The 55,564-nt window shown below is 54.4% G+C and carries 64 protein-coding genes and 2 tRNA genes (1 of these 66 cut by a window edge); 4 read left to right on the forward strand and 62 right to left on the reverse strand.

Going from position 1 to position 55,564, the window contains the following annotated elements:
• Positions 1–268 precede the first annotated feature (268 nt).
• The 15 genes from lysS to NWF31_RS11475 all read right to left on the reverse strand — a co-directional run bounded on the left by lysS (position 269) and on the right by NWF31_RS11475 (position 13,000).
• Entirely contained in the window at positions 269–1,711 is a 1,443-nt protein-coding gene (gene lysS, locus NWF31_RS11405; RefSeq protein ID WP_258360709.1) for a lysine--tRNA ligase, read from the reverse strand.
• 34 nt (positions 1,712–1,745) lie between these two features.
• Positions 1,746–2,228 carry a transcription elongation factor GreA gene (gene greA, locus NWF31_RS11410; protein WP_258360628.1) on the reverse strand — a complete coding sequence of 161 codons (483 nt, stop codon included), beginning with the start codon at positions 2,226–2,228 and terminating at the stop codon, positions 1,746–1,748.
• A 210-nt stretch (positions 2,229–2,438) separates the two neighbouring features.
• Entirely contained in the window at positions 2,439–3,521 is a 1,083-nt protein-coding gene (locus NWF31_RS11415; protein WP_258360629.1) for a shikimate dehydrogenase, read from the reverse strand.
• 75 nt (positions 3,522–3,596) lie between these two features.
• Positions 3,597–4,499: a DUF8754 domain-containing protein gene (locus tag NWF31_RS11420; RefSeq protein WP_258360630.1), complete on the reverse strand. Its 903-nt coding sequence runs from the start codon at positions 4,497–4,499 to the stop codon at positions 3,597–3,599.
• A gap of 15 nt (positions 4,500–4,514) precedes the next feature.
• Complete coding sequence (locus NWF31_RS11425; RefSeq protein WP_258360631.1) at positions 4,515–5,048, reverse strand: helix-turn-helix domain-containing protein; 534 nt, start codon at positions 5,046–5,048, stop codon at positions 4,515–4,517.
• 138 nt (positions 5,049–5,186) lie between these two features.
• On the reverse strand, positions 5,187–6,185 hold the full coding sequence (dusB, locus tag NWF31_RS11430) for a tRNA dihydrouridine synthase DusB (protein ID WP_258360632.1): 999 nt from the start codon (positions 6,183–6,185) through the stop codon (positions 5,187–5,189).
• Positions 6,169–6,933 carry a type III pantothenate kinase gene (locus tag NWF31_RS11435; RefSeq protein ID WP_258360633.1) on the reverse strand — a complete coding sequence of 255 codons (765 nt, stop codon included), beginning with the start codon at positions 6,931–6,933 and terminating at the stop codon, positions 6,169–6,171. Before NWF31_RS11435 ends, dusB begins: the two co-directional genes overlap by 17 nt.
• A 181-nt stretch (positions 6,934–7,114) precedes the next feature.
• A complete protein-coding gene (locus NWF31_RS11440; protein WP_258360634.1) occupies positions 7,115–7,726 on the reverse strand; it encodes a biotin transporter BioY in 612 nt (203 codons plus the stop codon).
• A gap of 91 nt (positions 7,727–7,817) precedes the next feature.
• A complete protein-coding gene (locus NWF31_RS11445) occupies positions 7,818–8,810 on the reverse strand; it encodes a biotin--[acetyl-CoA-carboxylase] ligase (RefSeq protein ID WP_258360635.1) in 993 nt (330 codons plus the stop codon).
• Between the two features lie 75 nt (positions 8,811–8,885).
• Positions 8,886–9,272: an aspartate 1-decarboxylase gene (gene panD / locus NWF31_RS11450; RefSeq protein ID WP_258360636.1), complete on the reverse strand. Its 387-nt coding sequence runs from the start codon at positions 9,270–9,272 to the stop codon at positions 8,886–8,888.
• Positions 9,272–10,123 (reverse strand): pantoate--beta-alanine ligase, encoded by an 852-nt coding sequence (panC, locus tag NWF31_RS11455; protein WP_258360637.1) that lies wholly within the window; start codon positions 10,121–10,123, stop codon positions 9,272–9,274. The genes panD and panC overlap by 1 nt, the downstream gene beginning before the upstream one ends.
• Before the next feature lie 40 nt (positions 10,124–10,163).
• On the reverse strand, positions 10,164–10,298 hold the full coding sequence (locus NWF31_RS11460) for a hypothetical protein (protein WP_258360638.1): 135 nt from the start codon (positions 10,296–10,298) through the stop codon (positions 10,164–10,166).
• A gap of 3 nt (positions 10,299–10,301) precedes the next feature.
• A complete protein-coding gene (locus NWF31_RS11465) occupies positions 10,302–11,219 on the reverse strand; it encodes a Rossmann-like and DUF2520 domain-containing protein (RefSeq protein ID WP_258360639.1) in 918 nt (305 codons plus the stop codon).
• A gap of 170 nt (positions 11,220–11,389) precedes the next feature.
• Positions 11,390–11,944 carry a 2-amino-4-hydroxy-6-hydroxymethyldihydropteridine diphosphokinase gene (gene folK / locus NWF31_RS11470; RefSeq protein ID WP_258360640.1) on the reverse strand — a complete coding sequence of 185 codons (555 nt, stop codon included), beginning with the start codon at positions 11,942–11,944 and terminating at the stop codon, positions 11,390–11,392.
• A 39-nt stretch (positions 11,945–11,983) separates the two neighbouring features.
• Positions 11,984–13,000 (reverse strand): HD-GYP domain-containing protein, encoded by a 1,017-nt coding sequence (locus NWF31_RS11475; RefSeq protein WP_258360641.1) that lies wholly within the window; start codon positions 12,998–13,000, stop codon positions 11,984–11,986.
• Positions 13,001–13,217: 217 nt separating this feature from the next.
• Between NWF31_RS11475 and hcp the strand changes: the two genes are divergently transcribed.
• Positions 13,218–14,501 (forward strand): hydroxylamine reductase, encoded by a 1,284-nt coding sequence (gene hcp / locus NWF31_RS11480; RefSeq protein ID WP_258360642.1) that lies wholly within the window; start codon positions 13,218–13,220, stop codon positions 14,499–14,501.
• Positions 14,502–14,558: 57 nt separating this feature from the next.
• Here hcp and NWF31_RS11485 read toward each other — a convergent pair whose 3' ends face one another.
• From NWF31_RS11485 to NWF31_RS11540, 12 genes are all read right to left on the reverse strand, one after another.
• Positions 14,559–15,641 (reverse strand): DUF763 domain-containing protein, encoded by a 1,083-nt coding sequence (locus NWF31_RS11485; RefSeq protein WP_258360643.1) that lies wholly within the window; start codon positions 15,639–15,641, stop codon positions 14,559–14,561.
• Between the two features lie 56 nt (positions 15,642–15,697).
• Complete coding sequence (locus NWF31_RS11490) at positions 15,698–16,261, reverse strand: O-acetyl-ADP-ribose deacetylase (RefSeq protein WP_258360644.1); 564 nt, start codon at positions 16,259–16,261, stop codon at positions 15,698–15,700.
• A 117-nt stretch (positions 16,262–16,378) separates the two neighbouring features.
• A complete protein-coding gene (locus NWF31_RS11495; protein ID WP_258360645.1) occupies positions 16,379–16,705 on the reverse strand; it encodes a hypothetical protein in 327 nt (108 codons plus the stop codon).
• Between the two features lie 167 nt (positions 16,706–16,872).
• Positions 16,873–18,207 carry a replicative DNA helicase gene (gene dnaB / locus NWF31_RS11500; RefSeq protein ID WP_258360646.1) on the reverse strand — a complete coding sequence of 445 codons (1,335 nt, stop codon included), beginning with the start codon at positions 18,205–18,207 and terminating at the stop codon, positions 16,873–16,875.
• Between the two features lie 5 nt (positions 18,208–18,212).
• Positions 18,213–20,144, reverse strand: coding sequence for a Lon family ATP-dependent protease (lonC, locus tag NWF31_RS11505; protein WP_258360647.1), 1,932 nt, complete (start codon positions 20,142–20,144; stop codon positions 18,213–18,215).
• 3 nt (positions 20,145–20,147) lie between these two features.
• The gene (rplI, locus tag NWF31_RS11510; RefSeq protein WP_258360648.1) at positions 20,148–20,600 is read right to left on the reverse strand and encodes a 50S ribosomal protein L9; all 453 of its coding nucleotides are present in this window, start codon (positions 20,598–20,600) and stop codon (positions 20,148–20,150) included.
• 6 nt (positions 20,601–20,606) lie between these two features.
• The gene (locus NWF31_RS11515) at positions 20,607–21,590 is read right to left on the reverse strand and encodes a YybS family protein (protein ID WP_258360649.1); all 984 of its coding nucleotides are present in this window, start codon (positions 21,588–21,590) and stop codon (positions 20,607–20,609) included.
• An 82-nt stretch (positions 21,591–21,672) separates the two neighbouring features.
• Complete coding sequence (gene rpsR / locus NWF31_RS11520) at positions 21,673–21,900, reverse strand: 30S ribosomal protein S18 (protein WP_258360650.1); 228 nt, start codon at positions 21,898–21,900, stop codon at positions 21,673–21,675.
• An 88-nt stretch (positions 21,901–21,988) separates the two neighbouring features.
• Entirely contained in the window at positions 21,989–22,423 is a 435-nt protein-coding gene (locus tag NWF31_RS11525; RefSeq protein ID WP_258360651.1) for a single-stranded DNA-binding protein, read from the reverse strand.
• A gap of 22 nt (positions 22,424–22,445) precedes the next feature.
• Positions 22,446–22,739 carry a 30S ribosomal protein S6 gene (rpsF, locus tag NWF31_RS11530; RefSeq protein WP_258360652.1) on the reverse strand — a complete coding sequence of 98 codons (294 nt, stop codon included), beginning with the start codon at positions 22,737–22,739 and terminating at the stop codon, positions 22,446–22,448.
• Positions 22,740–22,861: 122 nt separating this feature from the next.
• Positions 22,862–23,047 (reverse strand): DUF5395 domain-containing protein, encoded by a 186-nt coding sequence (locus NWF31_RS11535; RefSeq protein ID WP_258360653.1) that lies wholly within the window; start codon positions 23,045–23,047, stop codon positions 22,862–22,864.
• Between the two features lie 32 nt (positions 23,048–23,079).
• Positions 23,080–23,835 (reverse strand): acyl-[acyl-carrier-protein] thioesterase, encoded by a 756-nt coding sequence (locus tag NWF31_RS11540; protein WP_258360654.1) that lies wholly within the window; start codon positions 23,833–23,835, stop codon positions 23,080–23,082.
• Between the two features lie 287 nt (positions 23,836–24,122).
• Here NWF31_RS11540 and NWF31_RS11545 point away from each other — a divergent pair, with 287 nt between their 5' ends.
• Positions 24,123–24,632 (forward strand): CGGC domain-containing protein, encoded by a 510-nt coding sequence (locus NWF31_RS11545; protein ID WP_258360655.1) that lies wholly within the window; start codon positions 24,123–24,125, stop codon positions 24,630–24,632.
• Here the strand turns inward: NWF31_RS11545 and NWF31_RS11550 are convergent.
• The 15 genes from NWF31_RS11550 to NWF31_RS11620 all read right to left on the reverse strand — a co-directional run bounded on the left by NWF31_RS11550 (position 24,619) and on the right by NWF31_RS11620 (position 37,370).
• Positions 24,619–24,804 carry a DUF951 domain-containing protein gene (locus NWF31_RS11550; RefSeq protein WP_277998998.1) on the reverse strand — a complete coding sequence of 62 codons (186 nt, stop codon included), beginning with the start codon at positions 24,802–24,804 and terminating at the stop codon, positions 24,619–24,621. The two genes, NWF31_RS11545 and NWF31_RS11550, sit on opposite strands and share 14 nt — an antisense overlap.
• Positions 24,749–25,687, reverse strand: a complete 939-nt coding sequence (locus NWF31_RS11555) for a HEAT repeat domain-containing protein (RefSeq protein ID WP_258360656.1) — start codon at positions 25,685–25,687, stop codon at positions 24,749–24,751. Before NWF31_RS11555 ends, NWF31_RS11550 begins: the two co-directional genes overlap by 56 nt.
• 14 nt (positions 25,688–25,701) lie before the next feature.
• A complete protein-coding gene (yedF, locus tag NWF31_RS11560; protein WP_258360657.1) occupies positions 25,702–26,283 on the reverse strand; it encodes a sulfurtransferase-like selenium metabolism protein YedF in 582 nt (193 codons plus the stop codon).
• A gap of 111 nt (positions 26,284–26,394) precedes the next feature.
• Entirely contained in the window at positions 26,395–27,825 is a 1,431-nt protein-coding gene (locus NWF31_RS11565) for an aminopeptidase (protein ID WP_258360658.1), read from the reverse strand.
• A 71-nt stretch (positions 27,826–27,896) separates the two neighbouring features.
• A complete protein-coding gene (locus NWF31_RS11570; protein WP_258360659.1) occupies positions 27,897–28,610 on the reverse strand; it encodes a CvpA family protein in 714 nt (237 codons plus the stop codon).
• Positions 28,611–28,636: 26 nt separating this feature from the next.
• Positions 28,637–29,446, reverse strand: coding sequence for a 3-methyl-2-oxobutanoate hydroxymethyltransferase (panB, locus tag NWF31_RS11575; protein WP_258360660.1), 810 nt, complete (start codon positions 29,444–29,446; stop codon positions 28,637–28,639).
• A gap of 375 nt (positions 29,447–29,821) precedes the next feature.
• The gene (locus tag NWF31_RS11580) at positions 29,822–31,048 is read right to left on the reverse strand and encodes an NAD(P)-dependent malic enzyme (RefSeq protein ID WP_258360661.1); all 1,227 of its coding nucleotides are present in this window, start codon (positions 31,046–31,048) and stop codon (positions 29,822–29,824) included.
• A gap of 127 nt (positions 31,049–31,175) precedes the next feature.
• On the reverse strand, positions 31,176–32,075 hold the full coding sequence (locus NWF31_RS11585) for an HpcH/HpaI aldolase/citrate lyase family protein (protein ID WP_258360662.1): 900 nt from the start codon (positions 32,073–32,075) through the stop codon (positions 31,176–31,178).
• 14 nt (positions 32,076–32,089) lie between these two features.
• Positions 32,090–32,986, reverse strand: coding sequence for a succinate--CoA ligase subunit alpha (locus tag NWF31_RS11590; protein WP_258360663.1), 897 nt, complete (start codon positions 32,984–32,986; stop codon positions 32,090–32,092).
• Positions 32,987–33,006: 20 nt separating this feature from the next.
• Positions 33,007–33,315 carry a hypothetical protein gene (locus NWF31_RS11595; protein ID WP_258360664.1) on the reverse strand — a complete coding sequence of 103 codons (309 nt, stop codon included), beginning with the start codon at positions 33,313–33,315 and terminating at the stop codon, positions 33,007–33,009.
• A complete protein-coding gene (locus NWF31_RS11600) occupies positions 33,312–34,580 on the reverse strand; it encodes an ATP-grasp domain-containing protein (protein WP_258360665.1) in 1,269 nt (422 codons plus the stop codon). Before NWF31_RS11600 ends, NWF31_RS11595 begins: the two co-directional genes overlap by 4 nt.
• Positions 34,581–34,771: 191 nt before the next feature.
• Entirely contained in the window at positions 34,772–35,227 is a 456-nt protein-coding gene (locus tag NWF31_RS11605; RefSeq protein WP_258360666.1) for a DUF441 domain-containing protein, read from the reverse strand.
• 72 nt (positions 35,228–35,299) lie between these two features.
• Positions 35,300–36,019 (reverse strand): 2-phosphosulfolactate phosphatase, encoded by a 720-nt coding sequence (locus NWF31_RS11610; RefSeq protein ID WP_258360667.1) that lies wholly within the window; start codon positions 36,017–36,019, stop codon positions 35,300–35,302.
• 136 nt (positions 36,020–36,155) lie between these two features.
• Complete coding sequence (gene comA / locus NWF31_RS11615; protein ID WP_258360668.1) at positions 36,156–36,971, reverse strand: phosphosulfolactate synthase; 816 nt, start codon at positions 36,969–36,971, stop codon at positions 36,156–36,158.
• Positions 36,972–37,094: 123 nt separating this feature from the next.
• Entirely contained in the window at positions 37,095–37,370 is a 276-nt protein-coding gene (locus tag NWF31_RS11620; RefSeq protein ID WP_258360669.1) for a YqhV family protein, read from the reverse strand.
• A 76-nt stretch (positions 37,371–37,446) separates the two neighbouring features.
• On the opposite strand from NWF31_RS11620, the gene NWF31_RS11625 reads away from it, so the two are divergent.
• The gene (locus tag NWF31_RS11625) at positions 37,447–38,667 is read left to right on the forward strand and encodes an MFS transporter (protein ID WP_258360670.1); all 1,221 of its coding nucleotides are present in this window, start codon (positions 37,447–37,449) and stop codon (positions 38,665–38,667) included.
• Positions 38,668–38,694: 27 nt separating this feature from the next.
• Here the strand turns inward: NWF31_RS11625 and phoU are convergent, their stop codons facing one another.
• From phoU to NWF31_RS11695, 14 genes are all read right to left on the reverse strand, one after another.
• On the reverse strand, positions 38,695–39,366 hold the full coding sequence (phoU, locus tag NWF31_RS11630) for a phosphate signaling complex protein PhoU (protein ID WP_258360671.1): 672 nt from the start codon (positions 39,364–39,366) through the stop codon (positions 38,695–38,697).
• Between the two features lie 105 nt (positions 39,367–39,471).
• Entirely contained in the window at positions 39,472–40,230 is a 759-nt protein-coding gene (pstB, locus tag NWF31_RS11635; RefSeq protein ID WP_258360672.1) for a phosphate ABC transporter ATP-binding protein PstB, read from the reverse strand.
• 39 nt (positions 40,231–40,269) lie between these two features.
• A complete protein-coding gene (locus NWF31_RS11640) occupies positions 40,270–40,794 on the reverse strand; it encodes a phosphatase PAP2 family protein (RefSeq protein WP_258360673.1) in 525 nt (174 codons plus the stop codon).
• Positions 40,795–40,875: 81 nt separating this feature from the next.
• On the reverse strand, positions 40,876–42,072 hold the full coding sequence (folP, locus tag NWF31_RS11645) for a dihydropteroate synthase (RefSeq protein WP_340674379.1): 1,197 nt from the start codon (positions 42,070–42,072) through the stop codon (positions 40,876–40,878).
• Between the two features lie 105 nt (positions 42,073–42,177).
• Positions 42,178–43,848: a formate--tetrahydrofolate ligase gene (locus tag NWF31_RS11650; protein ID WP_258360711.1), complete on the reverse strand. Its 1,671-nt coding sequence runs from the start codon at positions 43,846–43,848 to the stop codon at positions 42,178–42,180.
• Positions 43,849–44,076: 228 nt separating this feature from the next.
• Entirely contained in the window at positions 44,077–44,424 is a 348-nt protein-coding gene (locus NWF31_RS11655; RefSeq protein WP_258360675.1) for a hypothetical protein, read from the reverse strand.
• A gap of 36 nt (positions 44,425–44,460) precedes the next feature.
• Entirely contained in the window at positions 44,461–44,970 is a 510-nt protein-coding gene (locus tag NWF31_RS11660; protein WP_258360676.1) for a transcription repressor NadR, read from the reverse strand.
• Between the two features lie 34 nt (positions 44,971–45,004).
• Entirely contained in the window at positions 45,005–45,433 is a 429-nt protein-coding gene (ndk, locus tag NWF31_RS11665; protein ID WP_258360677.1) for a nucleoside-diphosphate kinase, read from the reverse strand.
• A complete protein-coding gene (ftsH, locus tag NWF31_RS11670) occupies positions 45,433–47,397 on the reverse strand; it encodes an ATP-dependent zinc metalloprotease FtsH (RefSeq protein WP_258360678.1) in 1,965 nt (654 codons plus the stop codon). Before ftsH ends, ndk begins: the two co-directional genes overlap by 1 nt.
• A 95-nt stretch (positions 47,398–47,492) precedes the next feature.
• Positions 47,493–48,857, reverse strand: a complete 1,365-nt coding sequence (gene tilS / locus NWF31_RS11675) for a tRNA lysidine(34) synthetase TilS (protein ID WP_258360679.1) — start codon at positions 48,855–48,857, stop codon at positions 47,493–47,495.
• A gap of 96 nt (positions 48,858–48,953) precedes the next feature.
• On the reverse strand, positions 48,954–50,996 hold the full coding sequence (locus NWF31_RS11680; RefSeq protein WP_258360680.1) for a SpoIIE family protein phosphatase: 2,043 nt from the start codon (positions 50,994–50,996) through the stop codon (positions 48,954–48,956).
• Positions 50,997–51,136: 140 nt separating this feature from the next.
• Positions 51,137–51,211, reverse strand: a tRNA-Glu gene (locus NWF31_RS11685).
• 11 nt (positions 51,212–51,222) lie between these two features.
• A tRNA-Met gene (locus tag NWF31_RS11690) sits at positions 51,223–51,299 on the reverse strand.
• Positions 51,300–51,351: 52 nt separating this feature from the next.
• Positions 51,352–51,783: a DMT family transporter gene (locus NWF31_RS11695; RefSeq protein WP_258360681.1), complete on the reverse strand. Its 432-nt coding sequence runs from the start codon at positions 51,781–51,783 to the stop codon at positions 51,352–51,354.
• Positions 51,784–52,006: 223 nt separating this feature from the next.
• Between NWF31_RS11695 and NWF31_RS11700 the strand changes: the two genes are divergently transcribed.
• Positions 52,007–52,960 (forward strand): L,D-transpeptidase family protein, encoded by a 954-nt coding sequence (locus tag NWF31_RS11700; RefSeq protein ID WP_258360682.1) that lies wholly within the window; start codon positions 52,007–52,009, stop codon positions 52,958–52,960.
• Here NWF31_RS11700 and lpdD read toward each other — a convergent pair.
• The 6 genes from lpdD to yabQ all read right to left on the reverse strand — a co-directional run.
• Positions 52,914–53,315, reverse strand: coding sequence for a prenylated flavin chaperone LpdD (lpdD, locus tag NWF31_RS11705; RefSeq protein WP_258360683.1), 402 nt, complete (start codon positions 53,313–53,315; stop codon positions 52,914–52,916). The two genes, NWF31_RS11700 and lpdD, sit on opposite strands and share 47 nt — an antisense overlap.
• 29 nt (positions 53,316–53,344) lie before the next feature.
• Positions 53,345–54,235, reverse strand: coding sequence for a Ppx/GppA phosphatase family protein (locus NWF31_RS11710; protein WP_258360684.1), 891 nt, complete (start codon positions 54,233–54,235; stop codon positions 53,345–53,347).
• Between the two features lie 90 nt (positions 54,236–54,325).
• Entirely contained in the window at positions 54,326–54,724 is a 399-nt protein-coding gene (locus NWF31_RS11715; RefSeq protein WP_258360685.1) for a S1 RNA-binding domain-containing protein, read from the reverse strand.
• An 84-nt stretch (positions 54,725–54,808) separates the two neighbouring features.
• Positions 54,809–55,153, reverse strand: coding sequence for an FtsB family cell division protein (locus tag NWF31_RS11720; protein ID WP_258360686.1), 345 nt, complete (start codon positions 55,151–55,153; stop codon positions 54,809–54,811).
• Positions 55,146–55,373: a sigma factor-like helix-turn-helix DNA-binding protein gene (locus NWF31_RS11725; RefSeq protein WP_258360687.1), complete on the reverse strand. Its 228-nt coding sequence runs from the start codon at positions 55,371–55,373 to the stop codon at positions 55,146–55,148. The genes NWF31_RS11720 and NWF31_RS11725 overlap by 8 nt, the downstream gene beginning before the upstream one ends.
• A 108-nt stretch (positions 55,374–55,481) precedes the next feature.
• A protein-coding gene (gene yabQ / locus NWF31_RS11730; protein WP_258360688.1) for a spore cortex biosynthesis protein YabQ crosses the window boundary here: on the reverse strand, positions 55,482–55,564 show its 3' portion. It continues 379 nt past the right edge of the window; only the last 83 of its 462 coding nucleotides appear in the window; the start codon falls outside the window, past its right edge — the gene reads right to left on this strand; it ends in the stop codon at positions 55,482–55,484.

The raw sequence follows: 55,564 nt of genomic DNA on the forward strand, positions 1-55,564 counted from the left end.
ATCGCCCTCGCTGTCAAGGGCTTTTTGCTACTCTCACCGGCATTTCCTGCCGGCAAGTCTGTATTTTACTACGGCCCCCGATACTTTGTCAAGGGGCCTTTTCTCCTTTTCTTTCTTGTCGTTGCGCCCCTGCCGGGACGCAGGAGATAATATAACACTGAAAACGGGCAGCGCGCAATGCCCAATAGGGCCTGCTAACGGTTGCCCGTTGCTATTATACCGGATAAGCTCCAGGTTTTATTTGTTTTTAAGTCGATACTCCATTTTGCTATTCTTCTCTTGGACGCATGGTGGGAAACAGGATAACATCCCTGATAGATGTCGCATCCGTCAGGATCATTACCAGGCGATCGATACCTATACCCATACCGCCGGCCGGGGGCATACCGTATTCCAGGGCGCGTAAGAAATCTTCATCGAGCATGTGGGCTTCTTCATCGCCGGCGGCCCGCGCAGCCATCTGGAGTTCAAAACGCCGTCGCTGGTCGAGGGGATCGTTCAATTCGGAAAAGGCATTGGCAAGTTCCCTCCCGGCAATAAAGGCTTCAAAGCGGTAAGTAAGTTCCGGGTTTTCTTTTTTTCTTTTGGCCAGGGGTGATATGGCCACCGGGTAATCGAGGATAAAAGTGGGTTGCTTTAAATGGGGTTCAACCTTCGTCTCAAAAACTTCGTTTACAATTTTACCCCAATCCATGCCGGGTTCGATTTCCACGCCCAGCTCTGCCGCAGCCCGCCCTGCCTCTTCCCTTGTTGTTATGAGGGAAAAATCTATGCCGGTGTATTTTTCAATGGCTGCAAACATGGTTAAACGCGGCCAGGGCGGGGTCAAATCCAATTCCTCGCCCTGGTACGTAACGGTAGTAGACCCTACCGCCTCCCTGGCGACGTAGGCTACCATCTCCTCCAGGAGGTTCATCATGTCTTCATAGTCGGCATAAGCCTGGTACAATTCAATCATGGTGAATTCCGGGTTGTGTTTGGTCGATATGCCTTCGTTGCGGAAAATGCGGCCCATTTCGTAAACCTTTTCCAGGCCGCCCACCAGTAGCCGCTTTAAATGCAACTCTAAAGCAATACGTAAATAGAGATCGATATCGAGGGCATTATGGTGGGTAATGAAAGGCCGGGCAGCCGCGCCGCCGGGGATGGTATGCATGCTCGGGGTTTCCACTTCTAAAAACCCGCGGCCGTCCAGAAAGGAACGTACGGCCCGTAACACTTTAGCCCTGATGATAAACACTTGCTTTACTTCCGGGTTAACAATGAGATCGAGATAACGCTGCCGGTAGCGTAAGTCTACGTCCTTTAACCCGTGCCATTTCTCCGGTAAAGGGCGTAAACTTTTACACAGGAGAGTTAGTTGATAGACTTCCAGGGAAATTTCCCCGCGGTGGGTGCGAAAGACCCTACCCTTAACGCCAATAATATCGCCGATGTCCAACCTGCGGAATAACCCGTAGGTTTCCGCTCCTACGTTGTCAATACGGACATAAAGCTGGAGGCGCCCGTCCCGGTCCTGTAAATCAGCAAAGGAGGCTTTGCCGTGGCCCCTGATGGCCATAATACGGCCTGCCAGGGCTATCTCCTGTCCCTCTAGTTCTTCAAAATGCCGGTGGACGGCCGTCGTGGTGTGGGTGCGTTCAAAGCGTCCCCCGTACGGGTCGACGCCCTCTCCCTGGAGCTCCTTTAACTTTTCCAGGCGCACCGCCATTAAATCATTCTCTACTTCCAAAACGTCGTTCCTCCTATAGACCTCTGGTTATATTTACTATCTGGTAATGCAAGGTACCAGCCGGCACCTGAATATTTATTATTTCTCCAATACGGTGGCCCAGGATGGCCTTGCCTACCGGCGACTCGTTAGAAATCTTGTTTTCCGCCGGATCGGCCTCCATAGAGCCGACGATTTCGTATTCTAGTTCCTCCCCCCCATCCAGGTCCTTCAAGGTGACCCGGGAGCCAAGGGAGACAATGTCTTCAGGCACCTCGCTGGCATCGATAATCCTGGCATTGCGCAGCTTTTTTTCCAGGGTAAGAATACGGCCTTCAATAAAGGCTTGCTCGTTTTTAGCGTCCTCGTATTCGGAGTTCTCACTGATGTCGCCGAACTCAATGGCCTGTTTCAAACGCTCGGCGACTTCACGCCTCCTTACAGACTTGAGGTACTCCAGCTCTTCCTCGAGTTTCTTTAACCCGCTCAGGGTTAATAAGGTTTCTTTTTCTGCCATCCTCTGCTCGCTCCCCTTCAGTTACCGCATAAATTATGAACATCAGTGCTATCTCAATATATGTCCTTTTTCCTTCCTTTATGCGACCGCCCCACAGGCCCAAGTACTATAACAAGCACCGGAAGTTTCCCAGTGCTTGTTGTAATATAGTCCGTTTATTTACTGGTATTATAGGTCTGACTGGTTACCATGTCAATACCCTTCCAAAAGTTAACGGGCCAGGGCCAGTTTACGCCTGGCCTGCTCGCGGATGGCCGCCACCCTAGCTTCGGAAACCGGCAACTCGAAACTGCGGAAACCGGCCACCCGGAAGCCGTGTTTGGCTGCCAGGCGGTTAATGGTATCAATCTGTTCTACCGTTAACTCCCGGCCCATAGTAAAGTTTTCCATGCGCCCCTCCAGGGCCAGGATCATGGTTTCGGCCATACAGGCATAGGCCAGTCCCGGAGGGTAACCGAAATTAAAGTTAAAGTTGACATTGCCCGGAACTTCTACTACCCCGCCGTCGATCACCAGCACGTCATCGCGTATCTCGGCCACCCTCCGGGAAACATCCCGCGGCCGGGCTACGTCGCAGACCACCGCCCCCGGTTTCAGGTCCTCCGCCTCGATAACCGTATCTACCGCTGAGGTAACGGTAATAATAACATCGGCGCGACGGAGGGCTTCCCGGGAATAAGCTGTTGTCCTGGCCTTTACACCGGTCATATCTTTTATTTCACCGGCCAGATGGGACAACCTGGCTTCATTGCGGGCAACCAGGGTTAGATTCCGGCAGCGGCGGGCCAGGATTTTAGCGCATACGGCGCCAATTGAGCCTGTGGCCCCAACAATGGCCACCTCGGCTCCGGGCAGTTCGATACCCATCATGGCCGCCGCCTTTTCCGTTGCTTCGAGGGCTGTAGCAACGGTATAACTGTTACCGGTAGTCACTGCTATATCTAAATTCCGGGCCACGGTAACCCCGGCATCGCCGACTACAGAAGTCATTGCTCCCAGTCCCAGGATCTCTGCTCCCAGTTTTTCTGCCAGGCGACCGGTGCTAATAATCTTTTGGATTACAAATTCTTCCGGCAGGGTCACCATCTGGCGTGAGGTGAGGGGGCAGGCAACGAACCATCCTTCGGTTTCAGCATATGGGGAACGAACACCGGTAATGTGAGAAGTTTTCAGAGGAGGGATATGAAGTGCCAATTTTTCCAGGAACTTTGCGGGCAAGTAACGTGTGAAGGGAAACTTCCTGGCAAAATAGCTGATATCCAGCGGATGGATCATAAAGGCGAACCGATGCAAGGAATAGCCCTCCTTTAATATAGATATGGGAAGTGTGAGGTAGGAAGTGGGGTTACCCTGTAAGCAAACATTATGTTAAGTCAGGTTGACTATCCGGGGTTTAAAGTCGAGCCGGTCTAACAACCGGTTATAATCTTCCGGCGTGACGGTATCCGCCTTTTTGCCGCTGAGTGTCAGCAGGACACCTTCCATGACATTGGTACCAAAGGAGCGACCGTTAAATTCCGGGGTAGTGGTAATAAGGGTTTTAATCCCCCGGCGACGCAGTTCTTCGATGTCGGTGCTGGTAACGGTATTGGTGATTATCACCCGCCCCGGCAATTCCGGGGGTAGGTAACGGCGGATAAAGAGAAAATCCCCGGCAATAATCTCCGCAGCTTCGTAATAACGCTGGTAGCGGTTATCAATTTTCTCCTGTTCTTTGCCTGTGGGGTAGAGGAGTTTAAAAGGCAACAGGCGAACGAAGGGTGCCGCAACATAAGCAACCCGCTGGAACCTGGACAGGGACCGAATGGGCACAGGTATACCCAGGCCAAAAATTAAATCGCCACAAATAAGCTCGGCCCCGGCGGCATCCAGGGCTTCAGCCATACCAAAGCGGTCGACGGCGCTGACCATGAGTACCTTCTTGCCCCGGAAATCCAGGACACCTTCACGGGCCAGGTAGGTTATCACCCGGCGCTCCAGGGTATCCTTCAGGCCGCCGCCGTCCACCATGGGCGTCAGCCGGGCCGCCCGGACTATTTTAGCTGCATCCCGCAGGAGGTAACGCCTGGTTCCTACCCGGATGTACAGGTCCATCCCCCCCAGGCCGAAGGCGTCTACCTGCCCGTCCAGTTCCCGGATAAGATTGACCATCCGCTCCATATCGCCGTCGGTACCGATGCGTTCAATGCGAAACCTTTCTCCCAGGAATTCCGCTTCTACCTGGTGATCCCGTTTTGATGAACCCAGGCTGATGCTTACTACTCGTTTCATTTATCGTTCAGCCCCTTATTTTTCAGCTTCAACCAAATCCCGGACCAGTGACCGGAGTTCTTCGGCGTTGACTTCCCTGTCACCCCTAATAGGGGAAGGACCCATCTCTACGCCCACCACTTCCCGTCCCAGCAAGGCCTCACCGACCTTAATGCGGTAGTCGGAGCCAATAATAATGACTACATCATAATTCCGCAACTGAGCCACAATCTCCATTATCTGGTTCAGTAATTCCAGGCCATTCTTCTGGCGAACAAAATCCCATCGTTCGCTATCGGTTAAGAGCAGTATGTATTCAACGCCCTCCTGTCGCAGCATATTTTCCAGTTCGGCCTTATTGGCGACGGGAAAGCCCACCACAGCCACACGCCGGCCGCGCCGTATCTCGCCCAGGGTTTCTAAACGGGAGACAAAGGAGCGGTCCACGCCTACCTGCCGGGCCACCTCCTGCTGGGAAAATCCCTGGCAGCGCAACGTAAAAATGCGCTCCAGGATGGAATTAATCTTGCGCCGGCTGATAAGCTTGTCGCCAATCCGTATCAGTTCCACCAGTCAACTGCCCCTTTGTGCACAAAAATGTGCAAGGTAGATTATAACAAAAAAATATGGTCCTGGCAAGGTAATTCATCCGGCCTTTAAATAAAACCGGCCTGCCAGGACCATGAAAATTATACCCGTTATGGAGATTTATTTTACGTCAATCCGGTCGGGAACGACACTGCTGTAGGCGACCAGGGCAGCCATGACTGCCGCCGCGGTGTCGAGGGTATAAAGGTGTTGCCGCAGGCGGGCTGCACCGGGCAAGCCCCTGAGGTAACAAGCAAGCACTTTCCGCATTTCTTTCACCGCCACCTTTTCCCCTTTTAAATCTACCATCATTTTAAAATGACGCATGGCTATAGCCATCCTGGTGGCTACATCCGGAGGGGGAGGTTCCGGGCGGCCTTCCAGGCGAGCGCGGATGGCCATTAAAAGCCAGGGATTGCCTACGGCGGCCCGGCCTACCATAACGGCGTCACAGCCCGTCTGTTCCAGCATGGCTATGGCGTCCGCCGGTGTCCTGATATCGCCGTTGCCAATGACCGGTACCGGTACGGCTTCCTTAACCCTCCGGATGCAGGTCCAGTCGGCCTGCCCGCTGTAAAACTGGCTGCGGGTACGGCCGTGAACGGCCACCGCCTTGGCACCGGCCGCCACCACCGCCAGGGCTGCCTCGAGAACGTTTACGCTATCTTCATCCCATCCTTTACGCATCTTGACCGTAACCGGTATCGGACCGGCCGCCTCTACCATGGCGGCAACAATTTCCGCAGCCAGGGAAAGATCGCGCATCAGGGCCGCCCCTTCCCCGTTTTTGACTATCTTGGGTGTCGGGCAGCCCATATTTAAATCGACAATGGCCGCTCCGGCGGTCACGGCCAGCCTGGTAGCCGCGGCCATAATTCCCGGTTCACGGCCGAATAGCTGGACGGCCACCGGCCCGGACTCACCTTTTAAATCAAGGAGCGCCCAGGTAGCCTTACTGCGGTAAATAAGACCCTGGGCGCTGATCATTTCGGTATAGGTCAAGGCAGCTCCCGCTTCCCTGGCAAGCAGGCGAAAAATGGGGTCGGTAAAGCCCGCCATGGGCGCCGTTACCAGCGGCGCTTCCAGGGTTACCGGGCCAATCTTAACTGTTGCGCTCATAGACGATCCGCAAACCCTCCAGGGTTAACAGGGGGTCAACTTTATCGACACAACCTACTTCAGGCGCTATCAAGCCGGCAAGGCCGCCGGTAGCCACCACCAAGGCCTGCCCACCCATCTCTTCCTTCATGCGGGTGACGATCCCCTCTACCTGGCCGATAAAGCCATACATTATTCCCGCCTGCATGCCGGCCACGGTGTTTTTACCGATTACCCGGGGCGGTTTGATAAGTTCAACCCGGGGTAGTTTGGCTGCCCGGGCAAACAGCGCTTCGGTGGCGATGCCAATCCCGGGTGCGATGGCTCCCCCCAGATATTCACCGTTTCCAGAAATGGCGTCAAAGGTTGTGGCGGTCCCAAAGTCCACGACAATGGCCGGGCCGCCGTAAAGTTCATAGACGGCTACACCGTTAACAATGCGGTCGGCGCCCACCTCCCTGGGATTGTCAAAACGAATAGGCATGCCCGTTTTTACCCCGGGGCCGATTACCAGCAACCTGCATTCTAACTGTTCTTTTATCATCATGGTGAAAGTCTGGGTTAAAGTCGGCACCACGGAAGCCATGACTACGGCTTGAACGGCATCTATCTCCATTCCCTGGTAACCGGCCAGCTGGCGTAAGACCAGGCCGTATTCGTCGGCCGTCTTCTGCCGGTCGCTGGCCAGGCGCCAGCAGCATTGTAACTCCTTCCCTTTATAAAGGCCAATGGCAATATTAGTATTGCCGACATCTATGGCCATTAACATGCCGCCGTTCCCTCCATCTTCTTCGACTTATAAAATTATTCCACAGCCCCGGGCTTTATCCTTTTTCTTACTAAAAAAATACCCCACATAAAAGGTTAGTAACCGCCTGTAAAAGAAGCAACGAGAGCTGCCGGTACAAGCTAACCGGACGGCTAGAGCTATAACCTGAAGGGGCAGCCGCCTAACAATCAGAAGTACTCCCGGGGGCCAGGTACCCCGCCTGCTGCAGGGCCCTCCGGACCTTCAGGCCAACGGCCGCCGCCAGGAATATCTTGGCCATATCCAGGGGAATGTAAGGCAGGACCCCCAGGAGCAACCCTTTAACCAGGTTAAGATGCAGGATGTAAGCCAGCTGGAAAGTACCCAGGCAATAGACTACCCCCAGACAGGCAAGCATGCCGGCAACCAGGCGGCCGTAACCCGGTTCCCCTTGGCCCCTTTCCAGGATCAGGCCCATGAAGTAGACGCCCAAGATAAACCCCCAGAGATATCCCCCTGACGGCCCGGCCAGGACCGCCGGGCCCGACCCACCACGGGCAAAAACGGGCAGGCCAATCACCCCAAGGAGTAAGTACACGATTATAGCCAGGGTGCCTTTCTTTTTGCCGAGTACGGCCCCGGCCAGGAAAACTCCCAGGACCTGGCCGGTAATGGGTACCGGTGAAAAGGGCAGGGGAATAGCCACCTGGGCCAGGATGGCTACCTGGGCGGCAAAAAGGGCTATCAGGGCTATGTCTTTAGTACGCAAGAAAAAAACCTCCTCGAAGGCCGGCCGGTTGCCGGCTTTTTTCAAGCTACTGCCTCCATGGCTCGCTAATATAAATGGCACATGGTTTATTGTTAACTTTTTGTTTTATATATGGTTAACATATATGAGAAAAATTTTAGCCTGCCGCTCGCAGGCTCACTTCCCCGGAATTATACCGGCGAACCTCACCTCCCGCCCCCCGCACCAGCAGCGCGCCCTCGGCGTCAATATCAACGGCCACGCCCCGGAAGACATCCCGCCAGGTGTTTACTTCCACCTCCCGGCCCAGGGTCACGCTCGCCTCTTTCCAGGCCCGCCGGATGGGCTCAAAACCCTTTTCCTGCCAGCGCTCATACCATTTTTCCAGCTGGTAGAGCATCTCCTGGAATAGGGGCAATCGCTCCACCGGACGCCCCAACTCTAAATATAAAGAGGTAGCGTGCGGTCTTACTTCAGGGCTAAAATCCCCTACCTCAAGATTGGCATTTAAGCCTATGCCCAGAACGACATACTCCAGGACATCAATCTCGGCTTTAATTTCTGCCAGGATACCGCACATTTTCCTCCCCCCGGCCAGGAGATCATTGGGCCACTTGATACCAGGGGGGAGGCCGGTCTGGCGGCGTACTGCTGCCGCAACGGCTACCGCCGCCAGCAGGGTAAGCTGGGAGGCCATGGCCGTTGCCACCCGCGGGCGCAGGATGACAGAAAACCAGATGCCTTTTCGCGGCGGCGAAACCCAGGAACGCCCGCGCCGGCCGCGGCCTCCGGTCTGGCCTTCGGCGATGACCACCGTCCCTTCCGGTGCCCCGCCGTCGGCAAGTTCTTTGGCCACCTGGTTGGTAGAGCCCACTTCATCATAATAGTAAAGGTTCCGGCCCAGCCAGGTGGCCTTCAGGCCTGCGGTCACTTCCTCGGGGTAAAAGCAGTCCGGCGCAGACAGCAGGCAGTAGCCGCGACGTGTCTGGGCATCAATTTGATAACCTTCCCGGCGCAGGGCCTGGACATGCTTCCACACCGCCGTCCTGGTGATGGCAAGTCTTTTACTAAGCTCTTCCCCGGAAATATACTCACCCGGGCGGCGGCGCAGGTACTCTAATACTTGCTGCTTGCTGCCTTCTTTAGCCATAGTTTTATTTTAAACTTCCTTTTTATGGTTGTCAACTCCCTGCGGCAATTATGGTTAACATTTTTTCGCCGGGCTTCATACCCAGGTCTCTCCCGGCCGTTCCCTACCCCGGATCTCACTTATTTTATTCTGCCCGTCCAGGAAAATGACGCGCGGTTTATAGGACGTGGCCTCGGCGTCGGTAAAAATGCCGTAGGAGATAATGATGACCACATCACCGGGCTGGACCAACCGGGCCGCGGCGCCGTTGGCACAGATGATACCGCTGCCGGGGGGCCCGGGGATGGCATAGGTCTCCAGGCGGGCGCCGTTATTATTATTGACTACCTGGACTCTTTCGTTGGGTAAAATATCGGCTGCGGCCATCAAATCGCTGTCGATGGTAATACTACCTATATAATTGAGGTCAGCGCCGGTAACGGTCGCCCGGTGCAGTTTGCTTTTCATCATGGTGCGCCACATCAGTCTTTCACCTCCACGATCATGTTATCTATTAAACGGGTCTCCCCCACCCAGGCGGCCAGGGCCAGCAGCACCCGGCCCCTGATTTCGTCTAAAGGTTCGAGGGTTTCGGCGTCGTTGACCGCCACATAATCGATGCGCGTACGGGGCCGGGATAAAATTTCCTGCGCCATGGCGTCCCGGACCACGGCGGCGCGCCGTTCACCGGAACGGATAAGGGCAGCCCCTGTATTCAAGGCCCGGTAGAGGGCCAGGGCCCACCGGCGCTCGTCCGGGCTTAAATACTTGTTCCGTGAACTTAAAGCCAAGCCGTCCGCCTCCCGCACGGTAGGGATGGTGATTATGTCAACCGGAAAATTTAAATCCCTGGCCAGGCGTTTAATCACTACCGCCTGCTGGTAATCCTTGAGGCCGAAATAGGCCCGGTCGGGCTGGACAATATTAAAAAGCTTGCTCACTACCGTAGCTACACCCCGGAAATGGCCCGGCCGGGAGGCGCCACACAGGACTTCCGTAAGGCCCTCAACCTGGACATAGGTGGCATAGCCGGGCGGGTACATTTCTTCTGCGCCAGGGGCAAAAATAGCATCAACACCCGCGCCAGCCGCCAACTTTTGATCCCTTTCCAGGTCCCGGGGATAACACTCCAGGTCTTCCCCGGGGCCAAACTGGGTCGGGTTAACAAAAATGCTCATGATAACGACGTCATTTTGCTCCCTGGCCTTCCTGGCCAGGGCCAAATGGCCCTCATGCAGGTAGCCCATGGTAGGAACCAGGCCTATGCTTTTCCCTTGCCGCCTGGCAGCCATAACAAAATTGCGGATCGCAGCAATTGTTGTCAATACCTCCATTATCATCGACTCCTTCAGAAAAGGGTCCACCAATATCATATCAGCCGATTATTGACCGGCTTCTTACCACCAGGGGTACAGGTTCCGGCCTCAGTTGGTTTTTTATGAGCATATCCGGCGCCCGGCCTGCCATCTCATTAAACATAGAGCGGGCACCAGTTAAAGCCACCGGCACCTGTTAGCCCTCCCCGGTGACCCCTCCGGTTGCCGCCCGCCTGCTTATTGCATCAAATCTGATATCCAGGATTTGCCTGAACAGTTCTACCTCACGGGGGTCAATACTGCCTTTACGGCCGGCCAGGCCAGCCGTGTAGCGTCCCAGGGCGCGGTAAATCTCGCCCAGTTCGGGGACGGCGGTATCAATGGCTACCAAGTGATCCCTGACTGTATCGATATCGCCCCTGGCAATGGGGCCGGTCAGTGCCCGGGGAATGCCTTTTTCATTAATATTATCCAGTGTTCCTTTAATTAAAGGCGCCAGGGCGCGGGCCGCCATTTCCGGTTCCATGCCCGCTGCCTGCATAAGCCGGTAGCTTAAATCAATGAGGCTCACCAGGTAGTTGGAAGCTACACAGGCGGCGGCATGGTAGAGGGGCTTGGCGCCGGGGCTGATGATAAAATACTCCCCCCCCAGTTCTTTTACCAGGCGTTTTCCCAGGGAAAGGGCTTCCTCATCCCCTTCCAGGCTGAAAACTGACCCCGGGAGGTTAGTCACCGCCCGGTCGGCGTCGGCACATGACTGGAGGGGATGGAGGCTCAGGGCCAGGGCACCGGCCTGCCGGGCCGGCTCCAGGACGTCCGAGGTTAAAGAGCCGCTCATATGAATTACCACTTGCCCGGGACGAAAACCGTTTACCGCGGCAACAGCCGCTGCTACCGGGCCGATAGCCTGGTCGCTGGTGGTGATAAAGACCACGTCGGCCCGCCGGGCTACTTCTTCCGGCCGCTCGAAGACCGGGCAATCCAGTCTTGCCGCCGCCCTTCGCGCTGAGGCGAAGGTACGGCTGGCTATCCCTGCAATGGTATACCCACGCCGGCGTAACAGTATACCCATGCCGGTACCGACAGCCCCGGCTCCAATTATACCAACTTGCATATATGGACACGCCCCCAAATAAAAAGCTCCCGACAGGTTGCCGGAAGCTCATCCCCTACTCACCCGTCTCGGTCTTAAGTAATAGATCCAAGCGGCCAATCTTTTAAACCTATATTTGATTATTTTAACGGTAAATATGTGCGCTCCTTACTGGTAGCGCCTATTATATTTTAACACCGCAGGCTGCTGTATGGCAATACTTCCTGCCCGGGAAAATGATCCCTGGCAGCCTCATCTGCCCGCCGGCCATCAGGTAAAATAAGGTCCGGGGCTATTTCTGCCAGGGGCACGAGAACAAAGGCCCGTTCTTGCATCCTGGGGTGGGGGATTTGCAGGTCGGGTTCATTGATTGTCAGGTTGTCATAAAGCAGGATATCAATGTCTATGTTCCGTGGGCCCCAGCGTTCCCGCCGCACCCGTCCCAGGCGCTGCTCTACCGCCAGGACTGTCAGCAACAGCTCGCGGGGAGACATAGAAGTTTTGATCCTGGCTACGCCGTTTAAAAACCATCCCTGGGAGGTTTTACCCACCGGAGCCGTCTCATACCAGGAAGAAATCCGTTCTACCTCGATCCCTTCAATGGTGTCCAGGATGGCTACGGCCCGCTGCAAATGACCTTCCCGGTCGCCCAGGTTGGAACCCAGGCCCAGATAAGCAGTTGTTAAATTTCCGCTGTTTACCGGCATGCAACCATCCCCACCATAAAATTCGGCCAGTAATAGCATGCCCCCGGCATCCCGCCCGTACGCGCTATGGAGATAAAATCAAGGTTCGGCCTCAGCGATTAAAACGGTAGGATTGGTCAGGAGGCGAATAACCTCGCCGGCGCGGTGCCGGGGCTGCAGCACTTTTACCACCGAGCGCATTGGTACTTCAGGCTCCTGGGCTATTACCCTGGCTATTTCCCCGGTCGTTAACCGCACCTTGGTCCCCACCGGGTAACTGGCAATGGCCTGCAAGAATACCCGGACCAGTTCCATATCCAGCTTACCCATAGTGCTTTCCACCATTAACAATTCCATGCCCTCGTGGGGTAAATACCTGGGCCGGTAACAGCGGTCGGTAGTTACAGCATCATAAACGTCGGCAATGGCCACACACCGTGCCGCCAGGCTTAATTCTTCCTGCCTTAATCCTTGAGGATAACCGCTGCCGTTGCAACGTTCATGATGATCACGGGCCACCCGGCGAACCGCCTCGCTTACCACGCCATCCAGGCGTTCATAACCGGCCTGGGGATGGCGCTTGATAAGGGCAAACTCCTCGGCATTTAATTTGCCGGGTTTTAATAAAATTTCCGGCGGTACTTCCAGTTTACCCACGTCGTGGAGCATCGCGCCAACGCCAATGATGAGGAGTTCTTCGCGGGAGAGCCCTAGTTTTGAACCCAGGAGGGTAGCCAGGACGGTCACATTCAGGGAGTGCCGGACAGAGTAGGGGTCCAGGTCCTTGAGCATTGCCACCTGCAGGAACATGTTCTGGTTATCCTGCATCCGGTTAAGAAAATCGCCTACTATCTCCTGGATATTTTTGACCTCCAGATGGCTCCCCAGGCGGCAACGATTATAAACATCGCCCAAGGCTTCCTGGGCTTCCTGATATATCTCACCTACCGTACCATTAGGTATCCAGGGCGTGCCTGCAGGATTTCCCCCGGATAAAGGATGGCCATAATCCCCGCTATGCCGGGCGGTTGCAGAATGAAAATCATAAATTGGCGTAGTAGCTTCCGCCACCTTGTCCAATCCAGCCCCGTCTCGCCGGGGAGAATTGCCATCCATTAAAGACCTCCGCCTTTTTTCCAAAAATTACTGGCTGTAATAGTTTTTTTCGACGCCAAATACGAATTTCCTGCTGGTACCAGTTCAGATTTATAGCAGGAGGCACACGGTTGTTTAATAAAAATAGTTTATTGTTTGTGACCCAGGTCACAGTTTGTCTCCAGCTCCTCGTTTATGATAAGGATGTCTTTAAAATTCAACCGGAGGAGGAAAAAGCATGTTTTGTTACCAGTGCGAGCAGACGGCAGGCGGTACCGGGTGCACCAGGGCAGGTGTATGCGGTAAGAACGAAGATATCGCCAGCCTGCAGGATACCATTATTATCGGCCTCAAAGGTATTGCCGCCTATGCTTACCATGCCCGGGAACTGGGCGCCAGGGATGAAGAAGTAGACGCATTTATGCACGAGGCCCTCTTTACTACCCTGACAAACGTTGACTTTGATCTTAACCGTCATATAGAAACGGCTTTAAAAGTAGGGGCCATGAACCTCAAAGTGATGGAACTTCTGGATAAAGCCCATGTAGAGCGCTTTGGTGCCCCGGTCCCGACAAAGGTTGCTACCGGTACCAGGAAAGGGCCGGGTATACTAGTTACCGGCCACGACCTGCTGGATCTGTATGAACTCCTGCGGCAGACGGAGGGTACGGGAATTAACGTCTATACCCACGGGGAAATGTTACCGGCCCACGCTTATCCGGAACTGAAAAAGTTCTCCCACCTGGCGGGCAATTATGGTTCGGCCTGGCAGAACCAGAAAAAAGAATTTGAAGAGTTCCCCGGCGCCATCCTGGGAACTACCAATTGCGTATTGATCCCCAGGGAATCCTACCGGGAGCGCATGTTTACCTGCGGCATTGCCGGCCTCCCGGGGGTAACCCATATCAAAAATCGCGACTTCACCCCGGTAATAGAAAAGGCAAAGGCCCTGCCGCCCCTGGAGGAAAAGGCCGGCGGCGAGTTGACCACCGGTTTCCACCATACGGCCGTCTTAAGCATAGCCGGCCAGGTCATCGATGCCGTCAAGGCCGGCAAGATCCGCCACTTCTTCCTGGTAGGTGGCTGCGACGGGGCCAGACCGGGCCGCAACTACTACACCGAATTTGTGGAGAAGGTACCGGAGGACTGTGTCGTCCTGACCCTGGGCTGCGGCAAGTACCGCTTCAACCACCTCGACCTGGGCGACATTGACGGCATCCCGCGCCTTATCGACATGGGCCAGTGCAATAACGCCCATTCAGCCCTCCAGGTGGCCCTGGCCCTGGCCGGAGCTTTCAACTGCAGCGTCAACGAGCTGCCCCTGAGCCTGGTCCTGTCATGGTTCGAGCAGAAAGCAGTAGCCATCCTGCTGTCCCTGCTCCACCTGGGCGTAAAGAACATCCGCATCGGCCCGACCCTACCAGCCTTCCTGACGCCCAATGTGCTGAAGGTCCTGCAGGAAAACTACGACCTGAAGCCCATCACCACGCCGGAACAGGACCTGAAAGATATCCTGGGTTAATAATAAAACGCCACGTAGTTAAAGACGCTACGTGGCGTTTTTATTAGGAAAAAGTCTTTACGGGGAAATCCCGGCCAGCCGTTTTAAAGCCTGGAGCTTATCGGTACGGCCGATCTTCGCTGCAGCCAGGGCCTGTTCCAGGACCGCAATGGAGCGATCATATTCCCGGCGGTCCACCGGGTAGGGATGGCCGTCCTTACCGCCATGGCTGAAGCTGTAGCGAACCGGGTCCCGGAAACTGGCCGGTGCGCCGTAGGCAACCTCGGCCACCATGGCCAGGGCACGGACGGTTTTAGGACCCACGCCTTCCACCCCCAGGACGGCGGCAAAATCCCGCGGCTGGGCGGCATAAACCTTGAGGAGGGCTTTATTAAGGTAGCTCGCCCGGGGGACATCATGGCGCCAGGGGAGAGGGAGGTCAGGCATTCCCCTGTCCAGAATACGCTTAAACTCGTTTACTACCTTGTTGGGTTCTTCCCTGGCCAGTTCCGTTACCATCCGGCGGGAAACCTGCCCCTCGCCGGCCACCATATTCAACGTCTCTCCCTTCGCGTCGCAGCAAACGGCGGCGTGGGGTTCGCAGACAAAGTCCTTTACCCCTTCACCCAGCCAGTGATAGCGGCGGGCCAGGCGCGTTCCCTCGTTCATCCCCTGCTGGACCACTGCCCACCGGCCATCAAAGGTAAAGATAAAGACGTGGTGGTAGAGCTGGTAGCCGTCCTGGACGGCGGTATTATCTACCTTGGCGGCCATCCTGCTGGCATAAACCAGATCCCCCGGCTTTAATGATGTCAGGGCCAGCCTGTCGGCCGCCGCCACAATTTCCTCCGGTGTCCGGCGGGAAGTACGGCCCTTGCCCCCGGCGATGACAAAGCCCAGGTCCTTTTCCCGGCCGCGCAAGCCCTCCTTAAGGGCGCCGCAGAGGGTGGTGGTTAAACCGGAAGAATGCCAGTCAAAACCAAGAACGCAGCCAAAGGCCTGAAACCAGAAAGGATCGCTCAAGCGCCGTAAGACTTCCCCGGGCCCGTATTCCCGGACAATAATCTCCAGGATGGCCGGCCCCAGGCGCTGCATGCGTTCAAAAAGCCACGGCGGGCAATGGCCACCGTGAAGGGGCAGGCTGGCCGTTCCAGTACGCATATAACTCCATCCTCCAACCAAAATTACATTCGTTAAGCCCTGCGCCAAATTTACTGTTATGACGCAGGCGCAGATTCCAGTACTTTTCCCAGGGCCTGTTCGAAGGCAGCCAGGACGGCAGGAGTAAAGAGGACAAAACGCACTTCTTTAAAGGCGGCGGGATGGGCCGCCAAAAAATCTTTAGTCGTTGCCATGGCTATCCCCGCCGCCCGTTCCACGGGAAAGCGGTAGGCCCCGGTGCTGATGGAGGGAAAGGCCAGGGATTTTATACCCCTATCCTTCGCCAGCTGCAGGCTGCTGCGGTAGGCGCTGGCCAGCAGTTCGTCTTCTCCTTGCCGGCCGCCGTGCCAGATGGGGCCGACGGTATGGATAACATAACGCGCCTTGAGAAAGCCCCCGGAGGTGATGACCGCCCGGCCAACGGGACAACCTCCCTGCTCCTCCCGGATGCGGCGGCATTCTGCCGCTATGGCCGGTCCACCGGCGCTGTGAATGGCGCCGTCGACGCCGCTGCCACCCCACAGGCCGGTATTGGCGGCGTTGACAATGGCCTCTACATCCTGCTCGACGATATTCCCCTGGAGGAGTTTCAGCAGGGTACCGGCTATGTTGACTTCCATGAAAACGCCACCCCCAAAACTATGTATTTCCTTCCTGGCTACTATTTCGTTCTTCAGGCGGCTATTCCTGCCAGGAGACAAAAATGAACCGCGGCGACTAACCCGCGGTTTCAGGTTTCATTCCTGGAGGATTTTTGCAGCCCCGTTTTGTTCCATGATCTCGCGGATGCGGGCCAGTTCATGGCGTGGCGCCTCCACGGCTACCGCCACACCCTGCCCGGCATACCCGGCCAGGAAATCGGTATAGGCACCGGTCCCTTCCTGCCAGAGCTCATCTCGTTCGGTTTTTAAGTAGGCAATTTCATCAGGTTTTTCCCAATCCGTAAAAGACTTTGACAGGCTGGCAACAATCATATCCTTGCGGTCAAAGCCGGCGTTTTTGAGGCTGTCAATAAGGCCGCCTACCTGTTCCTGGTTGGGAATGATGCCAATAACCCTGGCCATGACACTACCCCTTTCATTTTACTTTTAACAAAAGGTAGTGTACGCCGAGGATAAGAAAAAGATACCGGACCGGCCGCAAAGACCCGACATTAACTTGCCCCGGACGGCACTTTTCCAAGGCGAAAAACCGGCAGCCCGGCCGGGCCAAAAAAGCGTTAAATAATGTTTTAGGTGGCCGGTTCTGGAGCCAGGTCGACGAATTTAGTGTATTCTGGTAAAAATGCCATTTCTACCGTTCCTACCGGTCCGTTGCGGTGCTTGGCCACGATGACTTCGGCAATCCCCTTTTTATCGGTATCGGGATCGTAGTACTGGGGCCGGTAAAGGAAGATAATCACGTCGGCATCGGCTTCAATGGCCCCGCTCTCCAGGAGGTCGGCCATAACCGGCCGCTTGTCCTGGCGCTGCTCAACGCCGCGGTTCAACTGGGATAGTACCAGTACGGGTACGTTCAACTCCCGGGCTAAAGCTTTCATGGCCCGGGAGATAAGGGCAATTTCTTGCTGGCGGCTGTCGACGCGGCGGTGGGCCTGCATCAGCTGCAGGTAGTCAACTACAACCAGGCCTAGGCCGCTTTCCGCCTGTAGCCGCCGCGCCTTGGCCCGGACCTCCAGGGCTGATATGGCGGGGGTATCGTCAATATAGATAGGGGCATCCCCCAGGATACCGGCGGCGTTTACCAGGCGCGCCCAGTCATCTTCGGACAGGTAACCGGTCCGCAGGCGGTGCTGTTCCACCATGGCTTCGGCTGCCAGCATGCGCTGCACCACCTGCTCCTTTGACATCTCCAGGCTGAAAATAGCCACCGGCAGCTTTTGTTTGACGGCCACCTGCTGGGCAATATTGAGGCAAAAGGATGTTTTTCCCATCCCCGGCCGGGCGGCACAGATAATGAGGTCGGAAGGCTGCAGGCCGGAAAGGAGCTTGTCCAGGTCATGGAAGGTAGGTATACCGGTTACTTCTCCCTTGTGGGCGCTCAATCGCTCCAGGTGGGCAAAGGTATCTATCAGGACATCTTTAACAGTTACAAAACCGCTACGGCGCCGGCCCCCGGCCACCTCAAAAACCAGGCGCTCTGCCTCATCTAAAATCTGCTCTAAATCGCCGGCCTGGGTTAAAGCCAGTTCGGTAATACGACCGGCTGCCTGCACCAGGGCCCTTAATGTTGCCTTTTCCGCTACCAGGCGGGCATAATAGCCGGCATTGGCTACACTGGGCACATCCCCCGTCAGGGAGCTCAGGTAGGCAGCCCCACCGGCCACCTCCAGCTGTCCCTGGCGGCGGAGTTCTTCCGTCACCGTCAGGAGGTCGACCGCCTCGCCGCGCTCATTGAGGTCCAGGATGGCGCGGTAAATCAAACGGTGGGCTTCCCGGTAAAAGTCTTCAACTTTAAGGATTTCCAGGACGGTCAGCAGGGCCTCCCGGTCGAGCATGATGGCTCCCAGGACGGACTGCTCGGCCTCCAGGCTCTGGGGAGGCGACTTTTCCAATTCGTCGGTCATAGTTCTCAGGCTCCTGCCCCGGACCGCCGCCGGCCCCTGGCCCTGGCCGCAGGCATCAGGTAATCCAGGGCCGCGGCTACAGTTTCTACGGGTTGTACGGCAATACCTTTGAGCCCTGCCGGTACCTCGGCTGCATTTTCTGCCGGAATTAAAACCATCTTCATACCTGCCTGCTTGGCGCCGTAGATTTTTTCCAGCACGCCTCCGACCGGCTTGACTTTACCCTGGATGGAGATCTCGCCGGTTACGGCTATGTCCTGGCGCACCGGCCGCTTCTGGACGGCACTGATGATGGCCGCGGTAATGGCCAGGCCGGCCGAAGGACCATCAATGTTGGCCCCGCCGATAATATTGACGTGGACGTCATAGTTATATAAATCCTCACCCGTCAGCAGGCGGAAAACCACTGCGGAATTAAAAACAGAATCCCGGGCCATGCTGCCGGCCGTTTCATTAAAACGGATACTCCCCTTCCCCGGTTCCCGTGCCGGGAAGGCCATCGCTTCAATCTCCAGGACCGAACCTACAAAACCGGCTACAGCCAGGCCTGTAACGCGGCCCACTTCCATGGTATCCCTGGCCTTGACAGTAACATAAGGCGTCAGGCGAGCGCTTCTTAAGACCTGCCGGACATGGTCTACCGTAATCAACCGGCGCCGGCGGCCCTTTTTCCGCTGCTGCTGGTAGAGACTGAGGCCGTAAGCTTCAGCCAGGATGTTGATGGCCTTGCGGCCTTCGATGGTATATTCGGATATTAGTTCCGGGACCGCCGGCTCCAATTTAACCCCCAGCCGCCCGGCGGCCTCTCTAATTATAGTCTGGACATGGGCCGGTGTAAGGGGAGCAAAAAATACCTCCGCACAACGGGAACGCAGGGCCGGGTTTAACTCTTCCGGCTCGCGGGTCGTAGCACCGATAAGGATAAAATCAGCCGGGGCCCCTTCCTCAAAAAGTTTTTTAATATAGCGGGGAACACTCTCATCACCAGGGTCGTAGTAGGAAGAATCAAATTCTACCCGCTTGTCTTCCAGGACCTTGAGGAGCTTGTTAAGGAGCAGGGGGTCCATTTCCCCGATTTCATCAATAAAAAGTATACCCCCGTGGGCCTCAGTCACCAGTCCCAGCTTGGGTTCCGGCACGCCGCTCTCGGCCAGATCCCGCCGCGCTCCCTGGTAAATGGGATCGTGGACCGAACCCAGGAGGGGATTGGTGACTTCCCGGGGATCCCAGCGCAGGGTGGTACCGTCTACCTCAACAAAGGGTGCCCCGGGCTTAAAGGGGGAACTGGTTATTTTTTTGGCTTCCTCCAGGGCCAGTCTTGCCGCCGTGGTCTTCCCTACTCCCGGCGGTCCGTAAATGATCATGTGCTGGGGAAAGGGGGAGGCGAGTTTGGCAAGAATGGACTGCACGGCATCGTCCTGGCCAACAATCTCTTCCAGGCTCCGGGGCCGCAGGGCTTCCAGGGCCGTCCGGGAAAGGGTTACCCGGGACATCTTTTCCAGAATAGCCAGTTTTTTGAGGGTCTGGGCGTTTTCCGGCCCGTTATTTTCCTTCAGGACCTGACGGCGAACCTCCTGGATATATTCTTCATGGCGCTCCTGCAGCCTTTCGGCAATGCGCTGTTCCAGCTTTTCTTCCACCGTCCGCCGGGCAATAAAGTCGGCTATTTCTTCCTGCAGGGCCGCCAGGATACGGGGTATATCTTCTTCCGCCGGCATATCATTAATGGTTGGGTCCTCATAGATCAATTTTTCCAGGGCCAGGACCCTGGCCGCCAGATTATCGGAGCGTATTAAATCAAGGGCTTCGAGCTTGCTGGCCCTTAGAACAACTTTCTCCGTACCATAAATATCACATAAAACACCATATAAAGCATCCACCTGGCGGTCCATCATATGGCGATCGCTGGCCAGGATGGGCAAATTCTCTTTGGACATTTTTTAACTCCCCTCTGCCACCACCTGTACCTGCAGGCGGGCCTGGATTTCAGGATGTAGTTTCAGGGTAACTTCATAGCTGCCCAGGGCCCTGATAGGCTCTTTGAGATCTATTTTACGCCTGTCGATATCCACATGAAAAGTGTTTTTAATTGCCTGGGCTATCTCCTTGTTGGTAATTGAACCAAAGAGCTTGCCCTTATCACCGGCACGGGTACTTACCTTTACCACAGCGCCATTGAGCAAACCGGCCTGCCGCCGAGCCTGTTGCAATTCCTGGCTTTTTTTCTCCTCCTGGCGTTTCTTTTCCAGGTTTAATTCCTTAATACGCCCGGCAGTAGCTTCCACTGCCAGGCCACGGGGCAACAGGTAATTACGGGCGTAGCCTTCGGCCACTTCCACCACTGCACCCCGGTTGCCGAGTTTGGGAACATCAGTAACTAAAATAACCTTCATAATGCCTCACTCTCCTTCACCAGGCGAGCCGGTACGCCGCCGGTAGCTGAAAAAAGGGTCAAATAAACCCAGGGTTGCCAGGGAAACCAGGACTACAGGCAGGTTTATAAGGGCTACAATCACCAGTAACACCTTGAAAAAGGAAGCCAGTTTCAGCCGGTAAAAAATAAAACTTACCGCTGCCAGGCCGTTACCTGCCAGCAGGGGCAAATATACATAAAGGATATTTACCCCAAACCTGTAGGCTAAGTCCAGGCTATAATAATCCCCCAGCTGCCACAGGGCCAGGCCGGCAATTACCCCCCAGGCGGCATACCATGGTAACTGCCAGTTACGAAAGGGGGGCAGCCCCTTTTCAACAAGGCCCAGGCGTAGCAGCACCTTTTCGGCTACCAGGTAATTAATAAAGGCAGCCAGGAGAGAGGCCGAGATTAAAATTCCCGGTAACAGGAGTTTTAAAAAATTAATCATACCGGTCAGGGCAGCCTGCAACTCCTCCGGGGTTACTCCCGTTGCCCCCATGCGCTCCAGAATTCCCGTCCGGCGGTAAAATTCAAGGGTATAATTAGCCGTCATTTCCATTTCATGGAGCAACCCCCCCAGGGGCAACCCCGTAAGTTTGGATGTAAGGAACAGGCTTAAAAGCAAGGAAAAAAGGGAAACAGTTCCCCCGGCAACTATAATCCGGGCCGGGCGGGCCTTAGCCTTGAAAAGATAGCCGTAAATTAATCCCAGCCCGGCAAACTGGACAAACAGCAGCACCGCATTCAACGGCCCGGTAAAAAAAGCTATCGCCAGGGACGCTACAAAGGTTGCCATTACTCCCAGGCGCAGGCTGCGGCGTACCGTAAGGACGACTATGGGAACAGTCCAGATAATATTGGTAAGTACCTGAAGGGGAGGGATAAAATAGCCTGTGAGCACAAGGACCACCGTAAGGGCTGCCATGAGGGCCCCTTCGGCCAGGGCAGCCACCCTGCCTTCATCCATAAAGTTACCACCCATTAGTCATCAGTTAAGGGGATATAGAAAAGAGGGAGTTGCTCTCCTCCCTCCTGGAACTCCACCCTGATTATTCGACCGTATAAGGCAACAGGGCCAGGATCCGCGCCCTTTTAATAGCTTGAGTTAGCTGGCGCTGGTGACGGGCACAATTGCCGGAAATACGGCGGGGCAAAATTTTGCCCCGTTCACTGATATAGCGGCGGAGGCGGTTTACATCTTTATAGTCCACCTGCGCGATTTTATCGACGCAGAAGCTGCAAACCCGCTTCCGGGAACGTTTCTTGTCACGCGGCAAATTAGGTTTCACTCCTTTAATTTTACTTACCGGAACCTGGACATTCTAACCGGTCAACGGAGTACCGGGAGACAATTTAACCCAAAGACTAAAAGGGCAAATCGTCTTCGCCTATATCTACTTCAGTACCTATATCGTTAAAATCTGCGTTGAAACCCTCAGCGCCCATACCTGCAGCGGGGCTAGCCCCGCCTTTTCCATCCCGGGGCCAGTCCAGGAAGCGGACGTCATCGGCCACCACATCGGTAACCTGGCGTTTCTGTCCCTCGGGTGTTTCATAGGTGCGGGTCTGGAGACGGCCTTCAACCGCAACGAGGCGGCCTTTATTCAAATGGTTGGCGCAGGTTTCGGCGAGCTTGCGCCATACGGTAATGCGGATAAAATCTGTTCCCCGCTCACCCTGCTGGTTTACATAATTTCTGTCCACCGCCAGGGTAAAGGTAGTTACGGCCACCCCGCTGGCCGTATATCGCAGTTCGGGATCCCGCGTCAGCCGCCCAATCAAAATGACCCGGTTTAACATACCTCTCCCACCGCCCTATCTTTTAGCTGGCTTCTTCCAGGCGCGTGATCAGGTAACGAATTACCTCATCGGTAATCTTTAGTACCCGCTCCAGTTCCTGGGCAACGGCCGGCGTACCTTTAAACTTCATGAGGACATAATAGCCCTCCCGGTACTTGCGTACCTCATAGGCCATCCGCTTTTTGCCCCACTGGTCTACCTCTATGACCTGGCCGCCCTGATCGGCTATCAACCGGGTAAATTTTTCTACCGTAGCGGCAGTAGTTTCGGCTTCCAGGTCGGGCTTAATTACGAATACGACTTCGTAATCGCGCAAATGACAGCACCTCCTCCCTGTGGACTTATGGCCCCACCCGCCGGTGGAGCAGGGAAGCTTTTCTGGTAGATTATATCATAAATCATTTCCAGAAGACAAGGTTTAAGCAAACTTCTCTCAACTTACATCTTCACAATAGGCCGGCGGTTAATAAGCAGGTATAGTTGAAATTTACCGCTTAATTGTAGCACTTTTTTAATGTTCTGGTCCAGTTCCACCAGGGTATGACCCCTGGCCTCAAAATTAGCATCGCCGGCTATCCATTCCCGGCCATCGTGGCTGAGCTTTACTTCTAAATCGGCCCGCATTGGCACCCTCCTTTACACGCCCATATAAAAACCTAGCGGTCCTGCCAGATTGTCCGGGCCAGGGTAAGTTCCAGTTCCTTTTCCGGGCAGGTAAGGCGATGGAGATATTGCCTGATGCCATCCCCGGCCTCTATTTCCTGGCACTGGCTGAGGATATAATCACCGTAATAAGCGTCTTTTTTATAGACAACCTCAATTGTGGCCGGAAAAGCCCGGCGGTGGACCTCCAGGGGCACACCCTCCAGCAGCCAGTGGATATACCTTTTGTTATTGGCATGGCAATTGATGTCTATGTCTGCTGCGCCTACATTAAACGCTACCATATTAGCCGGTCTTTCCGGCCCGGCCAGCTCGCTAAAACCTTCCGGAATGGCTATCTCGGGGTTAAGTCCATAACGTTCTACTATCTCAGGCGGTATGCGCAGGGGCTTTTTGCCGGCAGCATCCAGGAAAATCCACATAGAAGCGGCCCGGCCCAGGAGATTACCGGCCGCATCATAAATATAAAAATTGCGATAGGCAAAACAACGCCGGAAACTTTGCACCCACGTGACGACGGTTATCTTTTCCCGCCAGCGGGGATAGCGGCTTATCTGCAGGTGGTAGCGGTAGACGACCCAGCACCACCCGGCGGCGTTTAGCCTAGCAATGGTGTTACCCACCGTTTCTGAATGCCAGGTGGCCGTTTCTTCCAGGTAACCCATGACGGTGACCGGCGAGGCTTCAAGCATAAAATTTGTTTCATAATAGTGGACTTTATAGGACCTCTGGTATGTACTGGCAGGCAAATTCATCACCGGCATTTAATCGAGCTTACCAGTTTATTCTATCATACTAGGGACCTGTAGGCCAACAAGCGAAGCTTAAGTTTTTGTACAGATACCCTTCAATCAGGAGGTAATATAGCGACCCGGGACATTTTTAATTGTAATTTATTTTTTAAAAATTATTAAGTTGGACTACCGCCACCTTCCGACATTTTTTTGAAGAAAAATATGTTAAACTGCTATCGTTGTGATGAAATTCAAATCAAAATGGATAAAATGTTATTTTATGTAAAAAGGGGTTTATTAAGTTGTTTCGTGTCGGTATTATTCCCTGCAGCAATTACTGGAAAGGGGGCTGCCCCGGCTACCAGTCCCATGTCCTCTGCTTCCTGGCCCTGGAGTTAAAAAAAGGACCTCTCGGCGAACTGCCCGGAGCGAAAATCGTCGCCATGCAGCCCTGTCCGGGCTGTCCGGGTACCGGCCGCCTGGAAATAGCCCGTCGCATGGTTTATCGCGACAAAGTGGAATATATCGTATTTCCTTCCTGCATATTTTTTAACAATTACTGTCCCACCGCCCTGGCCGGGGCAACTGCCATCGAAAAGGAACTGGGATGCCCGGTGCTGTTGGGAAGCTACCTGGAGGCTGAAACAGCCTGCCGCTGCTCTACTGTAATTTTAAAGCCCGATAACATCCCAAGTCTCCCGGAATGCCAGCAGCGCCTCCTCAACCTCAACTATCTGCATTATTTATACAACACACAGCCTGCCTTTACCAGGAAACGCCTGTCCCTTATGACTATGCTCAAGGCATTTTAGCTATTACTTTTTTTATGCTCTTTTCCGCTTTCGGGCGGGGGATGAGGATTAAACGACCGCATCCCAGGCAGCGCAGGCGAAAGTCCATCCCTACCCGCAGGATCTCCCACCGGTCGCTACCGCAGGGGTGTTTTTTTCTGGTCTGGACAATATCGCCAACCCGCACTTCCATCCCCAGGTTCTCCTCCCATTTCGCCTTCATCCCCGGCTGCCGCCAGCTCAGTAATGGCCGCACCGGCAGCGGCCCGGACTTCCCAGATATCATCCTTAAGGCAATCCTCAAGCAAATCCCTTGCTTCCGGGCACTTTAATTTTCCCAGGGCACGGGCAGCGGCGGCCCGTACTTCACCCGCCGCATCGGCCAGGGCCCTTTTTAAACTCTCCACACCCTGGTGGCTTCCTGTTTCCCCCAGGGCGACGGCCGCCTCCCTGCGCACGGCAGCGCTCTCATCCTCAAGGCAACGTTCCAGGGCCGCGACGACCTGTTCATCTTTAAAGGAGCCCAGGATGTTAATTACCCGGATGGTAACTTCTTCAGGTCCCCGCTCCAGGAGATCCAATAATGGCGGGATGCTGTCTTTGCCTAAAGCCACCAGTACCTCTGCCACCCGTGCCGGGGGCCAGCGGCGGGGTTCCGTCAGGGCCGTCAGCAAGGGTTCCAGGCAACGCCGGTCGCGCAAGCGGATGAGGCCTGCCGTTGCCGCCATTTGGACACCTTCGTCCCGGTCGCCCATGGCCGCCAGGAGGGGGGCCAGGGCACGTTTAACCTCCATCTCGCCCAGGACAGTAGCCGCTGTAACTTTCTCGCCGGTTTTTCCCTGCTTCAGGGTACGCAGCCAGGCCTCGATAAAGCCCTCTTGTTCACATATGGCTACCAGCTCCGCGCGGGTAGTTTTCTCCATATGCGACCAGAGGCGGTTAAGAAGCACCGCCAGGTCCTGGGCATCCCGGAGGCATAACTCCCGCCGCAGTTCTTTATTTATTTTACCCCGGCAGTTGGCCAGGGCTGCTGCCAGGTGTTTCTCGTCCCGGTATCGCCGGCGCTGCCAGAACAAGGGTTCACCACCCCTTAAAGGGTAATTACCTTTTCCGCGGCCGCGAGGTATTCAATGATGGTGTACATATTGGTAACGCTGCCAACACATAATTTTTCCTTAAGATGATAGTAATCCAGGCAGGTACCGCAGGCCAGGATTTCCAACCCTTTCTGTTCCAGGGCTAACAGGCTGTCTAGCACCGGGGAGCCCTGGCAGCAGAGCTGGACGCCGCTATTGATGAAGATTACCCGCCGGGGTAGTACTTCCGTTTCACTCAAGCTGTAAAAAAAGCTGCGCATGAGGATGCTGCCCAGTTCCTCAGAGCCTCTACCCAGGCAGGCCGAAGTTACCAGCAAAACCTGGCCGGGGTTAACACTTAGTTGTGCATCTGGCATGCTTTCCTTGCGAATACGAATATAGTATTCATTTCCCTGCTCGCTGACACTGGTCGCGCATTCCAGGCTGCGGGCCAGTTTTAAAACATTGTCCCGGGCCACCTCATTGTCGACAATGGCGATCACTTCCCCGTACTCTCCCAAACTTTCCAGGGCTTTTTTAGTCTGGATTACCGGTTGCGGACAGGCCAGCCCGCGGGCATCTACTATTTTTTCCATTACCCATGCCTCCTTTTAAAAGAAAAGCACCTGGCGCCCATCCGCTCTCAAGGTACCAGGGCTTTATATATATCTTCTTCAACGGGTACTATTTTTCCTCCTTGAACATTCTTAACTTGCCAGAAAAGCCCTGTAGGCCCGGTAGGCCATATAAATATCTACTTTGCTGGCGATCTCAATAGGGGCATGCATGGAAAGAAGGGCCGGGCCACAGTCGGCTACATCCAGGCCAAAGTAGGCCAGGAATTTGGCTATGGTCCCGCCGCCGCCGGCGTCTACTTTGCCCAATTCACCGCTCTGCCAGATGATCTGGTTCTGGTTGAAAATATCCCGCAACCGGCCCATGAACTCGGCACTGGCGTCATTGGCGTCGTATTTGCCGCGGGAGCCGGAGTATTTATTTAAAACGACCCCGTATCCCAGGCGGGAAGCATTATACATATCAAAGACGCTTTCATAGGTGGGATCGACGCCAGCGGTCACGTCCGCGGAAAGGGCCTGGGAATTGGCCATAATCCGGCCCAGGTGGACAATACCGGTATCGCCCACCCGGGCAGCCAGTTCGCTCAATGCATATTCCAGAAAGCGGGAATGAGCGCCAGTATTGCCTGTACTGCCGATTTCTTCTTTATCTACCAGGAGTACCAGGGCTGTATGCCGGGGAAGCTCCAGGTCGAGGATGGCCTGCAGGGCTGCGTAGCCGCAGACCCGGTCGTCCTGACCATACCCTCCTACCAATGAACGGTCAAAACCCAGGTCCCGGGCCGGGCCGGCCGGTACCAGTTCCAGTTCTGCCGTAATCAGGTCTTCCTCAACAAGGCCGTATCTTTCGTTTAACATCTGAAGGACGGCCAGGCGTATTTTATCTTTAACGTCATCTTCACCGGGGTAGGGTATGCTGCCTACCACCAGGTTTAAATCATCACCGCTCAAAGCTTCTTCCATGTTCTTTTTCATCTGTTCTTTGGCCAGGTGGGGTAACAAGTCGCTAATGGTAAAAACGGGATCGTCGCTGTTCTCCCCGATTATCACTTCAACCCGGCGCCCGTCCCTTAACATAATCACCCCGTGCAGGGCCAGGGGCAGGGAGGTCCACTGGTATTTCTTGATGCCGCCGTAATAATGGGTTTTGAACATGGCCAGGCCGTCTTTTTCATAGAGAGGCATGGGTTTCAGGTCCAGGCGCGGCGCATCAACATGGGCGCCCACCAGCCTCACGCCTTCAACCAGCTCGGCCGTACCCATTATGCCCATGAGCAATACTTTACCCCGCCATTCCAGGTAAAAGCGGCTACCGGGATTTAATCCCCCGCCGGGCGGCAATTCGGCCAGGGAAACAAAACCCCGTCCCCGGGCAGCTTCCAGGCCAGCCCAGACTGCTTCCCGCTCGGTCTTCGCCCGGCTTAAAAAGGTTTTATATCCCTCGGCAAAGGCAAATACCTTTTCCCGCTCGCCCTCATCTAAACGCTCCCAGGCACTCTTCTGGGGTAAGGCCAGTTCCCTTTGCAGTTTTTTGCCCCTGCTTTCTTCTTTTTCTCCCATCAAGTATTTCCTCCTTTTTTATATCAACCTGAAAAAATCCCTGACCAGATCCCCTTTCCCCTGTCATACCCCTAGATTAGGATATGCAGCAATCCGGCCAGGCAATCAAAAGAATCACCCAGCCACCCGGCTACACCGGAGCTATAGAACTGCCGGGCCAGGGGGACAAAACCCGGGGCTGCCGTCATGGCCGGCATGGTCAAAAGGGAGCGCAATATTCCTACCAGCACGGACAGCCAGAAACCCTGCCCCAACAGGCCCAGGGCCAGGCCCAGAAACCGGTTAAGGGGCCCGGCAGGAGCTATGTTTATCCCCGCGGTACCCCAGCGAGCCAGGCGGCGTAAGAGAAATAAACTGCCGTAAAAAAGGACCACCAGGGTCAAAAATACCAGGATCAGGAATACCAGCTGCCCGGCCAGGGCCTGGCCTACCGTACCCCCGGAGGCCCTGTCCAGGCCTGCCAGAAAGCTGTTTTTAATCATCCCCGGCAAAGGCGTGGTGTTGAAAAATACTTCTACCTGTCCGGCGGCCACCTTATCCAGGGGCTGGTTAAGAAGGGCCCGGGGTAATGGTAAAACGGGTGCGAGCCAGTTTCCCCAGGTAGCGGTTATGTGCCAGGCCTGGTCGGCAGCTTCGGCCAAAGGCCGGGCATAAAGGGCCGCTACCAGCCCCGCCACCAGGTAGCTGAGCCAGCCGGCGATCAGGTTAACAAAACCCTGGCGGTAGCCGCGCCAGGCACCAACTGCCAGGAGCAGAAGTAAAAGCAGATCCAGGTAATTGAGCAACTGGCAGTATCCCTCCAAGCATTCTTCTAGCGGAAACTGTGTTCTTCATCCGGGAATTTTCCCTGGCGAACTTCCTCCCGGTAATCGGTAAGGGCTTTAATAATAGCCTCATTTAAGTTTACATAACGTTTAACAAATTTAGGCTTAAAGCGATCAAAGAGTCCCAGGAGATCATGGTAAACCAGTACCTGGCCATCGCAATGGGGCCCGGCTCCGATGCCAATGGTTGGTACCGGTAATTCCCCCGTTACCCGCCGGGCCAGCTCGGCCGGAACACATTCGAGGACGAGGGAAAAGGCGCCTGCCTCAACCAGGGCAGCAGCGTCGGCAGCAATTTTATCGGCCGCCTCTTGTTCCCGTCCCTGGACACGATAGCCACCAAGCTGGACTACCGACTGTGGCGTTATCCCCAGATGGCCCATAACCGGTATGCCGGCGTCAACTATAGCCCGGACAACAGGTGCCATGGCCCGGCCGCCTTCCAGCTTGACGGCATCGGCCCCTCCCTCTTTCACCAGGCGGCCGGCATTATAGACGGCGTCCCTTATCCCGGCCTGGTAAGAGAGGAAAGGCATGTCCGCTACCACAAGGGCCGCAGGGGTGGCCCGCATGACGGCACGGGTATGATGGACCATCTCATCCATGGTTACCGGAACCGTGCTCTGGTAGCCCAGGACGACCATTCCCAGGGAATCGCCTACCAGAAGCATGTCCATACCGGCCCGGTCGGCCAGCAAAGCTGAAGGGTAATCATAGGCGGTAACCATGGTAATCTTCTCGCCCCGCTCTTTCATGGCCTGGAGCTGGGGCAGGGTAACCTTGGAGCGTGAGGCCATTATGCTTCCTCCTTATCCCATACTTTGCCCCTTAAAGAAGCGACCGGAAATATTGACCAATTATATGTTTTATTATAACAGAAAATCCCCCTGAGGGGGATCAACTGCCGGTTTTATTTCCAGGGGAATTTCCGGCGGTGATGTCGCAGGATGGGGTACGCTGTTGGGCTGGGGTGCTTCCTGCGGGAAATCAGGTGTTTCGATACGATTGTGCAGTTTTAATCCACCTGCCTTTTTAATTTATTGTACCCTGGGAGCCAGGAACCAATACGCAACCATAAAAGCCGCCCGGAGAAACTCCGGGCGGCGTATCATCTTCCCCGGGGAGGGACTTAAAATTCCCGGCCCGGGGGCCTGAACTTTCGTTTCTGGTTATTACTTCGCCTGGCCGATCAATTCTTCCGTATGTTTCTTTATCCATTCGGGGTCCTTGGGCTCGCGGGCTACGCCGCTCTCGATAGCGGCCCTGGCAACAGCCGCTGCTACTGCCGGTGCTACCCTGAGATCGAAGGCCTGGGGCAGGACAAAATCGGCAGACAGGCGGTCGCCCACCAGTTCGGCTATCGCATTGGCGGCAGCTATCTTCATGGGTTCGTTAATATCGGAAGCTTTTACGTCAAGGGCGCCGCGGAAGATGCCCGGGAAACCTAAGACGTTATTGACCTGGTTGGGGAAGTCGCTCCGTCCTGTTCCGACCACCGCCGCACCGGCTTCCCGGGCTTTATCAGGCAGGATCTCCGGTACGGGGTTGGCCATGGCAAAGATAATGGCATCTTTACCCATGGAACGGACCATATCCTGGTTGACGGCGTCTTTGACCGATACACCGATGAAGCAGTTGGCGCCTACCATGGCATCGGCCAGGGTACCGCTGCGATCTTCTTTATTCGTAACCTTGAGCATTTCTTGTTTTTCTGCATTGAGGTCCTGGCGTTTTGAAGAGATAATACCCCTGGAATCACAGAGGATAACGTCTTTAACACCCACACTGAGAAGTAGCTTGGCAGAGGCAATGCCGGCCGCCCCGGCGCCATTAATCACTACCTTGAGATCGCCCAGCTCCCGGTTGGTGATCTTGCAGGCATTGATTATCCCCGCCAGCACGACTACAGCAGTACCATGCTGGTCATCGTGGAAAATGGGGATATCGGTAGTTTCCTTGAGGCGACGCTCGATTTCAAAACAGCGGGGTGCGGCGATATCTTCCAGGTTGACGCCGCCGAAGGTAGGAGTCAGTAGCTGGACCGTCCTGACAATTTCATCGACATCCTGGGAATCAATACAGATAGGAAAAGCGTCAACACCGGCAAAGGTTTTAAAAAGTAGGCTTTTTCCTTCCATGACGGGCATGGCCGCCCGGGCGCCGATGTTGCCGAGGCCAAGGACCGCCGACCCGTCGGATACCACGGCTACCAGGTTCCAGCGCCGGGTATATACGTCAACGAGTTTGGGGTCCTTGTGTATTTCTTTACAGGGCTCCGCGACACCGGGTGTATAGGCCAGGGAAAGATCCACCCCATCCCGGGCCGGAGCGCGCCCCCGTACTTCGATTTTCCCCTGCCATTCCTTATGTAGCTGCAAGGCCCTTTCCTGTGTATTCAACCCTTTCGTCCTCCTTTTTTCTGCTGATGTATTACTTTCGGATGACCGGGTTCCCCGGCAATTATACGGAGTTATAAAAGGGGCCGGCAGCTTTCCTGTCGACCGCCGGCCCCAGCCACCTCAAGCTTTAAGCTTCCTTTTTCCTGGCAGCATCTTTGGCCTGGATCTCTTCGTAGGCGCTCAGGATATCTTTGGCGTTAAGGTATACCGGCGTGTCAACCATCTTGCCCTGGTAGGATATAGCAGCTTTGCCCTGGGCAATGGCTTCTTCCTCAAAGGCTTTCACTACACCGCGGGCCCATTCAACGTCGGCAGGATCCGGGGAGTAGAGGCGGTTGGCAGGCTCAACCTGGCTGGGATGGATCAGCATCCGGCCTTCATAACCCATCTGGCGGCCCTGGAGCACGCTCTTCTCGAACGCTTCCATATCCTGGAATGCAACGAATGGGCAATCGATGGCTACCACGCCGGCTGCCCTGGCGGCAACTGCCATATGGGCGCGGGCATATTCCTGCTCTTTGCCTTCCGAGGTCAGTTTGACCCGCATATCCTTGCAGTAGTCCACGGCACCGAAGATGGCACTGACCACCCGCGGGCTGGCAATGCAGGATTGATAGGCGTTGATAATGCCCTTCGCGGTTTCCAGGAGCAGGGATACCTTGATACTCCCTACGGGCAGGCCGCGACGACGTTCAAGCTCTTCCAGTTTCCAGTCCAGGCGTTTAACGTGGTCCGGATGACCGCACTTGGCCAGGGTAACCCCGTGGAGCCCCTCATAAACAACGGCCTCTAAATCGTCGTTGGTCATCTCGGTTTCCCAGTTGTTAATGCGCACGTATACCTCCGAACCGTTGGCCCCGACAGCCTTCAGGTTCTCACGGATAATTTTCCTTGCATTTTCTTTCTCCGCCGGAGGAACAGAATCTTCCAAATCGAGGGTTATAATGTCGGCGGGAAAAGTAGGCGCCTTGGCAATCATCTTGGGGTTGTTGCCTGGAACGTAAAGGACAGAGCGCATTACAGGCATGGCTTTCAACCTCCCTAATGCTTGAGTACGTTTTTGAGAATACGCGGGATATCATTGGGGCTCATGGCCACGTAGCCGCCGGCTTTCTGGATGGCTTCCATCTTGCTCTTGGCCGAACCGCGACCCCTTTCCACAATGCTGGAAGCGTGGGAGAAGCGCTGGCCTTCCGGTGCCCAGGCCCCTGCTACGTAAATGACAAAGGGTTTGGTGAATTTCCCGGAGGCAATTACTTCCGCACATTCTTCTTCCTGGGAACCGCCGATTTCGGAGAATACCGCTACTGCTTCTGTCTGGGGGTCTTCTTCAAATAGCGGTAGCAGGTCGGCGAAGGAGGTCCCCAGGACGGGTTCTGTGCCGGTATGGACGACGGTGCTGACACCGTAACCGTTTTCCTTGAGAATCCAGGGAATAGTACCCGACTGGCCGCCGCTGCGGGAGAAAACACCTATGGGTCCCGGCCTGAAGAAGGAGTTAGCCCATTCGACATTGCCACCCAGCCAGCCGACAACTGCTTCGCCGGGTGTAATAATGCCGATGGATCCCGGGCCGATAAGCCTGGTCCCCTTCAGCTTGCAGTATTCTACCATTTCCATGATGTCGTGGATAGGAACCGACTCCACGCAGGGTACGATATTCTTCACCCCGGCGTCGGCAGCCTCTTTAACTGCCGCCTTTAAGGCCCGCCCAGGTACGAAGATAACGCTGAAGTCAATTTCCCCGTGTTCGGCTACGGCCTGCTTGACGGTATGGTAAACGGGGATGCCCGCTACCTCTTCGCCACCTTTACCGGGGCTCGTCCCGGCTACAACCTTGGTCCCGTAATCCTTCATATACTTGGCCCGCAGGGAACCTTCCCTGCCGGTAATACCCTGAATAATAACCTTGGTGTTTCTATTGATTAAAATCCCCATGCTAATCCCTCTTTATCCTTTTACTGGTTGGCATTATCTTCCAGTAGACCCCGCTTGCGCAGGTATTCGTCCAATCCTTCAATGGGGACATCAATTTTTATGGCGCTCTTGCCGCGGAACCAGCATTCATACTCACAGGCAAGGCATTCAGTCCCCCGGCGTATGACTTCATCTTCAGTCAAATGTTCTAACGAAGGTTTACCGTCCTTAAGCTGTAATATTCCCCGGGCAAACTTCTTGCACGCGTCGATACAGGCTTTCGTTTCACACTCACTGCATTTGCTGGTATCTATGGTAACTTTAATTGTTCTTTCCCGGAATTCAATCACTGGTCTCCACCCTGCTTTCGCTTCTCGGCTTGATATTCTTGCACAAGGGCCAGTAACCTTTGCCCGATAAAATCGGTATCGGTGACATGCTCCCGGCCGTAAATCTCCACCCTGGTAGCGCCCTCGACATTGCTTAATCCTTCGCGTAAAATGGCGAGGGATTCTTCTTCCTTGTTGCCGCAGAGCAGTAATACACAAGGCAGGCCGGGTTTCTTAGGCAGGATCTCCCGCAGGGCCTTCACGACGGCATGGGCATGATGCCACTGTTCCTGGTTAGCCATCATAAAACCGCCCAGCAGGTAGCCATCAATGTTGGGCTGGGAGAGCACTACTTTGGCCACCCGGTACACCTTGGAAGCAACCGGGTTGCCGCTGGTATCGGCGTAATTTGCCGGTTTCAGGTTGACCTTGTTCAGGGCATCCATACCCATCATGGCCGACCCGCCGCCGATGGGATGGTAGCCGATATAACCCGGGCTTTTCTCGTCAAAACCCATGCTCATGACGAAACCGGAACCGCGGGTGTCGGTCTTTTCAATGCCCCAGCCAATACGGTCAAGCTCCGTGGGCTCGTGGGGGAAATCCCTGGCAATTTCGATGCCCATTTCCGGGTGACGGTAAACGCTGCTATTGTCGATTTCCATCTTGCAGTCGGCCGCCACCAGATCTCCGCCGGCGGTTAGGACCAGGGGATTGATTTCCAGGGTAAAGCAGTCGTATTTTTTATAAGCGTTCCACAGCTTGACCAGGATATTGGCGAAGGTCATCAGCTGGTCGTTGGGGATACCTGCCTTCACCAGCATGTCAACGGCATCATAGACTTCGAGGCCGTTTAACGGGGAAATTAAGAGCCTGAAAATCTTCTCTTCCGGAACGCTTTCAATGTCCATGCCGCCCTCGGTGCTGAACATCATCATGGGGCAGCGGGCATTGCGGGCAGAATTAACGATAATGGTAACGTAATATTCACCGGCTATATTTAACTTTTCTTCTACCAGCACTTTCCGTACCGGATAACCTTTAATTATCGTACCAAGGATTGATGCTGCTGCCGCCCGGGCTTCTGCCGGGGTGTCCACTAGTTTTACCGCTCCTGACTTCCCCCTGCCGCCAGCCTGCACCTGGGCCTTTACTGCGACGGGCTTACCCAGCTCTGCCGCAATCTGTTCAGCTTCTTCAGGCGAGGAGGCAGCCCTGCCAACGGGTACCGGGATTCCCGCCTTGCGTAACCATTCTTTGCCTTGATACTCTAACAGCTTGGCCATACTTTCGTCCCTTCCACAAAATTTTATTTGGTTGGAAAGACGACATGTAAATTTCTCTTTGAGGCAATCCCCCCTGTCCATAATTGGCTGGCAAAAATGTCAAAAGACTACCCTCTAGGGGTATGCGCTGCATAGACTATATTTATTATATACTTGATGAAATTAAAAAATCCTGCTGGTTTAAAAAAAAATTAACGCAGCCAGGCCAGCAGGTTTACCAGCAAGGCGGCAATACCACCGGCCATCAGGGGACCGACCGGGATGCCGCCAAAAAAAGCTACACCTATAATAGAACCAATTACCATGCCAATCATCATCTGGGGGAAACGCTGCAACAATTCCAGGCCCTGGCAGTTCATATGAGTGGCAATAATGCCGCTGGCAATGGCTATTATACCTGGCAGGGAAATAAAGGAAGAGAGCATATCCCGCGCCGAAACCCTGCCGGAAGCAAAGGGTACCAGGACGGAAACCACTAGAAAAATTAGGCCGGCCTCCAAAGCACGGCGCTCTAGAAAAGGATAAACTTTCTGCAGGTTAGTAAACTGGAGGAGTAAAAGAATGGCGGCAGCAGCTGCGATGACGTTAGAGCGACCCAGGATGCCAAGTAACATAATGAGTAACAGGATCGCCGTTGTTGCGTTCATTGAATACGCCCCTTGCACTATCCTGTACCATATATATGCCCTGGCAGCCCGGACAAGAACGCCCGGCCAACGTCATGCAGCCTTTTTAATAATACCGCCCCCGTAAACCGGAACAACATCAATAGCGCCTACCCGGGAGCAGAATTCAACATCTGCTTCCAGACCCAGGTCCATCAGGAGCCGTCCGTGAAAGCTACCTTTCATAGCCGCCAATAGGTTGTCCCGGTGCAGGTAATAGTAATCCCTTGCCGCCAGGGCACCGTCGCGCAAGATAAATTGCCCCTGGCCGGCCAGCCGGTCAACCAGGAATCCGGCGGCCAAAAAATCTTCCAGGGAAAATCGATCCCTGGTGCCGGCGCAAATAATGGTTATATCCCCTTCTGCGGCAGCCGCCTGCCCGGCTACGGCCGGGGCGTTGACCAGGGCACCCAGGAACACCTGGCGGCCGCCTGCGGCCCGGCGGATGGCCCGGGTCCCGTTGGTAGTAGTCATAATCAGCCTTTTACCGCCGACAACTTCAGGCGTATATTCCATTGGTGAATTGCCAAGGTCAAAACCAGGTATCTTTAAAGCATTGCGCTCCCCGCCGAGAAGTACCCGCTCATCCCCAAGGCGCTCACGCATCTCTATAGCTTCCTCGGGGGTGAGGACCGGAATAACCTCCAGGCAACCGGAAGCCAGGGCTACGGCAATGGTAGTCGTTGCCCGCAGCACGTCGATAACAATAATTGTTTTGTTGTTGATAACCTCATCCGGTATACCGTTTAAACCTGTAAATACATCGATTTCCAAGCTCCTTTTGCACCTCCAACGTCTTTCCGGTTCAATTATTCGCTAAAGACGGGGTAAATTCCTGCCGGCCAGGAAGTTATAGGGAATTATAAAAGGAGGGAGAGCCAGTTCCCCGCCTCCCCCTCACCATAATTTCTTACCCAACCCCGGCCGCTTGCATGGCAGTCTTCAGGGTGTCGCCCCGCAGTCCCACCCGCAGGGCTTCCAGGGCCAGGACATCCCAGGGCTGGATATTACCAAGGTTAACATTGGGCCCCAGGCGCATTATTAAAGCCAGCTGTTGCTGCTTCTGGGGCGCTTCCCAGATAATCCGGGCCGGATTCTTAATGCCTGCCAGTAGCCTTTCCAGCAAATCTTCTTTAACAGAACCGTGGCTGTCATAAAGGACAACGCCATTGCCTGACTCGCGGCCTTCGACAATGACATAATCTGCCCCCGCCTCCTGGTCGCCGGCAATCTGGTTTAAGAGATGGGCTTCGCTCAAAGCCTCCCGTGGATCCTTCTTGCCCACTTCGGTGATAACGCCAAAGCCCGCCGATCTGGCCTGGCGCACGGCTACCATCCGCACGGACCGGCCCATATCTATAGTCCCATCGGAAATCTCAATAAAAGTATACCCCAGTTCCCTGGCAGTCTGCAGGTAAAGTCCCAGCCTGCCTTGGAGTACGGCAACTTCAAAGAAAGTACCGCCGGGGAAAATGTCAACGCTGTATGAGCGTGCCAGGCGAATTTTTTCCCGCAAAATATCTGCCGGGTAAAAGACTGAAGTGCCGAAACCGAGTTTAATAAAATCAATATAGGGTGCTGCCACCTCCAGCAAATCCTTAAACTCTGTCAATCCCAGGCCCTTGTCAATGACCATGGTCATCCCTGCTTGCCTGGGTTTTTGCTGGCGCCCGCCGATGGGAAATTCAATGACACCTTGCCAGGTAGTATTTCCTTTTGGCAGCATCGCTCTACCCCTCCCTGCATATTGTTTTGCTTGCTTGTTTATCTTTATGTTCCGGACAGAAAGGGGGTAACTCCTTTAACAGCGGTACTTTTTCACAGGTCAGATGACTGTCGCCCCACCTTTTTAACGCCTGACCCCGTAAAAAATAAGGCCTGCTCCAATAATTATAACCAGCATTTTGCCCGGGGAGATCTTACCCGCCAATCCCCAGAGGCCCAGGGCCATTACCGTCATCATAACCGACGGGCCGATTAAAGCCAGGACCGCATTTATTTTTAAAGCCGCTTCCACCCGGTTTAATTTTAACATCAGGATGGCTGCCGTTAACTCTATCATGCTGGAAAGGAGGCGCATAGCCGCCATTGCCAGCACATGTTTGTCCGGCATATAGAAAAACATGGCATCTCCTCCCATTATTTTTTATGCGCCGGCGTGACAAAATAGAAGCAGCGCCTTTTTCGGGAGGTTTTCAGGGTTGAAGCCATCTATGAAATTGCCCTTTGCTATTCTTTGTACCGTTCCCTTTATTATGGTTCTAGGTAACTCAATGCTGGTCCCCCTTTTACCGGTCATGCGCACCACTCTGAATGTCAGCCTGCTCCAGGTCAGCCTGTTTATTACCGCTTTTTCCTTGCCGGCCGGCCTGGTCATTCCCTTTGCCGGCTTCCTGTCCGATGCTTACGGCCGCAAACCCATCATGGCGCCCGCCCTGATAATATACGGCCTGGGAGGCCTTTTCGCCGGGCTTTCTGCATGGTTGGCAGCCTCCCCTTACTACCTGATCCTGGGCAGCCGTATTCTCCAGGGTATCGGGGCCGGAGGTACTTACCAGCTGGCCATGGCCCTTACCGGCGACATTTTTCAGAGTAAAGAGCGCACCAAGACCCTGGGATTGCTGGAGGCTTCCAACGGCCTGGGAAAAGTGGTCAGTCCTATTGCCGGCTCCCTTGCCGGCCTCATCGCCTGGTTTGCCCCCTTTTTTATTTATGGCTTTCTGGCAATTCCTGCCGGCCTGGCCGTCTGGTTCTTCATTAAAGAACCCCCGGAACAGGCTAATCATAAGCCGGCTTTCGGCAAATATTTCCATGACCTGTTTCAAGTTTTCCAAACTAAAGGTCTATCCCTCCTGGCCTGCATACTGGCCGGGATGGTTGTTCTATTCATCCTCTTCGGGGTTTTAAGTTACGTCTCCGACATACTGGAAGCAGGTTATGGCGTCCGTGGACTTGGTACCGGCCTGTTAATAGCCATTCCCGTGGCCGCCATGGCCATAACTTCTTATCTTTCCGGCAGTTACCTGCAGCAAAAGGCCGGTAACTACCTGAAGATGGCCGTCGTTGCCGGCCTGGTCCTGGAGAGCGCCTCCCTGGTAATAATGAGCTTCTTCGATAATATCTATATCTTTTTCCTAGCCATAGTAGTCATGGGCATCGGTACAGGTATTGTATTACCTTCGGTCAATACCCTGATAACCAGCGTGAGTAGTAAAGAAAGGGGTGGCATTACCTGCCTTTATGGTTCCATGCGCTTTTTTGGCGTAGCCCTTGGGCCCCCGGCCTTTGGCCTGGCCATGACCCTGGGCCGGCAGCCCCTTTTCCTGGGCGCCGCTGCCCTGGTAGGGCTGGTGACCTTTTTAACGGCGACTTTTATCCAGGCGGAAAAAATGTTGCCCCCGGAACTTTTACCAGGCCATTAAAAAGACCCGGGTTCAATTCCCCGGGTCTTAATCGTTTAACTCTTTACGTTCGCCGGTGGCCAGGTAAATGGCTTCCTCGGCAATATTGGTAGCATGGTCGGCTATCCGCTCCAGGTAACGGCTGACAAAAAGCAGGTAGGTGGCCTGGGTGATGGTTTTAGGATCTTCCATCATGAAGACCAGCAATTCCCGGAAAACCTGGTTGTGGAGCATATCGATCTGGTCGTCGGCCCTGGCTACCGTATAGGCCAATTCTATATCTTCCCTGACATAAGCATCCAGGGACTGCTTGACCATCACCTGGGCTAATTCCGCCATACGGGGAATATCAATTAAAGGCTTGATCAAAGGCTGGCCGGTTTCCAGGATACGCTGGGCTATACGGGCAATATCAACAGAATAATCGGCCATACGCTCTAAATCGGTAATAATTTTAAACCCGGCGGCAATTTTGCGCAAATCCTTGGCCATAGGCTGCTGGGTGGCAATAAGCTTTAAACACTGGTCTTCAATCTGTAATTCCATCTCATCGATAACGACATCGCCTTCAACTACTTCGGCGGCCATGCGGGCATCCTGCCTGACCAGGCACTCCACTGACTTGGCAATAACTTGCTCGACGATACTCCCCATACGCAGGATGTTCTGTTGCAAATCTTCCAGGGACTGTTGAAAACCCTGCCTGGTTGTGGAAGCCATTGCTTGCCCTCCTGTACTTCTATTACCATCCATTATATTCACTTCACCTCCCCCGTACGACTTTTATCAAGTTAAAAAGATATAGGTTGTAAGTTAAAGGGTATTCTAACCGAAACGACCGGTGATATAATCCTCCGTACGCTGGTCACGAGGCCTGGTAAAAATAATTTCCGTATTGTCGTATTCCACCATCTCTCCGTTGAGGAAGAAGACTGTATAGTCAGAGATACGTGCCGCCTGTTGCATATTATGGGTCACAATAATAATGGTATATTTTTCTTTAAGAACCCGGATAAGTTCTTCGATCTTTAGCGTGGAAACAGGATCCAGGGCCGAGGAAGGTTCATCCATGAGAACAACTTCCGGCTCAACGGCCAAAAGCCTGGCAATGCACAGGCGCTGCTGCTGTCCGCCTGATAATCCTAAAGCTGGCTGCCGCAGGCGGTCGGCCACTTCTTCCCAGAGGGCTGCTGCTTTGAGACTCCGCTCGACAATCTCATCGAGTTTCTCCCTGCTCTTAATGCCGTGAATACGGGGACCGTAGGCCACATTATCATAAATAGACATGGGAAAAGGATTGGGACGCTGGAAAACCATGCCTACCCGTTTGCGTAAATTGATAACATCAACGTCCGGAGCGTAAATATTCTCCCCATCCAGAAGGATTTCCCCGGAAAGCCGCGCTCCTTCAATGAGGTCGTTTAAACGGTTTAATGTGCGCAAAAAAGTAGACTTGCCGCAACCCGAAGGTCCAATGAGGGCTGTAACGGAATTGGATTTAATTTCCATGCTAATATCCTTTAGAGCCCATTTGGACCCATAGTAAAAATTCAAATTGGTAACCTTAATTTTTGTTTGTACCATATAAATGTTAACCCCCAGGTCCGGGTCCAGCTTTTTTCATTACCAGGGCCAGGTATGGACTGCATAGGCAAAAAAGGCCCCCACCGCCGCCCCGCCCAGGACGTCGGAGGGATAGTGCATTCCTACATACATACGGCTGATTCCCGTTAAACCGGCCGCCGCCATGAGCGGCCACGTGAGAAGTGGAAAATGCATAGCAAAAATTACGGCCAGGGAAAAGCTGGCAGCTGTATGCCCTGAAGGAAATGAAAAATCCTGCCAGGGACGGTCCAGGTAACGGGCCCCGGGGAGAACCTTGTAAGGACGGCACCGGCCCAGCAGGCTTTTAAATACTTTGACCACCAGATGACTGCCCGCCAGGGCCAGTAAGGCCTGCCAGCCGGCCAGCCGGGCCTGCTCCCGGCCCAGCAGGGCAACAGCCAGGGAAAGGGCCAGCCCGAAAGTGGCGCTTCCCAGCAAGGTAATCCTGGGCATGGTCCGGTCCAGGAAAGGGCACTGCAAGCGCCGGTTAATGTAATAAAAAAGGTAATAATCACCCGCTTTTAACCATCTTCTTAAAGCCAAAACCCCTCTCCCTTTCGCCTGCTCTTGCCCCTCCATTTTACCTTAAGGATTTTTAAAGGGCAATAGGAACGGCTTTAACTTTCAGTTAACACCGCGCACAATGGCATCGGCCATCCTGGCCACCCGTACCATGGCCTTGACGTCATGAACCCGAATTATATCGATGCCCTGGGTTATGCCAAGGGCTACCGTAGCTGCCGTTCCTTCCAGGCGCTGGTCAGCCGGTAAATCCAGGGTCTTACCGATCAGTGACTTCCGGGAAGTGCCGAGGAGGATGGGTTTACCCAGCACCTTTAGTTCCCCAAGGCGACCCATTATTTGTAGATTCTGGTAATAATCCTTCCCAAAACCGATGCCGGGATCGATGATAATCTGTGTGGGAGGTACTCCATTTTCTTCTGCCAGGCGTATGCTTTCTTGCAAGAAAGCAAGGATTTCAAACATTAAATCCCGGTAAGCAGTGCCCTGCTGGTTATGCATGATAATAACGGGGACCCCGTAACGGCCGCAAACTGCTGCCATATCTGCATCACCCCGGCAGCCCCAGATATCATTAATAATGTCAACGCCCAGGTCCAGGGCCCGCCGGGCTGTAATAGACTTATACGTATCTACTGAAATAGGGACTTTGATTTCGGCCACCAGGCGCTTTAAAACCGGTTCCAGGCGGTGCCATTCTTCTTCGGCCGGCACCGGCTCGTGACCGGGACGGGTTGACTCCCCTCCAATATCAATAATATCGGCTCCTTCTTCTACCAGCCGGTGGGCATGCTCCACTGCTGCGCCGGGGTCAAAAAAGCGGCCCCCGTCGGAAAAAGAGTCCGGTGTTACATTAATAATCCCCATGACCAGGGTCCGGCGGCCCAGGATAAGGGGCCCCCGCGGGCATTTGATCTCCTTAATGCCGGTCTTTTCCCATTTATCCAGGGCATCCTGAATCGTGTTGGCCAGCTTACCTAAACCAAAGTATTGCTGGGGTAGTTTTTCTACCAGGAGCTCCAGCTGGCGCCTGGTGGCAAAGATGAGAACATCGGTACTATCAACGGCCCAGCCTGCTACACCTGCCGCCATGGCCGCCTCACCGCCCCGGGCCAGGATTTCTTGCTTTAAGATGTTGGCCGCCCTGGCCGGCACATCTTTTAGCTTGAGGCAGTAGTGCAGGGCCTTGGGCACCATCAATTCAATACCCCGGCCCTCGACGCCAATCTCCTTCATCAATTTTTGCGCCGTCGCCGCATCAAGGACGCTGATTATTTCTATAGTTTCCTGCCAGGACACATGCATCATCTCCCCCGCTCTATTATACCACCCGCTATACCTGCACGCAAAAGCCCCACCGCAAGGGGTGGGGCCAGGCCTAAAGTTTACTGCAGCGCTGTATTTTTAGAACAGCCCGGTAATAACGCCGTCGGCGTCAATATCAATATTGCAGGCAGCCGGACGCTTGGGCAGGCCGGGCATGGTCATAATCGCACCCGTAATGGGAACGATAAAGCCGGCCCCGGCCGAGAGCCTTACCTCACGGACGGTAATGGTAAAGTTCCGTGGCCGCCCCAGTTTGGTCATATCGTCAGAGAAGGAGTACTGGGTCTTGGCCATGACTACCGGCAACCTGCCGTAACCCATGGCTTCAAAGCGCTCGATGGCCTTATCGGCATCTGCTGTGTAATTTACCCCGTCGGCGCCGTAAATCTCCGTGGCGATTTTATTAATCTTTTCCTTTATGCTGAGTTCGAGCTCATAAAGGGGATGGAAGTTAGAAGGTTTTGTTTCAATGGTTTTGAGAACTTTTTGCGCCAGTTCAACGCCGCCGGCACCGCCCTTTGCCCAAACCTCGGACAGGGCCACTTCGGCACCGGCTTTGTTGCACAGTTCGTAGAGGAGATTTAGTTCCGCTTCCGTGTCGGTGGGGAAGGCGTTAATGGCCACAACGGCCGGTACCCCGAATTTGCCAACGTTTTCGATATGCTTCTCCAGATTCTCAAAGCCCAGGCGCAGGGCTTCCAGGTTTTCGTTGGCCAGTTCCCCCTTCGGTACACCGCCGTGCATTTTGAGGGCGCGGACGGTGGCGACAATGACGGTAACGTCGGGTTTGAGACCGGCATAGCGGCACTTGACGTCATAAAACTTCTCCGCCCCCAGGTCGGCGCCGAAACCGGCCTCGGTTACTACGTAGTCGGCGAGCTTAAGGGCAGTCCTGGTCGCGACTATACTGTTGCAGCCATGGGCAATATTGGCAAAAGGACCACCGTGGATGAAGGCCGGGGTATTCTCCAGGGTCTGGACCAGGTTGGGCTTGATGGCATCCTTCATGAGCAGGGCCATTGAACCGTGGGCTTCCAGGTCACCGGCAGTTACCGGCTTGCCGTCATAGGTATACCCAACGACTATGCGGCGGAAGCGCTCCTTTAAATCCATGAGGTCGCCGGCCAGGCACAGGCAGGCCATGACTTCCGAGGCTACCGAGATGTCAAAGCCGCTCTCCCGGGGTACACCATTGGCTTTTCCACCTAGCCCGATGACAATATTGCGCAGGGCACGGTCGTTCAGGTCAATAACCCGCCGCCAGGTAACCGTCCGGGGGTCAATGTTTAAAGCGTTGCCCTGCTGCAGGTGATTATCTACCATGGCCGCCAGCAGGTTGTGGGCATAGGTAACAGCATGAATGTCGCCGGTAAAGTGTAAATTAATATCTTCCATAGGTACAACCTGGGCGTAACCGCCACCGGCAGCGCCACCTTTAATGCCGAAGCTGGGCCCCAGGGAGGGTTCCCGCAGGCAAACCATGACTTTTTTGCCCAGGCGGGCCAGGGCGTCTGTAAGACCTACACTGGTGGTAGTTTTACCTTCACCGGCAGGCGTGGGGGTAATGGCCGTAACCAGAATAAGCTTGCCATCGGGTTTGTCCTTTAACCGGCGGTAAACATCAAGGGAAATTTTAGCCTTATACTTGCCGTATAGTTCCACTTCATCTTCCTCGATGTTCAGGCCCCGGGCCAGTTCCATAACAGGTTTCATCTTGGCCGCCTGGGCGATTTCAATATCGCTGGGTATACTGGCCAATTTGAACACTCCTCCCATTTCAAAAAAATGTACATCCAATAAAGTGGTTAATAGTGAAATTCTATACAAACTTTAATTCTCCTGCTACCCCCACTAACTAAATTATTTAGTTAACCAGAGCATGTCCCCGCCCGGCCTATCATTCATAATTATATACCTTTCTTTCTAAAAAACAAATAATTAAATTTTGTCTTTTAGATTCTATAAGAAAACAAAATATTAACCTGGCCTCTCGCCGGGGTCAGGTCCGGTTATAACCGGCGGCCGGTCAAGCAAGAGAACCTCCCTGGCCACTTCTAGAATGGCGTCCAGGGGCGCAGGTCCTAAATCACCCCGCCTTACCTGAACGTTAAAGGACCTGGCAGCCGCACGGATCGTCTCCAGGACCCGCAGCAGGGGAAACATCCGCCAGTCAAGGACGTTGACTGCCACGGCAGTATATGGGCCGGCCTCCTGTCCCCTGGCAACAATGAAGCCCTCTCCTTTCTGTTCCAGTATGTGTGCCAAGTGGTGGGCCACCCGGACGTCGTCGGTACTGAGATAAAGGGTATATTCCAGGCCCTTCACCCTTCTTCACCATCCTTTGCGCCCAACCCTTGATGCTTATTCGAGTAGAATACCTTCCCTGGCGAGGTTGCCGGCAATCCTATCTAGAATATCTTCTCCGGCTGCTTCCACGGTATGCAGGTGTGCGCCGCCGCCCACAAGGGTATAGAGGGGCCGCGCCCCGCTGGCTTTTAAATCGCTCACAAATTTTTGGACATCATAACGGGAGGCGATCATCAGGTAACCGCGGATTTCCCCGTACAGGGGGTGTTCAACCACGACATCGATTATTTTCCCGCCGCAATCAACTATTATCTGTAACTCACGTTCCAATCCGGCCAGGTCGTGCTGGCAGGCAAAAATACGCCGCAAGCGGGTATCCGTACCCGGAAGGAGATAGCCCTGGGGAGTGGCGAGGATATTGCATCCCGCCGCCCTTAATACGGCCACATCCTGGACAATCACCTGGCGACTGACGCCAAGGAGGGTAGCCAGCTCGGTACCTTTACGGGGCAGGTTATTACCCAAAAGTTCCAAAATCCTCTGCCGTCGTTCACTGGCCTTCATAAAACTTTTTCCCTCCACTAAAGAAAAAAGCCGGTTACCCGGCCTGTTCTACCCCCAACTCGCCGGGGGTGAAAAAAAGGGCTATTTCCCTGGCCGCACTGGCCGGGGAATCCGAACCATGAATGACATTTTTGCCTACCTCAAGGGCATAATCCCCGCGGATAGTGCCGGGAGGAGCGTCCTTAGGATTAGTGGGGCCCATCATCTGTCGTAAACCGGCTATAACACCGGGGCCTTCCAAAACCATGGCTACCACCGGACCCGACGTAATATGGTCGATAAGTTCCTGGTAAAAGGGTTTACCCTGGTGCTCGGCATAATGCCTGGCTGCCAGTTCCGGCGTCAGGCGCAGCATTTTCACGGCCACGATCCGGTAGCCTTTATACTCGAACCTGCTGATAATAGACCCGATAAGGCCCCGCTCCACCCCTTCGGGTTTAATCATGGCAAAGGTGCGTTCCACTACCATACTCCTTTCAAACAATGAAAGTAAGTTAATTTAATAAGCGATTCCTTATGAGGACCATCGCCTGCCGTGTTTTCAATTCCGGCCTGGCCGGTGGCTTCCGGGTGCAGGTCTTCTTTTTGTCGTTTTTCCTGCATATTTCCTTCCGGGTTGTTCTCCCGGTTATAGGCTTCAATAATGCCCGTAAATTCTTCGGCTTCCAGGGTTTCTTTTTCCATCAAAGCCTTGGCTACCAGGTGCAGCTCGGCCATATGCTTTTGGAGAAATTCTCTGGCCCGGTTGTAGCATTCATCGATAATGCGGCGGGCTTCCTTGTCAATGGAAAAGGCCACAGCTTCGCTATAATTACGATCCCGGGCAATATCCCGGCCGAGGAAGACCGTTTCCTGCCTGCGGCCAAAGGTCAGGGGCCCCAGTTCATCAGACATGCCGAATTCGGTAATCATTTTACGCACCAGTTCTGTAGCCCGTTCCAGATCATTCTGGGCACCGGTACTAACTTCCTTCAGCACCAGGGCTTCGGCAACCCGCCCCCCCAGGAGCATGGTCACTTGATCCAGGATCTGGGACTTGGTCATGTAGCGGCGGTCCTCCTTGGGCAGGAGCAGGGTGTAACCCCCGGCCCGCCCGCGGGGGATAATAGAAACTTTATGCAGGGGGTCGGTATGGGGTAGGTAATGGCCCAGAAGGGCGTGGCCGGATTCGTGATAGGCCACCAGCCTTTTTTCATAGTCGCTGATAACCCGCGATTTTTTCTCCGGGCCGGCTATAACCCTCTCAATGGAATCTTCCATCTCTTCCATACCAATCTTGCGCTTACCGCGCCGGGCGGCCAGCAAGGCTGCTTCGTTTACCAGATTGGCCAGGTCGGCGCCGGTGAAACCCGGGGTACGCCGTGCCAGGACATCAAGATCTACACCCTCATCAATGGGTTTACCCCGGACATGGACCTTTAAAATCTCCTTCCTGCCAACAACGTCGGGCAAATCTACTACTATCTGGCGGTCAAACCGCCCCGGTCGCAGGAGGGCCGGGTCCAGGATATCGGGCCGGTTGGTTGCCGCGATAATAATAATCCCTTCATTGGCATTAAAGCCGTCCATTTCTACCAGTAGCTGGTTTAAGGTTTGTTCTCGCTCATCGTGACCGCCACCCAGGCCGGCGCCCCGCTGGCGGCCCACGGCATCAATCTCATCAATAAAGACTATACATGGTGAATTCTTTTTAGCCTGTTCAAAGAGATCCCGTACCCGGGAGGCTCCCACGCCGACAAACATTTCAACGAAATCGGAGCCGCTGATGCTGAAAAAGGGTACCCCTGCTTCCCCGGCAACAGCCCGGGCCAGCAAAGTCTTACCCGTCCCGGGGGGGCCAAAAAGAAGGACACCCTTGGGGATCCTTGCCCCCAGTTCGTTAAACTTGCGGGGATTTTTCAGAAACTCTACAACTTCTTCCAGTTCCTCTTTGGCCTCATCGGCGCCGGCAACGTCGCTGAAGGTGACCTTGCGTTTTTCATCGGTAAGCAGGCGCGCCCGGCTCTTGCCGAACTGCATCACCCGCGAGCCGCCCCCCTGGGTCTGCTGCATCATAAAGACTACCAGGCCTACCAGGAGGAGAATCGGCAGCAGGCTTCCCAGCAAATTCGTCCACCATGGCGGTTGCGGCGGCAGCTGGGCTTTAACGGCAACATTTTTTTCGGTAAGCCTGTCGATCAGGTTGACCGACGCAGGCGCATTTACTGTAAACCTGGTGTTATTTTTCAACATCCCATCAATTTTAATAATACCGTCATGGGGTGTTAAAGTAACTTCCTGAACCTGGCCCTGATCTACCGCCTGGAAAAAGCGAGTTAAATCCCATTCTTCCACGGCTCGCTCTGCGGGCGTCGATAATCTGATAATGGAAATAGCCATTAATACAATGAGTAGATATACGGCCAGGTTCTTAAAAATTCGATTCAACGGGTCATCCTCCTCTTACCCCGCCCTGCATCCTATAGGTATATATTGTAACATACGGTAAATATGATTGCAATTTAAGTTTTCCCTTAAAATTTTTACGGCCAGGGTTCCAATTTTAAATGCAGGGCCAGGCGGGTTGCCGGCGTGATTTTAAAATCTTCGGCCAGGCGTAATCCGGCCACCCATGCAATACGCCGGCCGCTTACAAGTAATGGTACCAGGCTGCGCCTGGCTGCCGGTAAATGAATATCGCTGAAAAAATCCTGGAGTTTTTTCTTGCCGTTAAGCCCCAGGGGACGAAAATAATCCCCCGGTTGCCAGTTGCGGACGAGTAAGGGTTTATCTATTTTCTCCCAGTCCAGCCAGGCTTCATCTTCTCCACCTTTAAATGTGGAAGGCGGCTCGGCCAACTCGGCCGTAATAGCCCGGCCTAATTCGGGCAAGGGCGTGACCCCCGGCACCTGCAGCAGGTAAGAAAAAGTTATGTCACGGGGTTTCTTTACCGGGAACACTAGGGTTAACTCCTTCCCCCAGGCCTCTACCCGTAAATGCCCCGGCCAGGTAATGGTACCGCCCCGGATAGCTACTTCCCTGGCCCCTTCCACCTGATCGAAGGTCACCTTTTTCTCCATAGATGTAGCCGCCAGGCGCAGGACGCGGCGCTGGATACCCCGGGGCAGGGTTAACCATTTTTCCCGGTCCAGGACCAGACGGCCTTTTTCCTGGCATATTTTTATCCCGGCAAAGGCTTCTTCTGCCAGGCCGGCCAGGATCTCCTCTTCCTCCTGGAGGATGACGGCAGTCCGGCCGAGGGTTTTAATTATGGCAGGATTAAATTCCTTGACCAGGAAAGGCAATAACAGGTGCCGGATTTTATTACGCCGCAAGGAGGTGTCCCGGTTGGTGAAATCATAACGTGGTTCCAATCCCTGCCGGCGGCAGTATTCCTCTATTTCCTGCCGGGAAACAAAAAGCAACGGCCTTATTATCTGGCCGCGCCGGGGCAGCATGGCTTTCAGCCCCGTAAGGCCGCTCCCCCGCAGGAGATTTAATAAAACCGTCTCGGCCTGGTCATCAGCCTGGTGGCCAACGGCAATTTTACCGCCACCGACTGCAGCGGCAACTTCCCGGAGAAAGCGGTAACGTACTTCCCGGGCTGCTTCTTCAAGGGACAGGCGGTGCTCCCGCCGGTAAGCTACCACATCCCTGCTCTCTATCGTAAACGGCAGGTCCCATTTCAGGGCCAGATTACGAACGTATTCGGCATCGGCAACCGCATCCGGCCGTAAGCCATGGTTTAAATGGGCGACATGCAGGGTATGGCCAAATTCCTCCTGTAACACCCGTAAACTGTGCAGCAGCGCCAGGGAATCAGGACCCCCGGAAACCCCCACCACTACTTTATCCCCGGGTTCCAGGAGGCCGTAGCGCCGTACCGTCTGCCGGACCCGGTCCAGCATAAAAGTCCACCTTTAAAAGGTCATATATAGCCATATTTCGGCATAACAGGGCTTTTTCCTTCTCCATCTGGTGAGTTTTTCCTTAAATTAAAGACATTATACACCGGCTTTTTCTACCCTGGCTACCATAACGGTCATATCATCCCTGGGTTTGCCATCCATAAGGGCCCGCGCCTGCTTTAAAAGACGGTCGGCTATTTCCTGGGGCCGGGCATCCCCTACCCGCTGTAAAGCCTTTGCCAGCCATTTCTCCCTTTCATTAATGTCCCGGTGGGCTTCCAGGGCACCATCGCTGACCATAACCAGTAAATCCCCTTCTTGCAGTTCTTCTTGCACCGGCTCAACCTGCAGGTCCTCCAGGATTCCTGCCGGCAAGGAGCGGCTGTTCAAGGTTTTGACCAGGCCGTCCCGCTGGATGAAGGTGGGGCAGGCTCCCAGTTTATAAAACTCAGCCATACCGGTATGGCAGTCAAGCAAGGTCATGTCACACGTAGTAAAACTCTCCCGGGATGTTCTTAACATGAGGAGCATATTAACGGTCTGCAGGGCCTTTTCAGGAGTAAAGCCAGCTACCAGCAGGTCGCGTACCAGTTCAATGGCGGTAGCGCTTATTTCGGCAGCCTCACGCCCGGCGCCCATCCCGTCTCCCAGGACCAGAAGTTGCTTCCCGGGTTCAAGGCTGGCCACCAAAAAAGTATCGCCGGAAACATCTGCCTGATAGCGGGGCGTAGCTGCCGTACCAATGGTAAATTGCCAGCGGGGTAATTCCTTCCCCGCGCTTTCTCCGGCCTCCGTTTTAACCTCCCCGTAATCCATTATCGTTGCCAGGGTTTCAAAGAGGGTGGTCAGCCAGTTATTCAGGCTGTTTTCCCCCGGATGGGCTTGCATTTTGCCGGCCTCGCTCGTTAAGGCCGCCAGGAGCTCGCGATAACGGCCGCAACGTGAAGCCAGCCATTCCGGTATATCCGCCTTTGCCAGGCTGCCACGGCTTCCCTTTTGTAATAATTCCTGCAACAGGGTTACCATTTGCACGCCTTCCAGTTCCCAGCATACCTTGCCGGCCGGGCAACCGCGGCAGGTAGCCCGGGCTACCTGCCGCACGGTATCTTCGGGACTTTCTTTAAAACCGGTAAATTTAAGACTCCGTGCCATGCTCTTTAAAGCCTGCCTGAGGGCTTCCTGTTGCTTATTATTCCCTTGCGTCGCCGGCAGGCTTACCGGTGCGGCAAAAAAACGTTGCAGGTTCTTAACCAGGAATGAAGGTGTAACCACCAGCCCCAGGGCAGCAAGACCTCCTTGCTGTAAAGCCTCCGTGACGCTTTCCTGCCCGAGAAAATAGTTGGCTAAAAGCAGGTGGGCTAACAAGAAACCGCCAATTACTCCTCCCTTGCCCAGGCTTTTCAGGGAGCCGGCAATTAAACCGGCAAAGGCGAGGAGACCCGCCAGGGCCGGGTTCACCAGCCTGGAGAGGCTGGGCAAAAAGCCGACCGCCGCCCCGGCCGCCGCCCCGGCTCCCGGCCCGCCTGCCAGGGACACCAGCAAAATAATATAACGACTAATGATGCCGTCCAGGGAAATATTAAAAAATCGCCATTCCTGCAGGCCAAGAATTATCCCTACAAGAAAGAAACCACCACCCAGGAGGCGTTCTTCCTGCCTTGTTGTAACCGTTGCCTGGAGAAAAGCCAGGCTTAAGCCCCAGGCCAGGAGGGCTTCAAAAATCACCTGGACCCAGCCATAAAAGGATGGCTGCCAGAGGGTGAGGCTCAAGCCCCTGACCAGGATAAGGGTCACCGGTGCCAGGGTGCCTTGGGTCAAAATACTGCCCCGGCGAAGGGAAGAATAGAGGCTAAAAATTAGCCCCAGCAATAAAAAAAGGACCAGGTAGTTGTAGGCCGGTGCAGGGCTGCCGTACCATATGCCGGCCATGCTGCTAAAGATCACCGGCCATAGGAGGCGCGGTCGCCGCACGCCCGCGGTAATGATTGCCGCCGGCCCAAAGGGATAGAGTTCTTCCAGCAATGCTCCCCGGGCCAGGAAAAATGCCGCCGCCAGGAAAAGAATGTCGAGGCCCAGGCGGGCTGCTGCTGTAAGTTCAACTTCCCGCCGGTAAGTATGTACGCCGGGTTGCCCGGACATAAAACCACCGCCTTTACCAGTACCTGGCAACTATTATACGCCCTTTTCCGCTAAAATCTTGTCATCTTCAGGCAGCACCGGCGAACAATTTTTCGACAAAAAACCAACAAAAAACCACCCCTTCTTGCGGGTGGTTTTACTGGTGGCCCGTAGGGGATTCGAACCCCTGTTACCGGCTTGAAAGACCGGTGTCTTAACCCCTTGACTAACGGGCCAAGACATAAAATGGTAGCGGTGGTAGGATTCGAACCTACGACACTGCGGGTATGAACCGCATGCTCTGACCAGCTGAGCTACACCGCCATGCAGGAGATATTATGCCTGAATCTTGCCCTTTTGTCAAGGGGTAGGTGGCTCAATTCAGCATCAACCTGGCGCCGGCAGCCAGCAGTACCAGGCCGGCAGCCTTCCACCAGGTAAAAGGGATTTTATCCAGGCCGAACATGCCGAAGTGATCGATTAACATGGCACACGTTACCTGGCCGGCAATAATAGCCGTAGTGGCCAGGGCTGCGCCTACTCTGGGAATACTGGCCACCACACCATAGGTTATAAGAACGCCGAGGAGCCCCCCCAGCCAAAGGTACCAGGGACAATGGAGCAGCTTGCTAAAATTACCATTATTTAAAGGTGTAAGAAGAAGGAGAATCACCGTCAGGGTTGCCGTCAGGTGGACGACCAGGGTAGCCTGCAGGAGGCCGATGATTTTCCCCAAGGCCGAATTTATGGAGCCCTGAAAGGCCATGGCTATACCGGAAACAAGGGCCAGGACAAGCGCCCACCACATTAAAATAACCTTCCCTGCTTTTATTCTTTTCCCTGATTAATGTTCCCCCAATCCCGGCCGCCTAAACCCGGTTACAGATACCAGCAGGGAGGCTGTAAAGATATACGGTTCCTGGAAATACTATATCCAGCAGTAAACCTTAAAAGAGCCAGCTGCATAGGGATTATTATCCTTGGATATTGTAAAAGGAATTTTAAGAATCTGTTCCTGCGGGGGAAATATATTGCATAGCAGGTTACCATGGTTTCCGGTCTTTAAGGTTATATTTATTTTCCTAATACTATCTCTAGTATCGCCGGCCGCAAGGGCCCACGCACCGTGTTCCTGTTGCGATGATGAACAGTTATTAACCCTGACCGATCCACCCATGCAAGGGCCGGACGTCAGCAATCTCCAGTTGCGCCTGGCCCAGCTCGGTTACTACATCGGCCCCCTGAGCGGTATTTATGATAGTTTCACCAACAGGGCCGTAGTTAATTTCCAGAAAGAACACGGGCTGTACCCCCTGGGACAGGTAGGCCCGGCAACCTGGCTGGCCCTAGCTCAAGGTATAACCATCGCAAGCAACTCTTCCGGTCCGGCACCGCCCCCGGGAAAAAATCTTAAAGTTGTCGTCGATACCGAACGCCTCGTACTTTCCGTTATGGTGGACGGCCGGGTCTACCGCCAGTACCCCGTGGCTATCGGCAAATATACCAGCCCTTCACCGGTCGGGGAATGGAAAATCATCGAAAAAGCCTATGAGGCCGGGGGGGCCTTTGGTACCCGCTGGATGGGCCTCAATGTCCCCTGGGGCAACTACGGCATCCACGGCACCAATCGCCCCTGGTCCATCGGCTGGGCGGCCTCCGCAGGATGCTTTCGTATGTACAACGAGGATGTTGAAGAAATCTACCCCTGGCTACCGGTAGGAACCCCGGTTATTGTCAAAGGACCATACACCAGGCCCAACGGTCCCCTGAGGCCGGGTTCAGGATCACCGGAAGTAGTAACCCTTCAGGCCAGGCTGCGGGAAAAAGGTTTCTACATTTTCGGTCCTACCGATGGCGACTACGGCCTGATGACGGAGCTGGCCGTCAGGGAATTCCAGCTCCACGAAGGGCTGAAGGCCACCGGCGTGGCTGATATAGCTACCTTAAAGGCCCTCGGCTTCGAGATTGACGCCCCAGCACCTTGATGATACCTTCTACCGCCCGGGTGACATTTGCTTCCAGGCGGACCAGCTCTTCAGGAGCGGCCCTGTCGATATGCACACCGGCGACTACCACTACCGGCGAGTTCAAAGCGGCCGCTAGCTTTGCTGCCGCCGGGCGGGCCAGTTCATCGTCCTTGTGGCCCAGGCAGGTTAACACCGAAGTAGTAGCACTTGTACCGGCGCCCTTTAAACTAGGGCGCGGTAAGGAAAGGGCTACAGCCCCCACATGAGGCCTTGTGCCGCCCATAAGCAGGGCTATAAGGCCCTCGGCAGTAACGAAAACCCGGCAATATATGCGATACCGGCCCCGGCCGGTGACATAAGTAAAGGACTGCAAATACCGTTACCTCCCTATTCGTTGGATTATCATGCCAGTTTCTCGCCTTTAGCCCTGGCCAGCAGGAGCCCCCAGAGAAGGTCCGCTTCACTAACTAACAAGCCCCCCGCAGCCAGCCCGGTGAGGATAATTACCAGGATGGTTACACCGGCGACAATAATGTCGGCCCGCTCCGGCTGCAGGCCGGGAAGTTCCCGCCTCTCAGCCAGGGACATTTCTTCCAGGCGCCGGCACCATTTTTTTACCTGTTCCAGGGTTAAAAACATGCCGTGAACCAGTTCCGGTCGATAATGCTCCAGCTCGAGTTCTAAGGCGGCCAGGGTGGTTATAGTGCCGCCGGTTCCAATAACCTGCCCCGGTCTTGCTTTTCGTACCCGGGCAACTACCGGGGCAAGCATATTTTCCATGGCCGCCCCTGACATGGCTGTTTCTGTAGCCCGCACGGCACCTGCCTTAACGCTTGCCAGCTGTAAACGGCCTTCATCCTGCCAGCTGAATTCCGTACTACCGCCGCCGATATCGATAACTAGCGGGTTACCGGCAGGCTCCTTAAGTCCTGCCAGGGCGCCCCGGTAAGCCAGGCGCGCTTCTGTTTGGCCATCGATAATGCAGAGGTCTAGCCCGGCACGCTCCCTCACCCCCGAGCGCAAAAGCCCCGGGTTACGGGCCTCCCGGGCGGCACTGGTAGCAATGCATACTACATCCCGGGGCCGGTATTCCCGGGCTATGGCGGCCAGCTCGGCGACAGCCTCTACCGTTCTCCGGACGGCTTCCTCCTGCAACCACCCGTTTCCCGCCCCGGCCAGCAGCCTGGTACTGCGGAGAGCACTTCGGAGGGGTTGGACAAAATTTCCCTGCACCCTGCCTACCAGCAGACGGACGGAGTTCGAACCAATATCCAGGGCTGCATAGCATGTCATAAAGTTTCACCTGCAAATCCCCGTGCAAAATAAAGGGCACCTCAAGGTGCCCATACGTTCTACACACATATGAAAATTTAAAATAAAATTCTAAAATCCCCGTCCACCGCGGCCGCCGCGTTTAGCTTCCGTATGCCGCTTTAAATCCTGTAAACGCTCGTCGCTTTCCTTTAAAAAACGGGCCAACTTGTCTTCAAAAGAAGTAGAGGTCGCGACCCGTCCCTGACGGCGCCCGCGCCGGTTTTCGTCATAATTGGGATCCGCACGCTTAATTGAAAGGCCTATCTTCCCGTTTTCGTCAATATTGATAACTTTAACCTTTACGCGGTCCTTCTCCTTTATAAAATCTTTTACATCTTTTACAAAGGTATCCGCTACTTCAGAAATATGGACCAGGCCTGTAAGGCCACCCGGTAATTCTACAAAGGCACCGAACTTGGTGATCCCGCTCACCACTCCTTCCACTACGGTGCCCACAGTTATGGACATACGGATGCTATTCCTCCTGTTCTCGTTAGAGCTAATCACATTATATGCAAGAGTTAAGAAATTTGTCAATAACCTGGAGGAATTTTAATCACGAAATTCATTTCCCGAAGCAGGAGGAATATAGGGGCGCACCTGACCCGGCACCGCCTGGATAATAACCGACTCCCCGGGTTTTATCAGGCCCAGTTCTTCCCTGGCTATTCTTTCAATGTAATTATCATTATTGAGCTCTTTAATCTGTTCCTGGAGGCGGTTGTTTTCGGCTATCAAACCCGCCTTTTGTTCCTGGTAGGCCCTGATCTGGAGATTGGTCTGGTACAGGGCCAGACCCGTGCGCATAAAACAGTAAAAAAAGTATATTGATGTGATGCCAGCTAATAAAATCGGCCAGTAAGAACGTTTATGGGGAAACCGTACTATTTTACCCATTTTCTTCTTCTCCTGCGAATATATTTAAAGAATCTCCGGGCAGGATAATCACCACCTGGTAACCTTTAGCCCGGGCCCGGTGGTAAAGGGTGGCTACGCTGCTGGCGCTCAAATTAAGCCGGCGCGCCACTTCCTCATTGGTGAAGCCCATTTCTTTTAAAGTCACTACCTGGCGTTCCCGGAAACTCAGTTTTTCCACCCCGCGGATTTCCACCTGCACGTTCTTTTCCCCACGCTTATCCACAAATTATACACAAGTTGTGGACAAATATTGGACATATTTATAATTCGCCCTTGTGGGAAAAAATCCTCCCGGTGGTAAAAATATTCAAAGTTGTGGCCCCCCGGGATAATGGCGGTGCAGGATCCGTTTTAAAGCTGCCAGGGGGCCCCCCAGCCATTGTAAAACCA

The organism is Neomoorella sulfitireducens, from assembly GCF_024733845.1.
GTDB lineage: Bacteria > Bacillota > DSM-521 > Neomoorellales > Neomoorellaceae > Neomoorella > Neomoorella sulfitireducens.

Excerpts from the sequence above, each read along its gene's own strand:
- yedF (WP_258360657.1), bottom strand. The coding sequence starts at position 26,283 with ATGGAAAAAATAGTAGATGCCCGCGGGCTGGCCTGTCCGCAACCGGTA.
- NWF31_RS11695 (WP_258360681.1), bottom strand. The coding sequence starts at position 51,783 with ATGTGGTGGGCGCTTGTCCTGGCCCTTGTTTCCGGTATAGCCATGGCC.
- lysS (WP_258360709.1), bottom strand. The coding sequence starts at position 1,711 with ATGGCGGTGCGCCTGGAAAAGTTAAAGGAGCTCCAGGGAGAGGGCGTC.
- dusB (WP_258360632.1), bottom strand. The coding sequence starts at position 6,185 with ATGAGCGCAACAGTTAAGATTGGCCCGGTAACCCTGGAAGCGCCGCTG.
- rplI (WP_258360648.1), bottom strand. The coding sequence starts at position 20,600 with ATGAAGGTTATTTTAGTTACTGATGTTCCCAAACTCGGCAACCGGGGT.
- NWF31_RS11585 (WP_258360662.1), bottom strand. The coding sequence starts at position 32,075 with ATGCCTGTAATGCGCTCTGTCCTTTACGTTCCAGGCAACAACCCCAAG.
- NWF31_RS11565 (WP_258360658.1), bottom strand. The coding sequence starts at position 27,825 with ATGGGAGAAAAAGAAGAAAGCAGGGGCAAAAAACTGCAAAGGGAACTG.
- NWF31_RS11535 (WP_258360653.1), bottom strand. The coding sequence starts at position 23,047 with ATGCGGGCCGATTTAGAAGTAAAGCTCAGCCACGATGGCCGGGAATGG.
- NWF31_RS11490 (WP_258360644.1), bottom strand. The coding sequence starts at position 16,261 with ATGGAAGTCAACATAGCCGGTACCCTGCTGAAACTCCTCCAGGGGAAT.
- NWF31_RS11715 (WP_258360685.1), bottom strand. The coding sequence starts at position 54,724 with ATGTCCATAACTGTGGGCACCGTAGTGGAAGGAGTGGTGAGCGGGATC.
- greA (WP_258360628.1), bottom strand. The coding sequence starts at position 2,228 with ATGGCAGAAAAAGAAACCTTATTAACCCTGAGCGGGTTAAAGAAACTC.
- NWF31_RS11620 (WP_258360669.1), bottom strand. The coding sequence starts at position 37,370 with ATGTTTTTCTATATGCCGGACAAACATGTGCTGGCAATGGCGGCTATG.
- NWF31_RS11475 (WP_258360641.1), bottom strand. The coding sequence starts at position 13,000 with ATGGATGGCAATTCTCCCCGGCGAGACGGGGCTGGATTGGACAAGGTG.
- hcp (WP_258360642.1), top strand. The coding sequence starts at position 13,218 with ATGTTTTGTTACCAGTGCGAGCAGACGGCAGGCGGTACCGGGTGCACC.
- NWF31_RS11465 (WP_258360639.1), bottom strand. The coding sequence starts at position 11,219 with ATGCAAGTTGGTATAATTGGAGCCGGGGCTGTCGGTACCGGCATGGGT.
- NWF31_RS11720 (WP_258360686.1), bottom strand. The coding sequence starts at position 55,153 with ATGGGTAAAATAGTACGGTTTCCCCATAAACGTTCTTACTGGCCGATT.
- NWF31_RS11590 (WP_258360663.1), bottom strand. The coding sequence starts at position 32,986 with ATGGGGATTTTAATCAATAGAAACACCAAGGTTATTATTCAGGGTATT.
- NWF31_RS11525 (WP_258360651.1), bottom strand. The coding sequence starts at position 22,423 with ATGTTAAACCGGGTCATTTTGATTGGGCGGCTGACGCGGGATCCCGAA.
- NWF31_RS11435 (WP_258360633.1), bottom strand. The coding sequence starts at position 6,933 with ATGTTAATGGCCATAGATGTCGGCAATACTAATATTGCCATTGGCCTT.
- comA (WP_258360668.1), bottom strand. The coding sequence starts at position 36,971 with ATGCTGCCAAAAGGAAATACTACCTGGCAAGGTGTCATTGAATTTCCC.
- dnaB (WP_258360646.1), bottom strand. The coding sequence starts at position 18,207 with ATGACCGACGAATTGGAAAAGTCGCCTCCCCAGAGCCTGGAGGCCGAG.
- panD (WP_258360636.1), bottom strand. The coding sequence starts at position 9,272 with ATGTGGCGCACCATGATGAAAAGCAAACTGCACCGGGCGACCGTTACC.
- NWF31_RS11485 (WP_258360643.1), bottom strand. The coding sequence starts at position 15,641 with ATGCGTACTGGAACGGCCAGCCTGCCCCTTCACGGTGGCCATTGCCCG.
- NWF31_RS11605 (WP_258360666.1), bottom strand. The coding sequence starts at position 35,227 with ATGAACGCAACAACGGCGATCCTGTTACTCATTATGTTACTTGGCATC.
- tilS (WP_258360679.1), bottom strand. The coding sequence starts at position 48,857 with ATGCTGGACCGGGTCCGGCAGACGGTACGGCGCTACGGCCTCCTGGAA.
- NWF31_RS11710 (WP_258360684.1), bottom strand. The coding sequence starts at position 54,235 with ATGACATGCTATGCAGCCCTGGATATTGGTTCGAACTCCGTCCGTCTG.
- pstB (WP_258360672.1), bottom strand. The coding sequence starts at position 40,230 with ATGGTACAAACAAAAATTAAGGTTACCAATTTGAATTTTTACTATGGG.
- folK (WP_258360640.1), bottom strand. The coding sequence starts at position 11,944 with ATGCTATTACTGGCCGAATTTTATGGTGGGGATGGTTGCATGCCGGTA.
- lonC (WP_258360647.1), bottom strand. The coding sequence starts at position 20,144 with ATGTCCAAAGAGAATTTGCCCATCCTGGCCAGCGATCGCCATATGATG.
- NWF31_RS11600 (WP_258360665.1), bottom strand. The coding sequence starts at position 34,580 with ATGGCCAAGCTGTTAGAGTATCAAGGCAAAGAATGGTTACGCAAGGCG.
- phoU (WP_258360671.1), bottom strand. The coding sequence starts at position 39,366 with ATGGCTTCCACAACCAGGCAGGGTTTTCAACAGTCCCTGGAAGATTTG.
- NWF31_RS11680 (WP_258360680.1), bottom strand. The coding sequence starts at position 50,996 with ATGTCCGGGCAACCCGGCGTACATACTTACCGGCGGGAAGTTGAACTT.
- panB (WP_258360660.1), bottom strand. The coding sequence starts at position 29,446 with ATGGCCTCACGCTCCAAGGTTACCCTGCCCCAGCTCCAGGCCATGAAA.
- NWF31_RS11660 (WP_258360676.1), bottom strand. The coding sequence starts at position 44,970 with ATGAAGGCCAGTGAACGACGGCAGAGGATTTTGGAACTTTTGGGTAAT.
- NWF31_RS11445 (WP_258360635.1), bottom strand. The coding sequence starts at position 8,810 with ATGGCTAAAGAAGGCAGCAAGCAGCAAGTATTAGAGTACCTGCGCCGC.
- panC (WP_258360637.1), bottom strand. The coding sequence starts at position 10,123 with ATGGAGGTATTGACAACAATTGCTGCGATCCGCAATTTTGTTATGGCT.
- NWF31_RS11495 (WP_258360645.1), bottom strand. The coding sequence starts at position 16,705 with ATGGCCAGGGTTATTGGCATCATTCCCAACCAGGAACAGGTAGGCGGC.
- NWF31_RS11515 (WP_258360649.1), bottom strand. The coding sequence starts at position 21,590 with ATGGATGAAGGCAGGGTGGCTGCCCTGGCCGAAGGGGCCCTCATGGCA.
- NWF31_RS11420 (WP_258360630.1), bottom strand. The coding sequence starts at position 4,499 with ATGAAACGAGTAGTAAGCATCAGCCTGGGTTCATCAAAACGGGATCAC.
- NWF31_RS11550 (WP_277998998.1), bottom strand. The coding sequence starts at position 24,804 with ATGGAAGTGCGGGTTGGCGATATTGTCCAGACCAGAAAAAAACACCCC.